This is a genomic window from Sphingobacterium sp. UBA3549 (genome assembly GCF_002376635.1).
Classification (GTDB): domain Bacteria; phylum Bacteroidota; class Bacteroidia; order Sphingobacteriales; family Sphingobacteriaceae; genus Sphingobacterium.
Map to the genome: position 1 here is coordinate 230,686 of NZ_DFOE01000008.1, position 57,671 is coordinate 288,356.

Here is a 57,671-nt window from a genome sequence, read left to right on the forward strand (position 1 = left end):
ACCGGTTTTTAAATAATCCAATTGAAGGTTCTGATTGGGTCGGAGCTTATGAAATAATAGAACTTGACGGACTTAACGGCTTATTTTACGTTGCTGAAAAATTTGGAAAATACATTGAAAAACATCCTGACGATTGGCAAGACGACAATATAATTCGACATTTTCAAACAGAACACCAAAATATACAGGTTTATGAAGAACTTAAAATGAAAGCCCAGACCAATAAGTTCATAGGTCTTTACCTTGATAGCATACAGCGAACAGAAACCGACCTAAAAGCCCAGCGAACAAAACCCCAAAAATATAAAGACATCATTGATGAAGTTTTAAATAGTAAAGCGCGTATTTCTTTTGCTAGAATGAAAAACTTAACAGAAGAAGAAATAAAAACTATTGCAAAGCATCTTTTGAAAGAAAAAAAACCGGCAAATATTGAATGCCTTCTGGATATTTTTGGCTTTCACAAATTTCCTTACGGTAGCCAACTCATTTTAGACTTTGCTAAACAAAAGTGGACAGGCAAAAACAGAATAGCTAAAAATGCCATTAACGCACTAAAATATCTAAAAAGCAAAGCCATCAGAGATTTTGCTTTGAACAAAATACAAACTGCCAAAAATCCGATTGATTATTTGGAATTGCTGATTGCTAATTACAAAAGCAGCGACTCGAAGCTATTGACCGAAATCGCCGAAAAGGCAAAAAATGAACACAAAGTTGAGCGATTGGCAGGGATATACACCGATATTTTCAATAAAAATAAAACCAAATCCTGTAAAAAACCGCTTGAAATTCTGTATAGCAAAACGAATTGTGCGCTTCACAGAAAAGATATCATAGAAGTTCTGCTCCATAACAACGTTCTTTCTGATACATTAAGAAAAGAACTGCAATATGACTGCAATTTGGAAACAAGGATGATAGCTCTTCTCTACAAACACTAGATCCTTACAACCGGAGTTTCTGATTAAATGCTCCAGCACCTTATTGTTCAAAGCCGTAGAACACCTCGATATCATCAACTTTTATTTCTAAAATAGTTCATTTGGTATAATTACCAAACTGCAAACTGCAGTACCTACTCAACTCCGATTCAAGATCACTGCCATCACGTCATCCCTTAGATTTCTGGCGATCGGAATTTTATATTCCCCAACATGTAACTGATTCCCTGCTATGATTGCTATCCTATTCCTATTGACCAGATAGGATCGATGGCAGGCAATAAAGTGCTGAGCTGGCAGCATGCTTATCATTTGCTGTAGGCTGCAATAGGTCACTTCACGTGTACCTGAGGTATGCACAACCACGTAGTTACCCATACTCTGTACAAACAAGATATCCTGAATAAAAATCTTTTTTAATTGTTTGTCCACCTTCAGAAAGATATGCGCCTCCTGTGGATTTGCCAACACCCCTGCCGAAGGAGCAGCATTGCAGAGTACATCGAATGCCCGATTGGCCGCCTTAAAGAAGCGTTCAAAAGGTACAGGCTTTAACAGATAATCGACTACTTCCAATTCGTACCCGCGCAAAGCATACTTTTCGTAGGCCGACACCACGATAATCTTCGGCGGATTGCTTAAGCTCGCTATATAATCCAAACCCGAGATCTCGGGCATCTCGATATCAAGAAAGATCAGATCAAGGGGATGCGAGCGCAGATATTGGCTCAATTCAATCGCATCTTCGCATTCCACAACAAGCTTCAAAAAATCTATTTTCGCTATATAAGATGCAATTCCCTTACGCGCAAAAGGCTCGTCGTCTACGATAGCACATTTGATCTCCATCATCATCACTTATAAATCTAGTATTAATTCTGCCAAAAAACACGTTCCATCGGTATGCGTGTGCAAGGTATGCCGCTGCGGATAGCGCAATGCCAACCTCTTTTCCAGATTGGAAAGTCCAGCCCCCGACTCCGTTCGCTCAGTCCGCGGAATTGCTGACGCATCGGCAGCTGCTCCAGACAAACTGTTTGAAATACTGAAATAGATTTTAGTTCCTTCACGCTTGAGGCAAATCGCGATCTCGTATGCTCCACGCACATATTTAAAGGCATTCTCTATTAAAGGCTGAAACAGTAGAGGATAGATACGGACACCTGTCCAATCCTTTTCAATGTCGGTATGCACATGCAATCTTGCCGTCAGCCGCTGCTGCTGAAACGCTATATACGATGTCAAAAATGCAAGTTCCTGCTCCATGGAGACCTCCTCATCCATCGTGTAAATCTGGTAGCGCAACAGTTCCGAAAGCTGCTCAACACTATTTTTTGCCAATGTATTGGATTCGTCAATCTGAAAATAAACGGTATTGAGTGCATTGAACAGGAAATGTGGATGATATTGACTTTTCAGCAACTGCAATTCGGTATCTAACTTATCCGCTTTGATCTGTTCAACGTAGATGCGATTTTCGGCCATATTCCTGTCGCTGCGCTCGTTCCGCAAAAACATGTAGTACAGCAGAAAGAGCGGTACATAAATCGCGTTGACCAAGATATAATCAATATAACCGTCACCCATATATACCCAGCCGAGGCGCTCCGACACATACACGGTTGGATTCAATAGACCCATTATCTGTACGACGGCAACCATATACTCTACCGCTACATTGGTTGTAACGGTAGGCTTTGCAGCAAATATTCTGCCCAGCCGCCGCCGCCACAAGAAGGTGATCACATAACAAAAAATCACCGAGATGAGCAGCCCGACCGAATGGATCTTAACACCCCCAGACCAAAATTCATTTTTTTTCGTTAAATCCGTCACCACACGAAGAATATTGAAAGAAGCGATTCCCCAAAGCGCCGGGCCTAGATAATGTATGGGATTTACACTTAGTTTTGCAATGCTCGCTCTCATGATATCAATAATTAATCCGGTTACCTTCTTCTAAACGGTCGTTGCCACGCTCGCTCTTTAGATTATCTTTCTTTCCACGGTGTAATCGATAGGAAAGATTGATCCCCACGGATCTGCTGTCGTACAACTCCCGGTATTTGCCTTCCATAGCGTCACTACTAAAGGTTATTTGAGGCCTGTTTGTCCGGAAAAGGTCATTGCCATAAATATACAAAGTTAATTTATCTTGCAAGAAGGTTTTGCGTACTCCGGTATTCATCGACCAGAGGGAAGCAATAGTAGCCTGCCCCTCGGCAGTAGCGCCATTCCAGAAACCGTTGAGGTCTAAACTGAGTTTAAAAGGCAGACTGATAGTATTCTGGACTTGCAAAGAAGGGACAAGCCGCCTATTTTGCTGCACATCGTTTCCTGCAAGCCATTCAAAACTACTGTACATCAGGTTTCCATTCAGCTGGATGTTCCACTTTTTGACGGGAGAAATATTGGCGGCATTAAACCGCAGCCCCACCGTAGATGCATGTTCCAGGTTCATCGGCATCACAATAGTCCGCCTTTGTTCGTCCAGGTTGTAGCTCTTGCTGATCGCATTTTGCCGTTGGCTATAGCGGAGCTGCAGTGAATATGAATTTTTAAACAACCAGGTAAGCTCCATATTGTTGCCAAATTCGGGTTTCAATGCCGGATTTCCTTTCTCGTACAAATAAGGGTCGTTTACTTCAACAAATGGGCTCAAGTCTTTAAAATTGGGCCGGTTGACCCGCCTATGGTAATTGACCGAAAGCTTTTGCGCTGCATCCAGTGCATAAGTGAGGGTAAGGTTGGGGAAGAAGTTGCTATAGGATCTTTGTACGGTAAAAGCTGTATCCAGTTCATGTGCCGTGGTGCTCTTAAAAGCAGCATCCTCAAAACGTAGTCCCAGATCGATCTGACAAACGTCCGACGGGTTGTACCGCGTTTGCATAAAAAGTGCTTTTAGCTGCTCCTCATGACCGAACGTATTGCTTAGCTCGGGACGCACCTGCCAATGCTTATCAGCTGCCTGCTGAAACAATGAACGGGTATGCATGTCAACCTGCGTCAATTTTCCTCCAAAGGAAGCCGCCACATCTGGCCGGATGTCAAGCAGGTATTTCGATTGTATGGTTGTAATCGTAACCTTTCCCCCCGTCTCACCGCGCAGCTCCTGCTGGGAGGCCATCGCTGATCCGTCAGCACCAAATTTATCCAACAGTTGATCTTGAGTTTCCGCTTGCCTAAACTGTTGCCGGTCAACATAATTCTCCCATTTGGAACCTGTACCGAGCTGTAGCGTTACATGTGCTCCTGTGCTAAAATTCTTAAAAGTATGCTTTAAGATATTCGCAGTTGCTATGCTGGAATCTGGCTGTGAAGAGCTGTAAAAAAAATGAGAACGGACAGCTTCCTGTTTGGTCCGCTCATGATTGTTGATAAGTACATAGCCCCCTATTTTCACGTTTTCATTGGGCGTATAGTCGAGCGTGCCGTTGTAATAATGATTGTGGTATTTTCTTTTTCTTACGGCATCCATATCCAATCGTAAGGCATTGCTGCCCATATCCGTTCCACGGCTGATATACCGGGTCGAATTGACATCGATCAATTCGGTACCTTCCCCATACGAATACGTATGTGACGTCGTCCACTTGGACGTATTGGCGGCCACGGCGATATTTTGATAAGTCCGGCTATACTTCCCTTGTTCGGCATTGGTTGCTACCGACACAGTTAGGCCATTGGCCTTACGAATGGCTTGTTTGAGATTGATAAACCGGGCTTCACCGTTGGCATCCAGGGTAGCATCTGGCTGTGTAATAAGTTCGACCACATCAAGCGATGAAGCGGGCATGGAAGCTAGAAAATTGATTAGATTTTCGCCATTCATAAAATTTGTCTTTCCATCCACCAGCAGCTGAATGCCGGCTTGCCCGTTTAAACTGATCGTACCATTGGCTAATATACTCACGCCGGGCATTCTGCGCAGCAGCTCCAGCGCGCTCCCCGAAGAACCTGCACTCCCTTTGGTGACCTGATAAGTCAGCTTACCAGGAGCAATTTTAAGGGGATTTACCCGCCCCGACACTTCAACCTCGCTCAGCCGTATTGACTTAAGGGTAGTTGTATCCTGTAAAAACAAATTGGTCTCTCCATACGCCGCACAGCAAGCAAAGAGCGTTGCGGCAAACTGCAGATAAATAAATTTTGTGGTCATTATTCGTATTTCTTGATTTGATACGAATGTATTGCCCGAATTGCGGTTACCTAAATAATTTATTCGAACGGTAAGATCGGCGTGATGAACGGCAAAAAGCCACGACGAGTGGCGCTCGCTTTTGAGTGGTATTACTAGCTTGCCACCGAATTGCTACACCTTTAATTTCCTGTTGCGGGAGCCATCTCCATGGTATACTTATCGATTCCTTGACCAAAACCATCGGGCACAATATCAACAATGGAAAAGCCATTTTTTTCGTAAAAGCCCGCCGTATGCTGAGACGTTTCAATTTTTAGCATTTTGTCGGGATACCTTTTCTTTAAAAGAGCTATTCTAAACGCTGTCAACAGCTTACCAATCCCTCTGTTATGATAGAAAACACTGACCATACCCCAGGCCAATCCAGCCTCATTATTTCTGTTATCAAAAAATATCCCACCACAGGCAACAGGCCGGCCATCAATTAAAACGACGTAATAATCAGCTGGAATGACCTCATCCAAAAACTTGTCAAAAAGTTCCAGTTCGTCCGCAGCAAAAAATTTAGGCAGGTTACTGTTGAAGATTGCTAGACAATCTTCTCTGAAGTCCGGTGTGTATTGAACGATTTGCATGAGTTCCTTTTAGCTATGCGAATGTAACAAATAAACGCCTGAATTGCTAGGTTCAGGCGTTTTCGTTATTGGCTTTTACTTCCAGTTTTTGATAATTTCGCTTATCTTTTCAAAGGAGGTTTCTCCGCCGCCGGTACTTCGGTATACGATGGTTCCGTTAGGATCCACGAGGATCTTTGTTGAAAATCCAGTGACATTCAGACGCAGTACATAATTGTTGCTTCCTTTGTCGTTCAATATATGCGCCCAGTTGAGGTTGTGCTGCTCGATGGCTTTTCGCCAGCTGTCATTTTTATCGGACGCAATGCCCAGCACACGCAGTTGATCGGGGTAGCTGTCTCTCAATTTTTTCAGATCAGGGACATCGGCCATACATGGGCCACACCATGAGCCCCAAAAATCGATGAGGTAAAATTTCCCCTTCCAGCTGTTGGAGTCAAACACCTGTCCGTCATATGTATTCCTGGTTTTTATCTGGAATATGGACTTGCCTACATCATATTTACTTCCCGCTACACGGTTCTTTAAAATCGTATAGAACGGGGAGCTTTGGTACGCCTTCGCTACAGTAGGTAATAGAGCCTCCACTGTCTCGATCGTCACAATCTCCCTGATCAGCATATCTTCCAGGTAATAGAGTCCGGCTATTGACGAAATATTCTTCTTTAAAAAGTCCTTCAAGTATTTTTCGGCTTCGGAATCGATCCGTTCTTGTTCGGCTTCAAGACGCTTTTTGAGCGCTTCTTCTACCGTATCTTTTGCCAGTTTCAGTTCAATGTTTGCCGATTTATTCAACAAGGGGTGATAGCCCTTATTGAGTTTACTGATGACATCATTTTCTTTATCCCCACTCGGATATACTTCAGCAAAATCAGACAGCTTTCCTTTCAGTAATATTTTACCACCCGGCATGGCGACAAACCAGATGGATTGGCTTTTGACAGGAATGTAACCTCGGTCGACACGCTTATAAAGCGATTCGGTCGGAAGGGTTAGGCGTATGATCAGCGGTACGGAAGTGGTATCCTGATAGTATATCTGTCCATTTTTAGTGCTGCCTTTTTTAAAAGCCACATCTGATATCCCATTCCAGATGGTCATGTTGTAGGTACTATCCTTCAAGTCGGTAATCTTGGAGGTCACTGTAAAGGTTTTGACCTGTCCGAAGCTATATAGGCAGCTCGCTATCAACAGGCTTATTGTGATTACTATATTTTTGAATTTCATGACGTAATGTATAATCGTATTTCATGTTTTAATAAGGATTCTGCTGGATCTGTCCCTTGCTGGCATCGATCTCCACACCGTTGATCGGTACGACCAAATGCTTACTTTCGAGGGTATAAATTTGGGGTGTAGAGAGGTCAACTCCTGTTCTATTGACTTGGTAAAAGTCTCTCTTTACGGTAATATTATCCGCAGCGTAGTCGTTGACACTAAATCGGCGTATATCGTACCATCGCATCACAAAAGGAAGTTCACGGCGTCTTTCAGCCAGCACCTGTTTAATCGCTTCATCCTTGTTAGCTGCCGTAAGTGCACTATAGGTGGACATCCGTTTTTGACGTAGGGTATTGACCGCCAACAAGGCATTCTGAACATCTCCCTGACGAGCCAGCACCTCGGCTTTATTAAGAAGCATCTCGGCTCTCGTCGGACCTGAAACTAAGATGCTCCCGTCGGTAAACATGGTGTACCGATACGCAGCTGGTGTCACGACATTGAAACGCCGGCCGCCATTCGGAATCATCAGATGCTTGTAACGGAGATCGTTGGTCTGATCGTACAGCGCTACCAGTGCGTTACTCGGCAGATACCATTGTTCACCGGTATATTGATAACGGCTGTAGTAAAGCTCGCTCCAATAGAGATATTTCGCGGCATTCCAGTCGTTTAATTGACTGTACCGGAGCGTTGCCGCTGGATTGCTGTAAGAGACGCTTCTGCCCGGAAGTATGGTATTATAGTCCACTAAACTTACGGTAGCCGACTCCAGTGCCTTGTTTGATTCGGCTAAACTCTTATCGTAGTCACCCGTAAATAAATAGTACCGGCTCATGAAAGCTGAAATAGCTTTCTGGCTTACCCGCCAGGTCTTTCTAGGATCGACATCGGCTTCAGCCACTTTCTTTGCTGCTTCGATATCTGCCAGAATGAAATCGTAAGTTTCCTGAAGTGTGGCCCGTTTTAGCGATTCTTCGTAATCTACGGTACGCTTTAACGGCAGTCCTAAACTATTCATATTCGCCGCAGCATAAGGCGCACAATAGTTATTGACTAAGATCCAATAAGACATCGCCCGGATAAAATGGGCATCCGCTTTAACCCTTCGGCGACTGGCTTCATCACCGCTAACCAGGTCGATATTTTTTAAAATGACATTTGCGGTGAAAATCTTTTTGAATTCTCCAGTCCACAGCTCGTCAGTAGCGAGGTTTTCAATACCCGCTGTAGATGACACATAACGCTGAAGACTATTGACTGTAAAAGCCGTGACGTTATTTTTATACAGCTCCTTGCTGATCTCCGTATCGTCGGTCGAATAGGTAGCCGTAAAGTTAGTTTCTTTCGAAAACTCGGTAGCATTATTGACCAAAGCTTCTAACTGCTCCACGGTTTTGATACTAGCCTGTTTCTTGGGCTCTTCGGATAGGTATTTTTTGCAGCTTGCGGTCGTCAGTATGGTAGCGGCAAACCCGATATATAGGAACACTCTCATGTTTTTCTGTTATTAAAATTGAAAATTAATACCGAATGTATAGCTCTGTGCAGGTCGCATCGTACCTGGTAGCCAATCGGGATTGTACCCTTTCGCATTAGCATGCCAGATCAGGCCAAGGTCACGCGCCTGTACAAATAGATTGACATGGTTTAATCGGATGGCTTCTGTCCACCGGTTAGACAACTTGTATCCCAAACTAAGCTCTTTTAACTCGATATAGGACGACTTTTCCACCTGGCTGCTTAGCGCCTCACTGTAGCGATCCCAAAGGTAGAGGTTAGGCTCATCAGGAAGTGCAAATCCTGGAATATTAGGATTCCCCGCCAGCACTTCATTCACATATTTATTGACAAAAGTCTTATCAGACCCTACGAGTGCTGCATAGTTAAATACAGGATTACGGTATACACTACCCATCTTGCCCAATAGGATACACATGATGTTAAAATTACCGAGTTGTAACGTATTGGTCCAGCCGAGTGTATGTGGTGGTACGCTAGTACCCATGTAATGCAGGAATGGAAGTCCCAAACCTCGATTGTACAGCGACACATCATTGAAACTCTGCTGACTATTGTTCGGTCCGGCGACATGCGGTACTCCATTGATCATACCGACGTAGTCAAAAGCATAAATAGAACCTACGGGGCGGCCTTCAACAAAAGCCCCATTGATCATTTGGTAAGTATACAATGAGGGGTTATAGAGCTGGTCTATATTATTTGCGTTAAAAGCATAATTGATATTCGTCTGATAAAGTATGTTTTTGCTTATTTCGACACGCGTACCCAGTGCAATTTCGAACCCTTTATTGGTGATTTCGGCATTATTGAATTTTTGGATTTGCGTTCCAGTTGCTGTAGGCAGCGCGATCTGCCCAATGATACCAGAGCCCTTTTTGCGGTATAGATCCAACGAACCAAATAGCAGGCCCTTATATAGGGAGAAGTCGACTCCAAGGTTGGTTGACGCTGTCTTTTCCCAACGTAGGCTAGGATTACCATTATCAGCAATGGTTGCGGTAATGGTGCCTGTTGATGTATTTAGACTGCCGCCTACATTGAGTAATGTCGCCGTAGAGGTCGAATTTTCCATATTCCCATTTTTACCATAGGTCAGGCGCATTTCAAGTCGGTCTATACCTTCTTGCGAAGTCATAAAGTTTTCCTTCGCGACATTCCATTTAGCTCCTATTGACCATAATGGTGACCACCGTAGTTTGGGATCGTCTGTGATGAAATTCGAGGCATCACTTCGTATACTTCCAGATAGCGTATAGCGGCTCAGGTAGGTGTAAGCCGCATTTCCGTAGAGTGACACAAATTTGTTTTTTTGCCACTTAAACGTTGTATTACCTCCAGGAATAGTGGTCGGGTAACCTTCAAAATCGGTAAATTGGTCTACCGAACTCCCATAACCATAAGGTGGTGTAGTCGCCTGAAGCTTGTCTTTGTAATAGCCGTACACGGTCGGATTGATGGTTCCGTTAGTCAAGTATTGCGACACTTCAATACCGGCAATGGCCGAGATCTGATGGTCGGAACCGAACGTCCGGTCAAAATTCAATTGGTTCCTAAAGACAAAACTTTGTATATCCTCCGCCCCCAATTCCTCGTCATTGGAGCCATCTTCATACTGTCTAATGCCACGTCTCAAAATCCCGCCTTTAGGGATATAAGCTTTACCTACGGTCTTTGTATCATCGTCATACTGCGTTTTTCTATTCACCAGACTGCGTACATAGAAGGTACTTTCATCATACATACGCTGCCGGTCTATCTTATTGCGCTCGTATTGGAATTTGGTATCGAAGGTAAGCCCTGGAATGATCTTGAGGTTAAGGCCCGTCTGTATACGGGCATTGATGCGCTCGTCAGTAAACTCTCGGCCACGCACTTCGCGCAATAAGTTGTACGACCAGTCGGCATAAGTGAATTTTTCAGTCGGAATCAGACTAAGCTGTTCACGGTTGTAGGTTTTTAGATTGACCCCATAACTACCATCTTCGTTCAAGAGCAGTTCATAAGGCGATAATTGCGCGATCTCCTCAAGGGTAGCGCCCCCATACTGCTGTTTTTTGTATTGTAGGTTGGCGCCTAAGTTAAACTGCAAAAAAGAGGTAATCTTAAAATCATTGTTGAAATTTAAATTAAAACGGTCATAACCGTTTTTCTGAAAGGCACCTTTGTTTTTTTCATAGAGAACAGAGGTGTAGTTCCGTACACGCTGATTGCCGGCCTGCAGATTGATATTGTATTGATTCAGTAGGGCATTTTGCGTGAGCAAATCCCGGAGCTGCCCGCGATTATCAATCTTGCTCAATCGGTCTAGTTCGGCGTTCATGTCGGCTGTAGACATTTTACCGTATTGATTGGCATATAATGCTTCCTGCGCTAATGTCAATGAGTTCGCTATGTCACCAAACGAACCCGCATAGGGATAAAAGGCCCAGTTGTTTTCATAAGCCTTACGTTCGTAGGCAACATGATCGGCCGAATTGGCTTGTGTAAGGATGTAGTTTAGGTCTGGTCTTCGCGCTATCCTAGAAAATGCACTTCCCTGGATGATAAGTTTATTATCGGTTTTAGCTTTTTTGGTGACAATAACAATAACGCCATTGGCGGCACGTGCTCCCCAGATGGATGCCGCAGCGGCGTCTTTCAGTACAGTGACAGATTCGACGTCATTGGGATTGATATCCGAGAAGTTGCTACTCGATATGGGGAAACCATCCACCACGACCAGTGGTTTACTATCGGCATATAGGGTGCTATTGCCCCGGATCAGAAAGTCTACACTACCGTCTTCATTTTCCTTGGCTTGCATACCCGCTACCGTACCTTGCAGTGCACTGGAAAGGTTGGATGCAGGACGCCTGGCCAATACCGATTGCCCGACCTGGCTGAAGGCCCCTGTAGCACGCTCTTTCGAAATCGTCTGATAACCTGTACTCACCGTGATATCGACACCTTCCAGTGTTGACAAACTTGCCGTAAGCTGGATTAGCCCCATGGATTCTTTGGCTTTGAGCGTGAGGGGTTCATAACCCACGTAAGAAACCAAAATCATTGCCTCTTTATCGGATACCCGTAGGCTGAATGAGCCGTCTTTATCCGTTTTTGTCATCACCTCGCTGTGGATTACGCGCACAGAGGCATCCGATAGACTTTCACCCCGCTCATTGACCACTCTGCCGCTGATGACGATTTGCTGATTAGCGGTCATCACCTCAGTCTTTGGCTTTAATGCGATAATATCGGTATCAATTCGATACGTAATGTTGGTATTTTTGAAGAGCTGATTTAGGACGTCAACCAGCGGCGCGTCTTTTACGGTGAGGCTGAGACCATTGACTTTTTTGATTAGTGCAGCATCGCCAATAAAATCGTAACCACTTTGTTGACGGATTTTATTGATAATAAGTTCTAAAGAAGCATTTTTTTCCTTTAGCGTTATTTTTTGAGCAAAGCCACTTGCATATACCTGACACAGGCCAAATGTCAGCAGCACAAGAATAAGTTTCATCACGACGAGCGTTTTATAGAGGATATAGACAGGAGTCCCCCTCCATTTTTCAAGGTAAAAATTCATACATTTGAGTAATTTGGGTTAGATGCTATTGTTAGTTGTTGGAATTAATGATTGGGACCCAAAAATCGACCGGATGTGTTCGCAGCACATTCGGTTTTTTTTGTGACCCAATTTTTAGTTTTTCACTAGGGCGGGTGTTTCATGATGTTGGTTTTTCGATAGGTTTAGTTATTATTCTGTTGATCTAGGGGGTGACGGTGATTTTTCTTCCCGTTCGTTTAAATTTAACATCAGCGACGGCCTCCAATGCACGCAGTACGGCGGAAAGGTTGCGCGATCGGGATACGGTCCCAATATAGGTCTTATTGGACGGCGTCTTTTCATAGGTAAATTCCACATCGTACCAGCGCGCTATCTTATTGAGAATGCTGCCTAAGGTTTCGTTATCGAAATTAAAGTAGCCATTCTTCCAGGCTACCGCATGCTCGGTATTGCTCTGGGCGAGCTGGATCTGTTTCGTATCTTCCTTAACGGTACTTTGTTGACCAGGCTTTAGCAAAACCGACTTGCTGTCATCAACATTATTTACTTTAACAGCACCTTCTAAAAGTGTGGTTACGGTGGCTTCGGATGTGTAAGCAGATAGATTGAAATGTGTACCCAGCACCTCTATCGTCTGCTGTTGACTGCGTACTTTAAAAGGTTGTTTTTTATTGTGGGCGACTTCAAAATAGGCTTCACCAGTCAATTCCACCACGCGCTCCTTGCCCTCAAATCTGGACGGGAATTTTAAAGAGGAATAGGCATTAAGCCATACCTTGGTACCGTCTGCCAGTACGATATTGTATGTTCCCGTCTTGGGGGTTTGTAGGGTACGAACTGTGGGCGCTTCGGATAAGGAAGAAGTAGGGTCACCCTGAAGCAATTCTGGACCGTCAGCATACCTGATCTGTGCCCCCACGATGATGGTATTCCGGCGCTCACTTAACTGGATAGCGCTCCCATCACCGCTCAACAAAACAGCTTTATGACCTCCCGGCTGAATATCAGCCTGCTGCCAAACCGGGTGCGCTATAGGTTCCTTAGTAGACTCTCTACTAAAGAAATAGCTGACGCCCAATACGAAGATTAAAGACGCTGCAACTGCACTTATTTTAAACAGCTGATTCTTCCTTCTTATCCGTTTGACATTATCGTAGATATTGACCTCAATTCTGCTCTTCACCTCGTCTTGTATACGCTTTATATCCGCTAAATTGGCCGTATATTGGCTTTCCTTAAGCTGTTGAAGATGCCAGGTTTCAACCCAAGATTTCTCTTCTTCAGAACAGGTGCCCAAACGGTAACGTTCAAGAATTTCTTTTGCGTTTTTACGCTCCATGATAACAAAGGTTAATACGTTGTTTTGTTATAGGTAGGTTAACGCGGAGAAAAGTAGTAGATGAAATTTAAAAAAAAGTAAAAAACAGTAAGGTTAATTTTGAACGCATGATTTTCAAGGCATTACTCACCTGCTTGCGAACCGTGTTTAGTGAAACATTGCGTTGTTTTGCAATTTCTTCATAGCTTTTTTCTTCCTGACGGCTCAGGATAAATATCTCCCGCATCTTTGGTGGAAGATTCATGATTTCTTTTTCGATCTGCTGTTGCAATTCTTTTTCGAGGAGGTAGTTGTCGGTCGAGTATTCGCCCTGATCCAAAAAATATTGTAGTGAATCGGCATAGCCCTTTCTCACTTTCTGCTTGTCCATGTAGTCAAATAGCTGGAACCGCACAGCCGCATAGATGTAAGAAGAAAAACTCCTATTTATTGCTAACGGAGTCTTTGACCAGAGGGACACAAATACGTCCTGAAGAAGATCCTTTACCACCTCCTCATCGGCTATGATTTTGCGGGCATAAATAAATAACAGCGGAAAATATCGCTCATATAGGACGCCAAACGCTTGTTCATCTTTTTCTAAAACAAGCGCAATCAACTCTTTATCCGATAAATCTGCGTAGCAATACATCTGTTATTCAGAACCTGAAATCAAACTTACATTAAAATTGACAAATTACAAATTCTCCCATTATGAATTCATGGGCTGCGAAAAAAGCCACATCTCCCGACGTGGCTTAAACTAAACATAAACATATGAACCACCACCTGATCTCGTGGTTTTAACATACTCTTAATTGATGTTCACATTAAATGTGAAGGTGGCCTGCACGGTTTTCGTACCCTCGTAGGTATATACCATGGCCTGCTTCACGGTATATTTCTTTCCTGCCGCCAGCACCGCCGGATATTGTCCGATCGAGAACGTTAGCGTACTGGCATTAAATTCCGAAAACAAACCCGCCGTGGCCCCCCATGTGGTGACAGCGCCGGCAGGCGTAAACCAATGTCCGTAGCCCGTAGCCGTCATGTTGGGATTTAAACTTCCATTTGGCTCTACCGCATAGAATTTAATTTTGCCGCTGCTCATCAAACCCGCCAGGTCTGCCGAAGCTATGCCAAAGGCCTCCCCTAGCTGGGCGGCGTTGACACTTACTTGTGTACCCGAATAGTTCTTCGCATCGGCAGCAAAGCTGACATCATAACTGAGTGCGATATCTTTGGGCTGACTGCTCACCGCATTGTATCCGGTAGCGTTTGTACCCTGAATGTTGATTTCGTAAGGCCATTGCTCATCGTTGCTGTCGTTATCATCCCAGGCATGCGGCTGGTAAACCGATGGAGCGCCCGTGACCACAAACCAGAGTTTGCTGCAATTGGCCGGAACAGTAAAGGTTGCTGTATTCTCTGTACCCTCCATCCGATCACCGTATACCCGCGTACCATCTTTCAGCAAGGCCACATAGCCGTAGCGCCACCCTGCACGGCTGGCATCCACCGCGTTGAACCCGGCAGCGTTTGGCAGGCCTTTAAAAGCTACCGAAACCTTTGTTCCCACGGCAGGTACGTCCAGCGGAATCACATTATACCCCGTCGTACCCGGACAGCGATCGTAAGTGACGCGGAGACTTCCATTGGACTGCCGTGTAAATTTGGTTGTCAGCTTACCGATATAATTTTTTCCATAATCCCGGATGCTGTTCAGGTCCCAGGTCACAAAGCGGGTGGCCGCATCGTAGATCTCATTGTTGAACTGCTTCACATCGATACCCGTGATACGCATGTAAGCCTGCACGGGATCTTCGGGTTTTAACGCCTCGCGCCAGATACGGCCGATCATATCGATGCCATGTTTGCTGGTCCAATACCAATGAATAAAATAGCTGGCATAGCGATATTTCTCGTGGTGAATATGGCGAAAGTAATTTTCTGTATAGACGGTAAAATCGTGGCCTGAGAACGCTTGATCCGGATAGGTCTGATAGGCCTGCCATTGCGCGGTCTGCTCCCAAAACCCATTACCGCTCGTTCCGCCATAGCCGTAACGAAAGCCATGGTCGCCTTTCAGATCAGCAAATACCTGGTACTGAAAACTGTGCCCGATCTCGTGCGCAATGACGGAACCCACCGGCTTACAGGTGGCCGGATTGATCCACAATGCCCCGATCAGATCGTCGTAACCGCCACCATAGGCCATCCATTCGGTCGTGTAATGTACAAAAATCATCATCTTGTACTTATCCAGATTGGATCGGTTGACCTTGCGTTCTGCAAACTTCAGGGTATTGACATTTAATGCGTAGAATTGCTCAGCTTTGGCCAAAAGATCATCAATATCCACCCGATATTCTTCCGGTACAGCGCTGGCATTGGGATCATTCTTTCCATAACTCGGTTCCCAAAAGACGATAAAATGCTCCGACTGGCGGCTGCGCGAGTAGGACCATTTACTGCCCTTATCGTTATAGTCCATCCCCGCAAATTCTTTGGGCTTATAGATCATCAACGAATCTGTCCCTACGGGCGTGGGCGGGGTGGTCGTCTCCTCTTCGACAGGAGGTTCTACCTCTTTTTTGCTGCATCCCAGCGACACTAACACCAATGCTGAGACCAGTGTCAGCAGCAGTCTATTCAATTTTATACTTTTCATCATTTGAACTATTTATAGGTAGAGATCAACTGTGTGTGATGGTCAAAAAACGGAAGCGCACGGTATAGGTACCGCTTCTGTAGTATTTGATGGTCGATACGGGATTGAGGTTACGCCCCAAGCTGTTCGCCGTACCCACAATACGGTAATAAGAAATGGGATCGCCCGACCAAAATTGCGTGCCCACATAGGTACCGTTCATGATGGGGTATACCAAGCCCGAAACATTCGGGTAGCGATACACCAAGCCCGTATCAGTAACTTCCTCCGGATAGTAAGGCGACCAATTTTTAAATGTAGGCCGGTCGCCACGCTTGATGACCTCCCCTTTTTTGGGGTTGAATGGCTTGCCGTTTTTATCTTCCCATACGTAGATGATTTTGTTTTCCCCTTCTGCCTCGTGCTCTACACTGATCTCATAGTCTGTATAGGGTAAAAAATTAGCCTCGGCACCGTAGTCCGAACTTGTGCACGACTTAAATAAAATATCCTCCTTTTTAGCACCGATGATATTAAAATCGAGGATACTCTTAAATTTTTTCTGTCCGGCAACATTGCTCACCTCCACATCGATGGTGTACTGCCCCGGGGTCACAAATTGGGTTGCCTGTGTAAATCCTACCCGGCCTCCCGTCGCATTGAGCATCATCGGTGGATATTTAGCCTTCCCAATTTTCGCATTTAATTGATCGAGGGTGGTATCCCGCCAGGTAACCTCGGCAAGGTAGGTGGATATCTCATGCTCTTTAGTAAACTCTGTGGTCACCTCACCCGTCTCCTTGTTTCGTACCGCCAGCAGATTCACGGTCAGCGGCGTGGTGCTTCCATTGGCCACAATGGCATCCGTGTATACCACAGCCCCCTGGTTGACCTGCAGGTTTTCCACATTATAACGCAAATTTTCATTTAAATAACCGACTTGGTCACTCTTGCAGGAATTCAATACCAACACCGATAATCCCGCTATGCCTATGATAAAACTTCGTTTTTTCATCTGTTTTATTTTTTCATTTGTGACAGAACCACCCGGTTGATTCCGCATTGCTCCGGAATCAACCTAGCTAGGTTCATAATTTATTTGATCTTAATGTTGAATACAAAAACAGCATTCAAATCGCCTTTAGTTTTGGACTTGTACACCAGCGATTGGCGGACCGTGTAAGTATTTCCCACTGTTGTTTGGCCCGGATACTGCAAAATATTAAAGGTCATTGTTGCGGTTGCCAGTTCCGATACAATGCGCGCATCTGTACCCCACGAGCAGGTTTTGCCACTGGCGTCAAACCAGTGCCCCGGTGCGTTGGCCGTACTGTTTGCATTTAAAGTACCATCGGGCTGCACGGCGTAGTAGGTGATATCTTTACCTACCAGCGCCGGTATTGCTCCACTTTCCACACCATAAAAGCGCGCTAATCGCGGAAGCAGCACATCTACTGTGGTACCTGTGTAGCCCGCTGCATCATATTTGATGCTCAAGTCGTAATTAAAGGTGAGCGTTGAACCCGCTTCCACAATTCTAGGCCCTGTGAGGATACGTGGCGTAAAATCACCGATAAACGTATGGGTGTTGGCCAATATATTCAGCGTGGTGCCCGAGGCTGTTTTTATGCCTGTTGTCTGACAGTATACCCGCATATCGGCCATGTCATCTTCTTTTACGGTAACGATACCGTCGGGACTGATCTGATCCGCTTCACCCCGTATTTTGACGTAGTATAAATTATAGACAGGCCCCGAAGACCAAAGGGGTTTGGGTTGCTTCTGCCTATGGTAGACAAATCCACTTATATTGGATGTATTCTTGATTGCCGTATACGCGGTGCTGGCCGTTGCCAGATCGTAAGGCGCCTCGTTGTAGATGTATGCCCTGACGGAATCTATTGGAATCTCGCTTAGAAACTGGTCAAAAGAATATTGCGCATTTTCATCCACAAACTTTACCGAGTCTGCCTTTTGCTTAAAATAGCGATTGACCGAATAATCCGAGGGCGCCCAAAACGTTTTGGCTTTGTTAATTTCATCCTTCAGTTTAAAATGGTCGATCACCAGCAACAAGGTATCGAACATCCCAGCGGGATGAGCGGCCAGGTAGTCGTAAGTAGACAGATTGACTTCGGCTTTATGGAGACCGTCGTCCGTCAGATAAGCCGCTTTCTTGCAACCGATCACTGTCAGTCCAAAAGCCAGCAGCAACGCTAATCGATATAAGGTTTTCATTTTTTTCAAGTTTAGTGGTTTACATATTGACAGTGCTCCAGTATGGTGTCTGAATGAGTGCAGGATTGGCCGACAATAACGAAGGGTCAAAAGGCCAAAAGTATTTCTTCGCATTAAACTGCGCCTGGTTCATTTTACTCTCCGGAAATTTATAGATGTTAAAATTCTTGTACAACCGCACCAGATCGTAATAGCGATGGCCTTCCAAAAACAGTTCGCGCGCCCGTTCACTAAAGATGGCCTCTTTAAGCGGTTCTTCGTTTTTATAGACCTGCAGTCCTGCTTGCGTCCGGATCTCATTTAGGATACTTTCAGCAGCACTGTTTTTGCCTGTTGCGGCCAGTCCCTCCGCCATCAGCAGCTTGATGTCTGAATACCGAAAGATGATGATGTTATTTTTAAATATGGCATTGTAATTTGAGGTATTACCCGAGTACTTTACATTTGCATATTTTGTACACAATGCATAGTTACCGCTATAAGCCACATCGAATACACTTTTAAAGCGCTTGTCGTTACTGTCTTTAAAGAGCGTTTTAAGGTAATCCTGACTGATTCTTAACATCGGATCTGTAAAATTCCGAAAATAAGGTCCCGCCAGTGAATAGTACCCTATCCCCCTATTAGTCCCTTCGTTTTCACCATTCTGGGCGATCTCGAAGATACCTTCATTGGATTTTCCCTGATAGATACCGCGGTAGTTGAGGCTGTCCCGTCCCACAAACGAATATTCGCCGCTTTCCAGTACCGATTTAGCCGCCGCTATGCAGTCGGCATATTCGCCTCTCCAGGCACTCAGGTGCGCCTGTAGGGCAAGTGCTGCACCCGTATTTGCACGCGTTGCAAAATCATTTTGGTCGATATTGCTCCATTTCAATAACGTTAGTGCCTTGGTTAAATCTGCCTGACTCTGATCCAGCACATCGCTCTCTTTTCGGGCAGGCAGATTGACCGCATCGATCGGCGCTACAGATTCGGTTATGATGGGCACCGTACCCCATACCCGCGCCATATAGAAATAAGCAAATGCGCGCACAAAATAAGCTTCGCCGATGTAATAATCGCGTACCGACACGTCGTTAAAAACATTTTCGTCCATCTTGGGCAGCCTTTGGATCACGCGGTTGGCCTGGTCTATGACCTGATAAAAGATATCATAGCGCCGCAGCTGATACACGGGCCGCCAAGTTTCCAACGCCGGTACGGATATATTGAGCTGCATGTTTACAAGCGGATTAATATCGACATCGGTCGAAGAAGATATTTCGTCCGACAGCAGATCGCCATATACATAATAGGCCATCCCATTGCCCTGGTTTAGGGCCTTCCGCAGCAGCGCATACATGGCATTGGTTGCACTATTGGCATCTTCCTGCGTTTTCCAGAAGTTCTCATCTGTTGCCGAACTCACAGGCTCAATGTCCAGAAACTTGGAGCAGCCCGAAGCGAGATACATGAAAGCACTCAGCACTAAAAACAATATTTTTCTTTTCATCTCTAATTAATTTTAAGCCACCGTTATGCGATGGAACTGACACGATTAAAAGGTAACATCCAGGCCTATAGTCCATTTCTTAGGGATCGGATATCCGTTACCCGTTGAATAACCGTTGGCTTCCACCGCTTCAGGATCTGGCACCGTCGACCAAGACTTAACAGCCACATTATCCACCACCCCGTACACGCGGAGCATTTTCAATTTAAGCTTCTTTATGATGGCCTGTGGGAACATATAGCTCAGCTGAATATTTTTGAGGCGTACAAAACTGGCATTTTCCACAAATGTGCTGTTGGCGATGTGCCAATTGTCGACCGTATTGTGAAACAGCGATGGGTATTTGGTCTGATCCCCATCTTTCATCCAGAAGTCGCTGGGGTTAAAATCGCCAGCAATGGCCGAATTGGTACCCCAGGTCGAATACAGGTTAGATGAACCCGCATCCTGCAATTTGTCCGACATATAACCGTTCCATAATGAGCGTCCAAACACAAAGCTCACCAGAGTGGATAAACTAAAATTCTTGTAAGAAAACTGGTTGATAAATCCGCCCACGAGGTCAGGATTCGGATTTCCCATATCAATTTTGTCGTTGTGGTCGATGGTGTAATCTCCATTCACATCCCGGCGGCGCGGATCGCCGGCCTGATATAAATTCCCCCTAAAATGCGTGAGTCTTTTTCCTGTCAAAGGATCTACAGGTACATCTGCAGTGGTCGCATATACTCCATCCACATCCCATACTTTAAACGGGAAAATAGGCTGACCTACGTTCAGTGCACGTTGCATCCATACCGGACCCACTTGTATTTCCTGTCCACCGCCAGGGAGGCTGGTGACATAGTTTTTATTGTAAGCAATATTGAAATTGGTGGTCCACTGGAACTCCGACGACGGAGCCATATTGCGTGAGATAAGCGTCATTTCTACCCCACTGTTTCTCACACTGATAAAATTGTTGGAAACCGTGCTGTATCCTGAGGTCAATGGCATGTTCAGATCGTATACCAGCTGTTTGGAGTCGCGCACATAAAAATCGGCAGTCACGGTAACGCGATCGTGCAGGAGGTTCATATCAAAACCGGCATTAAACTGCGGCGAGCGCTCCCATCGGATCGTCGGCGAGGTTGCTGCCGCGCCATAATTAGGCGCTACAGTAGGCTTGCCATTATAAGAGAGTACCGAACCACCGATACCATTTTCCAATACCGAGCCAGCGTATGAAGCATCAAAAGTCAGCCCCGTATAGCGTGCGTAGTATGAGCCCGGGTCACGTCCGGTAACACCATAGCTACCCCGTATTTTGAAAAAGGATATTGCATTTTTCACCCCCTGGAAAAAGGGCTCTTGCGAAAGCACCCAGCCAGCGGAGATGGACGGGAAAATACCCCAGCGGTTGTCCTTGCTGTAACGCGACGATGCGTCCATGCGATAGCTGGCAGAAAGCAGGTACTTGTCTTTGTAATCGTACCCAAAACGACCGAATACCGATACACGCGAGCGCTCATTGATGGAAGTTGTCGCATAGAGATCGGGGCCGGAAGGGATACCCGTTACGGTTTTTACATAATTCCCATTGTCGTTATAGCCATACATATAGTTTGCATTGGACGTATTGCGTTCAATACCGGTACCCAACACGGCACTAATATTATGGGTATCGCGAATGCTCTTGATGTAGTTAAAATAGGTTTCCCATTCCCAGCGTTTATTTTGGTTCACCCAATTCTGAGCATAGTTTCTATTACCTGTCAGCAGTTTGGGACGAAAAAGATCACGCGTATTGTTGTTGACATTGAACGAAAACTGCGAACGTAGGGTCAGGCCATTGATCAGAAACTTTTTAAGTGTTCCGGCGAAATTTCCATTCAGGCTGATCGCGTTATCGCGGTCCATCATACCATCGTAGCGCCCCGTATAGATCTGTTGGTCTACGTCCGTAATCTGATAGAAAGAAGAAGGAAATCCCCAGGTACTAAATGGGTATTTTGTATCGTCCCCCGACCCATGTTTTGCTTTTGTAAAACCTGCGAACAAGTTGGTCTCAAACTGAAAATTGTCTGTTGGATTGGCCTGCAACATGAGGCGCGGCGTCAGGTTTTCATTTTCATAGCCCATCATTACACCCTGCTCATAGTAGCGCTGTGCCGAGAAACGGTATAAAAACTTTTCCATGGTGGCACCGATACTCATATTGACATTGTTGATGTTGGCCGACTGCAGAAAAAGCCCCTGCCAATCCGTATTATTATTAAATGCAGGGTTTAAACTATCCGTCAACATCGGACTGATCAAGCCATTGTTGAACCAGTCGTACGATCCACCCTGATAAAGCAGATTCATCTTCAGCCTACGCTCGGCTGCGCCCACGGTGATGGGCTTCATGGCCGGACGGCTCGAAACCCCGTTGTATGCCGAGATCCTGATTTCGGGTTTCCCCACTGCCGGACGTTTGGTTTTGATGATGATGACCCCATTTGCGGCACGGGCACCATAGATGGCCGATGCCGAGGCATCTTTTAAGATATCGACCGATTCGATATCGTTGGGATTGATAGCCTGCAACGGGCTTGCATTTCCGTAAGCCGCCTGTATATCGCTCACATCGTAAATAATATTGTCGATGACATACAAGGGAGCCTGCAGCTGATTATCGGCCAAGCCCAAGTTGCTCGTTCCGCGGATATTGACGATGTTATTGGTACCCGGTTCGCCCGATGTACTCAATACTGTCAGACCCGCCACACGTCCCTGCAACATGGCGTCGAAGGTGGCGTAAGGCGTATTTTCAAAATCCTTACCCTTCACGGTAGTGATGGCACCCGTCGTTTTGCGCCGCTGCACATCCTGATAGCCCATTACAACGACCTCATCGAGCCCCGTCCCATCTTCTTTCATGGTAATCTGGATGCTGTTGTCGCCATCACGCAGCTGTTTTTCTTGCCGCACATAGCCGAGGGAACTAAAAATCAAGGTTGGATTTGCCGATTTGAGTTTTAAGGTAAATTTTCCATCAGCACTCGTTTTCGTCGCATTGCTGACGCCTTTCTCTAAAACACTGAGATCAGGCAGAGGGGTGCCTTTTTCGTCTTTAACGATCCCCGTGACCGTTCTCTGTTGTTGCGCATACAGCTGTTGACATAGCAACAGCAGCAACATAAAAATACCCGTCAGGCATTTTTTTGGAAGATTTTCATACATAGTCATAATTTCGTTAAGCAGATGTTCAGTTTAGCATACTGGCAATGACACATTAGATCCCTGGGACAAACGCGATCCTTTTCGCAAAAAGGATATGAGCAGCATGTTAAAAATTGATTAGTTCTTCTTTCTGTAACAAAAATAGTACTTCGAAGCAGCGGATTTCGGTCAGATCTTACCCACTCATTCTAACATTTTAACAAAAGAAATGGTGGGTTTCCGGTGCGGTACAGTAGGGCCAATGAGGGTATAAAAACAGTGAATCCGTCTAGCTAAGCTATGGATAGATACCTTCGTTAGCTAGACGGATAGGGTTGCGATTAGCAAAACGGCACGTCAATAAGGCCGTGGCTATAAATTCGGCTAATCGTAGAGGTAATTTCTGTAGTTGCGCACATATATCTTGGGCGATATGCCCAATATACTGCGAAAAACACGGTTAAAGTTGGTGATGCTATTAAAGCCCGAATCGTAGGCAATCAGCGAGATCGAATCGTGCCGACCCAGCCCCAGCAATTTACAGGCTTCGCGGATACGCAGTTCATTCAGGTAGGCGATGAATGTTTTTCCCGTGCAATTTTTAAAATAGCGGCAAAAGGCGTGTGGCGTCAGATTTGCTTTTTCGGCGATTTCATCCAGACTGATATCCTCTTTAAAATGCTCTTCCAAAAATTGACATAATTTCTCTATCCGGAACGGTTTGGAGATTTCTTTTTTGGGCAATTGTACACCCGAAAGCGGTTCCAGTTCGGTGAATACTTTGCTGAGCGTTTTTAATAAATAGAAGAAATTTACGAGCTGATCCAAAAAATCAGACTTTTGCAGGATTTCGATGTAATGAGATACCTCTGCATGAAGTTTGGATGGAACCCTAAATCCGCGCTGGCATTTATGCACAAAATCGATCAGGTTTCGGAGTTCGGGCATCGTCGCCATGGTAGACAGTGCACCTTTGGTGCTAAAGAATAAAGAGATCGAGCGCACATGTTCGCCTGCAAAGAAACTTTTAAAAACATGGGCCTGGTTTGTTCCCAATAGAAAAATGTCTCCCGGCTGGAATTCATGTACATTATCGTCCACCAGTAGCTGGCCGATACCTTCCTTGATCCAGATTAATTGATATTCTTCATGACGATGCATGTATGGATAAAATTTATCCAGCACATCTTCTTGAATATAGATAGATTTGTCCTGAGGGGCAGGAACTTTAAATTGAACTGGCTTCATAACAAGTTAGATTAGTTAATTGTCAATATGACATTAAATATACATAAGCCAATTTGGTGTTGCAATACTCAAACCAAAGATGTTAAAATACGGTGATAATTGGTTACAATTTGCATATATATAAATTATATCCAAACAGCTATCATCTTTTTTACGTTAGTATGAGCTTTATAAAACCAAAATCGCACTATAGATTTTAAAATTTTCACCCCGAACGGGTATAAAAAAGATATAAAACAAATAATTTATACCCGATGTAGTATAATTTAACAATATTTACTATATTTATATCAGAAAGGGTATAATTATGGATTCACTACGACTATTTGTAAAAAAGAAACGGAAAGAATTGAAGCTTACACAGGAAGACTTAGCTGATAATGCTGGAGTTGGCTTACGGTTTGTGCGTGATCTTGAGCAAGGAAAAAAAACGTTACGTTTAGACAAAGTAAACGACATATTGGCGTTATTCGGTAAAGAGGTTGGTGTAATTGATCAAATTAGAGAGTGATGGCGCGCGAAGCAAAAATATATTTTCACGATGATTTAGCTGGATATCTCATTGAGACTGATCATGGTTATTCATTTAGTTATGACGAGAACTATCTAAAAAAAATGGATCCACAACCTATCAGTCTAACTTTACCGATTTCCGAGAACGTTTATCATAGCAATATACTATTTCCGTTTTTTGATGGATTAATTCCCGAAGGATGGTTATTGGAAATCGGCGAAAAACATTGGAAGCTCAATCCTAGAGATCGTTTTGCACTATTAATCAACCTCTGTAGAGACACTATAGGAGCAGTTTCTGTTTATCCGATGGAGGCGGAAAACGATGGCTAATTGTTTGTTTTGCTATAAACCAGTTGAAACAGGAGACTATCATACGGCATGTTCACGAACATTTTTTGGAACGACACAAGTTCCCTATTTGGAGTTGGACCAAGAAAAATTGAAAAAATTAGCTGAAGTTACTGTAACCGAGAGATTGGCATTAACTGGCGTACAGCCAAAAATATCAATCAGTCTAAAAGGAGAAAAAGGGAATAAGCGACTTACATTAGTTGGCCTTTGGGGTGATTATATCCTGAAACCTCAATCGAAAGAATATCTACTCATGCCGGAAGTAGAAGATCTAACCATGCACCTCGCAGCGCTATTTAAGATAGAAACAGCAAAACACGCATTAATACGAACTTCCACTGGAGAACTAGCATACATTACAAAACGATTTGACCGTAAGAAGGACAAAAAAATCCATGTTGAAGATTTATGTCAGTTATCCCAGTTACTGACCGAGCAAAAGTACAATAGCTCCTATGAACGCGTAGGAAAAATCATCAAGCAGTTTGCTTCCAACATAGGATTAGATGCAATCAAATATTTTAGACTCGTACTATTTAGCTTTTTAACAGGAAATAACGACATGCATCTCAAGAATTTTTCATTAATGCATACCAATCATGGCGTTTTATTATCACCAGCATATGATCTCATTAATGTCAACTTAATCTATCCAAAGGATAAGGAGGATATGGCTCTCACATTGGGTGGTCGTAAACGAAAAATAAAACGGTCAGATTTTAACCAGCTTGCGCAAAGTTTGGGAATTTCTGAACTGGTCAGAGACAATATATATAAAGACTTCAGGAGAAATGTTGATAAAGTTAAAGAAATAATTGATCACAGTTTTCTAACAGATGATTTCAAAGAAAAATATGTTCAAATTGTCCACACTAAATTAAAACAGATCGAACTATAGAAAAGAATTTAGTGATCATGAATAAACTCCTATTTACCATCCTCTTTATTGTGGCTTCTACTTTCGGTGTTTCACAAACCTTGACTAAGGAAGCCACTGCTATCTGCTACCCGGCCCCCAACTCTTCAGCCAGCGATTGTAAGCCTTGATTAGCTTCTTCAAATCGTTTGAGTTCGACCGCATAAGATTCAGTAACCGTTTCGAGCAAGGCACTTCCCGCAGTAAAGTCAACATAGGCCATTACCGTATCACCACCCCACATCCAGTCAAAAATCAGGGCATAACCCTCCAAAACATAGCCCTCCAGTTGTTTTAAGAGAGCTAGCATCGGCAATATTTCAAGATAATTTTCACTGAAGTTCAATACGGCAAATGTCCAGTGTTGCTTTTCCTCATCATAATACTCCTTCGCACCGTAAAATCTATCCTTAAGCAGATTATCGAAGACTTCACGAATGCGCGCCTGTGAATAACTTGGAATAATTTCCAACGTTGTTTTGCTGTACATCTGCCGGCTCTCCCACCACTGCGACCAATTATCGTCTTTGTTCGGGGAAATCGGTTTAAAAGAAAAAAACTCGTTCAATCTCGATTTTTCTATTTTAATACTTATGTAAAGGCTATCCAATTCCATACGATTGTTCTAAGATATTCTTAACTTCTTTTTTAAACGTTACCGGCTCGACAGTTTGATCTTACCATCGCTATCAAAATCCGAATTGTCCGTCACTCTTTTGAGATTGAGCTGCTTTAAAGACAAGCCTTCCTGCAGGGGTATACCCGTAGTGTTTACCTTAAATAAGGGATAAGATAGTGGCTTTTCAGCCCATTCCAACACAAAATGATAGCCATCTACAATCTTTTGCTGGTCATCCGTCTTGATGATCAAGATATTGTGGAAGGTTTGCTCCGGTTTGGCAGGATCACTATTCGGTAATATACCCCGCGCTTTATAGGTGGCGATAAATTTATAATAGTGGTACTTGCCACCGATCGGATTAAATATTAATTCCCGACTATTATTTTCCGCAACCAGATCCGAAAAAGACTGCTCAAAATTGTCCAGTAATTTGTAATTAAAATCGGTATTGATCTTATTGGCGACTAGTATATAGGTCTTTTCATCTTTACCGGCACTATTTACCTTCGCTTGGTTTTGTGCAGCGGCCGAATAGCAAGTAAACCAACTTAACAATAGGACTATTAAATATCTCATCCTACTAATTTATTAAAATTCAAAGAATAATACCTTAGTTGGTCAACAATCATTTCATTTTTCGATTTCTAGCTGACACAAGCGGAGAACTTTTACACTACTCCAATAAATTTTCCAATAGCTTATTATGTATTGGTCAATTGGGAGACATTATCCGCGCAAATGCCCAATCATCCTGTAACCAAATTGCAGCTTTATTGCAGCTTTTAGAGTCTGGAGCGAACTATTAACTTATATTTATTAAGTTTGTAGCATAACGCATATTATTTCCGTTTGCAATAGTATAGTATCAAAATAAATTATGAAAAGACCTATTTTAACGAAATGCGCAGTTTTATTGATTTTCCAGTAATACTTCTTACTGACCTATTCTATTTTATTATGCTGAACATATTTGAAAAAGTAAATAAAGGGCAATGGTTGCTCTTTATCCTACCATTCTTTCTATTTGCGTGCGAAAAAGATGAGCGCGATGGCACAACCTGTGCGCAGAATTGTATTGTACTATCGGGCGTTGTAGTGGATACTCCTGCGAACAAATTATTATCTGATGCAGAAATTGGGATTTCTTTCCAATATTACAGTTTGTTCCTTAAACCATCTATAAGTTTGGGGAAAACAAAGACAGATGGTAAAGGGAAATATAGTTTTCGATTTGATGCCAGCAAATACCTATCCGAACATGGCTTTTTTATAGTTAGCGTCAAAAAGAATGGTTATTATCTTAATGCATATCATCCAGATTCGTATCAAAGCGTAGCTTCCTATGACTTGGACGAGCTCAAGTATGACATGCCAACTGATGAACGAATAATGCTGTTTAAAAGGGGCGAAATGGAGTTGCATGTAAAAAATGTCAAAAAACTCGATTTGAAGATGCTTTCGGTTAGCTATGGTCCAGAGAAATCCAATACGGGTTTTTCTATTGCTCCTGTTCCTCGTGATTTGGATACCATCGTTAGGGTAACCATTCCTGCCGATATGGAATCTGTATTAAAATGGCAAGGCTATAATGGACCGAACCCCTTACAATTCGACAAGGCCGCCACTGTTAATTCAGAAAAAGGAAGCTTTACACGCTATCAGTTAGATTTCTAGTGAGAACTAGCGCCAATTAAAAGAGAAAACAATTATAAAATCTATAACCCGATATTCATATGCTCAAAAAATTACTTTCCGGGATATCTTTTTCCCTATTAACTTTATCAGGAACCGCACTTTACGCGCAGCAAAACAATAGTGGCAGTTATGAGATCGAACTTTCTTTTACTCCTCTAGCAGAGCGTACTATTGGACCGCGGAGGAGCCTTATGGGAGCCGGTAGCGACGCCAGTAAAAATTATATAGCCGGATTGCTCCGCGTAGGGTATCACTATAATGAAATATGGTCTTTTGGTGTTGGTCTGGGTTATTCTCACCAGAACATTACGACAACATCGGCAATAGTCGATCCATCGGTGGAGCGGATGCAATATTCCTCGGAACTTTCTATTTGGGAATTCCCTTTAGACGCCAGGGTAAAATTTTTAAAATACCTTTATGCAAATGCGGGACCTATGTTACATATCCAGCAAAACTCAAATAGTCATGTAGACAAGCAGAATGGTATAGGTTTCCATATTGGACTGGGGGCAAAAATTCCATTATCCCAACAGTTTGCTGTTACACTGTCCCCACACTATAAGACGTACTCGCTCATCCCTTTCCAATCGGGGAGAAATTACGATCGCGTGCAGGTTTTGGGAATTGCGGTTGGATTAAATTATAGGTTTGCCAAGGATTAATATAAATCACAGACTAAACAGCCTCTTTTTCCATTTTCTCTACTGAAGAAAATTTATATCTTTATCAACAGGAAAACCTAAAATTATACTATTATTTACCGCAGGTTGCATTTAAATGATCATGAATAAACTACTATTTACTATCCTATTTGTTTTGGTTTCTACTCTCGGCTTTTCACAGACCTTGACTAAAGCAGACTTTCTTGAAGACCTCGATTTTTTAAAAAGAACATTGCCCGCCAAACATACCAACCTATTTGCTAAAACCACAAAAGCTACCTTTGAGAAGCTCGTCGATGACATTGCCAGCAAAGCGGATTCGTTGAATTATGAGACCTTCACCGTAGCGCTCTTCAAACTTGTGGTAAGTATAAAAGATGAGCATACATTTGTTGAAGCAAAATTCAATCGGATACTTCCCATTCAGCTGGATATGTTTAATGATGAAGTCTACATAACAGCTATAGATCCAGCTTTTGCATCGTTATTGGGAACCAAATTAGTCGCAATCAATAACCACAGCTTCAAACAGATTAATGCTTTATTTAAGGAGGCTATCCTAAGTGAAAACCGCTCGTATTTCAATGATCACCTGCTCCGTTTCATCAACAATCCGGCTTTTTTAAAAGGCCTTGGCATCATCGATTCGGACAAAGAAGCAGCATTCACATTTGTTGACCGGAACAATAAAATCAGTAAGATAAAATTGACGTCATCGGAAGGCAATGACCTAAAAAAATTAAACCTAACAGCAGGTGCAGTCAATCTACTTTCAAAAAAGAAAAAAGGAAACTATTGGTACGATTATGACGCTGCTCACAAAATTCTTTATTTTAATTATACGACATGCCGGGAAGATCCGGCCCACCCTTTCGATCAATTCAATCAGGAGTTGTTCACGTTGATCAATGCCGAACATCCCAATAAAATTGTGCTGGATCTAAGGTATAACAACGGCGGGAATTCCGGTATTTTAACACCATTTATTGATCAAATCAAAAACAGCTACCTGAATAGAAAAGACAGTTTTTTTGTATTGATAGGCAAGAATACCTTCTCCTCGGCTGTGATGAATGCCGTTGAACTGAAGAAAAATTCCAATGCAACCTTTATTGGTGAAGAAACCAGTGGTTCAATCAATCATTACGGAGAAGTTAGAGGATTCAGTTTACCAAAATCAGACATCGTAATTGCCTACTCGACGAAATACTGGGAAGTATGGAAAGGGAAAAAAGGACCGCTAAAACCTGATATCGATATTAAGTATACGATCGAGAATTATATGAAAGGAAAAGACGAGGCATTAATGAACATATGGCCCCAACGACCGCATCCTAAAGGAAAGCCAATAAGCAGCGCACTAATACTGCGATAAAAAATCTACCTTCCTGACAGGTTAATCTTTCCATCGTTATTAAAATCGGTATTGATCTTATTGGTCACCAATACATAGGTCTTCTCATCTTTACCGGCACTATTTCCCTTCGCTTGGTTTAGCTTCCCAGCAAACATTTCATTTTTCGATTTCTAGCTGACACAGGCACAACACCTTTACACTACTCCAATAAATTTTCCAATAGCTTATCACGGAAGAAACATCCCAGGTCAAGGCTATTTCTTATCAAACCAACGCTTAAAGTGAGCAGCATCATACCGGCTAACCATTACCTCCTCATGCTTGCCGAAGCTATCTTTCAACGCGATAGCCAGCACCCCATTGGCTAAAGGCTTGTATCCTTTTATAATACTCCGATTGACGATATAACGCCTGTACATCAGATAGTATTGATCGTGATCAAGTACCTTCATCAGGTTGTCGAGACTATAGTTGTGGGTATACTCGCGACTTCCGGTTAAGGTAAGCAGCCTTTTGTCATCTGCCGAACTTTTGATAAGCGCAATCCCATGCAGCGGCACGTAATTATCTTCGTAACCATACTTTACTTTCAGACAGGAATCGAGACTAACCGCATCCGAAATATCGTCTACCCGTTCGGCCTCCGCTTTCAGCGGCAGCTCTTCGTAGGTGACAATGATTTCCCGGAGGACTGTTTTCTCAATTTCGGCCTCTAAGTATTGATCTTTCACAAATCGGGCAAACCGCATCACATACATCACCATAAAGAGCAGATTCAAGATAAAAATAAACAAAAACAGGAACCCAAATTCGTTGGACAGGTAGCGCATAATGACTCGCCAACCTTCTTCGTTCAATGGTAAAAATACCAGCACGGCGAAAATTACGGTGAGCAACGAAGGCAATACTAATCCGTATAGAATCTGCCTGATTAGCCTAGGTTTAAAATCCGTCAGCCAAGAGCGTTTGCTATCCAAGTACCTGTTAAAAATATGCATACCGCTAAGCACCGCCATAGCGATCGATGCGGAAAGAAGCCAGTACAGATAGAATATCGGTGCCGAATACCGCGCATCGAAAACAAGAAACGCGCCGGGCGAACAGAAAAAATTACCCAATAGAATCGCCAAAAGTAGCTGGAGCCTAATCGGTAAGTAGTGGACATGGATCTCGGAATGAAAGGTTTCGATAAGCTTTTTAGTCTGCATAAAAATTGTGGAATTGATTAAGGCAACCTAAAATAACTAATTTATCAAATAAAAAAATATAAAAGCCTTGCATTCTTCGGCAGCATTGCATAAATACGGCCTTATTTCTCTATAAAAATGCAATTCAGGCTACCATTCGTCCTACAATTTTATTTTTATACCGTGCTAAAAAACCCTTTATAGACACCCCTATAGCAAGATTTAAACATTTGTTCTATACCATTCATTCCGATGCCAACATTTTACCTTGACTTCGAGGAAAGACCTTGTTAATTTTATGATAGCATAATTCATTATTGGATGAACAATTACAGCAATGCCATTTGGTGCAGACCGAATGACCATGTACCTTAAAAAAATAAGTTATGATCCGATCGTTGAACCAACTGGAAGATGCCATTCTTGCTTATGGCCTACTGCACGATAACCCGAATGGAAATTATATACCAAGCGACGAAGCGATCGTCATCGCCTGCGATGCGCTGATACGCGATTCGGAACAGCTCTATATCAGTCACGCGAAATCGCGCATGGCTAAAGAATCTTTTCGCCGCTATTACACCAAATTCAGGCTGCTATTTGACAAGCTTTACCTGTACAAGGCCCAGCAGCCGGATGATACCATTAAAAAACTGCACGAGAGTATTGGCCAGAGCATTCAGCGCTTTAAAGAGCATATGAATCCGTCGGAAGAGCTGCCCCTATACGACCAACAGCTGCTCAAATCGAACAGCCTCGCAAAACTTGCTCAATTATCGGTGTACTTACAGGCCAAGCAGCTCGACGAAAAATATCTTTTAGAAATCCAATATGGTTTAAATAGCCTGTTTGACGAGCATAAGCCGCCCAAGCTCCTGTACTACCATGTCGAATGGCTGGAAACTTTCCTTTCGGCGCTAGAAAACCTGGCCCATGATAAGCGTGTCAAGCATTACGCCAAACGTTTTATTGAGTTACTGATCCGCTACAACTTTAACTATCTCGGCTTATGCAACCGGTGGCATGAACAGCTCGAAGCGCAGATCGATACGCTTCCCCGTTCGGAAAAGCTGTCTATACTGCTGCTTATGGAAAAAGAAATTACCCATTATCATCCCCTGCCGATGCTTTATTACGACATTGAGCAACCCCATCTCAAAACAACGATGAATGAATACATTTGGGCCGAACTGGATTATCTTGAAAAAATGTCGAAACTGGCATCGGTAAACAATGATTCACGACCCGAGATTCTCGCGTCTTCCAATGGGATCCATACGACGCTGACGGGCGAGGGTCTTACCTGCCTATTCCACTATTGCAGTAAAGTGGGCCTGTTTAAAAATAAGCATAAAAGCGATGCAGCCATTGGCGTAGCGCAGCATACCGTTACCGATCGCGGCAACCGCATCACGGCCAATCAGCTGGCCAAATTCAACAAATTTGAGCATATACTCAGCCTCTATATCATCGAAGATAAGCTTAAAGAAATGCTGCATTGTATAAAAAACGACATTGAAGAAGTGGAGCGAAGAAAATAATGGCCTTTTCAAAAAAACTTGGGGGATTCCACTTTATCCCCCTCCAGTGCAGGCACCTCCCGCATAGCCTATTGTCCCCAAAAACAGCACGCTGCATCCTTTGCATACGCTTCTCCCGCTGCTCTCGGTTATACTAGCAGTAAAACCGCCATATCCCCAATTACATCAGTCACCATTTCCCCAGCTGCTTTAAAGGCGGTTTGCTTGGCGAAATCCTTCTATATAAGATTGCCGCTTATTGTCTTTTCTTTGCTTTCAGACTTACACAGTATACACCATGAAAGCGAAAAAGATTACCTATCAGATCATCGTCATTACACTGATGGCACTTTGGATCCCGATCAGTCTGGACAAGTTTATCGACTATGAACTGTTCAAGTCTGCGATGATACAACAGCCGTTTAGCGATGGTCTGGGAATTTTACTTGCCAATACCTTACCCACGATTGAGCTTACGGTGGGTCTACTGTTTATCGTGCCCAAGATGAGAATATGGGCATTTGGACTGTCCTCATTGCTGATGGTGGTTTTTGTGGGCTATGTCAGCTTGGCGATCTTAAACGTATGGGGCAAAATCCCCTGCGGATGCGGCCTTGTGTTCCATCAGGTGGGCTGGGTGGCGCATCTGTGGCTCAATATCGGATTTTTACTGATCAGCCTAATCGGCCTATACCTGGAATTATCCGTGTTTAGAAATTACGGTTCAACAAATGGCAATAATAGCCATAGTGGGGGGCATCACCCCATACTTATAGCGATAAATTCAGAAGCTCAAGATGTCATGAAATTGAAAACCAGTGCTAGGTTAAAAAAAGAATAGTGTACCCGATTAACAGCGGAACTTGGATTCGAGGCTGATCCAGGTGAAGGGCGCGTCTGCCAAAAGACACTTATGGTGTTCCAGCGCTACTGTCGATGGCTACGTACAGAAAACCGACGCAGCGAAGGGATAAAAAAGAAATTTAAAAAATTAAAGTAAAAAAACTTAAAAATTAAAGACATGAGAAATTCAGGTAATTTTATTAAAAAACACGGTTTGGCCGTATTTGCCATGACACTTTTATTGGGTTATGGAGGTTTTAGTTATGCAAAATCGATGTTTGCGACGAATTGGTATTTAATTCAGAATCAAGGAACAAATCCAGATAACGACACCATTGGTGCCGTAACGATGGATCCAAGCCAAGGTGGGGAATGTGAAAGCGAACCTCACCCGGAGCGTTGTACCATCCAGTTGCAAAATGACAATAATTTTAATCTAGACGGACTGCAGGTCTCAGCTGCTAAAAGCCTTCCGGGGGTATCCGAATTAGATCGCACAAACTATAAATAATCATTAAAATTCAAAAAAATAGCCCCATATCTAACGATATGGGGCTATTTTTTAGCGTGGAAATTGAGTAACTTTTGAATTAATAATAACGTTATTGGGTACCAAAAATGTATATTTCAAGTCTTTTGCCATTATTGTATAGATTTTCCCAGCTAACGTACGATGAAGTTCAATATTTCGGTTCTCTATAAAATTAAACCGTCTCAGATCAATCCATCGAAGCCCTCTTATCAGTAGCTGTTTACGTCTCTCTAGCAATACCAGATCCAACGCCGCGTTTTTTTCCAAACCTTTGTATTCTTGGTAGGTATTCTTTGCAAAACGTGTTACCAACAACTCATTTAACTTATCTAACCCCAATTGTACTTGTCCTGCTCTGATCAAACATTCCGCATAAATCAAATACATTTCATCCAACGCTAAGCCGGTGAATACACTACTGGACCCTACATATGAACCTTTGTAAGAGTATAACCCATCGGATTCCAGCTTGAAGAATAAATTTTTCCGAAGATCGTTCTCGGCATAGCTTGTTATAAGATCAGCATTTATCCGTCCTTTGGTAGGCGCTACGGATTCGGTAGAATAACCTTGATCATAGAAAAGAATCTCTGAATTACCTACACCTCTACTTGGGAACGAGTAACGGCTACTTGCCGAAAAGTTTTGATAATTCAATAATTTACCAGCACCGTCGAGTACCATTTTCGCTGCCTCCAACGCATCATTGTAGCGTCCCATAGCGAGATATACACGAGCCAACATTGCATTAGCAGTACTTTTTGACGGCTGATAAAAATCAGTCGATTCATCACCCAACAATTGCTGTGCTGCTAAAAGATCTTCCAGTATACTATCGTACGTCTCGGATACCGAAGAGCGAATCGACACTTCCTGTGGATCGGCAGACTTGCGCAAGGGCAAGCCATAGGCTCTATGCTCCTCATCTCCTATCGGAGCGGCAAACTCGCTGGCCAGATGAAAGTTGGCATTAGCCCGATGGAACAAAGCCTTTCCTTTAATCTGATCGTATACGTTTGCATTGCCGGAAGTACGCTCAATCTTGGCAAGCCCTTCCAAGATAATATGAGCCGACAAAATCCGCTTGTAACCATAATTCCAATCCGGACATTCAGTACCCATAAATCTTTCATCCTGCCAGAGATACGCATTTTTCTCGCCCAGAGTCGTGAGCAGATCCCAAGAATTTTCACTTATCGTAAATTCTTCGCCCGCGGTTGTAGCCATCGAGGAAGCACTGCTTCCGCTAAAAAGGCTCACATCACCAAGGAGTAAATTAAAATCGTCCAAAGAGATGGGGATGACTTGCTTGCGGTCTCTCTTTATATCGAGAAAATCGGGATTGCAAGCACTATTCAAGGCAAAGAGCAATCCCAGTATAATTACTTTTTTCATTTTTTTTACCATTCTAATTGAAGACCTACTGTATATGTTCGGGGAGCAGGATATGCTGCTGCTACCACATCCGGATCCAATCCAACCTTATTGGCCCTGTAGAGGATGCCAACATTACGTACATAGCCGAAAACATGTAATCTAGCCTTTTTGGCCATTGGCAGTTGATAAGATAAACGCACATCCGACAGACGGATAAAATCACCTTTCTCAATCATCAATTCGGATTCTGTATATAAGGCATCGCGATAGACGTCTACGGCAGTAGGTATTGCCGGAACGCTGCTTATCAGTTCATCACCCGGTGTTTGCCATCGGTTCAAGTAGTCCTGATGTCCGATTCCACTGTAAAAAAGCTTAAAATAGTCGATTGTGTTACGACGAAAATAAAAGCCATTTTTCCACTCCAGATTGGCACTTAGTTCGAAATTTTTGTACGCGACCTGATGGCGCATAGATCCCTGATAAGGCGGGAAATTTGGACCTATAAATATAATATCATCCAAAGTCGCATTTGTTGCATACTTCATATAATTCTGATCACCATCCGGGGTTATCAGCTGGCCATTTTCAGCACTGATACCGTTAAACTTCCAAGCATACAGCGCATCGCGGCTATAGCCAACACGGGGTTGTGCATTGCTTACCATTTGTGCCATCGTTATAGCATCATTCGCCATATACTTGGTCACTTTGTTTTTGGTCATGCTCCAGAGAAGATTGATATCCCACCTGACTACACCCTGCAACGCTTTTACAGCGAAGGTGAGGTCAACGCCATTTGTACGGAGGTTAGCATAATTGATCCTATTATCAATATAGTAACTCGTTCCTTCGGGTGATATACCCGTACTGGGATCGAGATAATTCGGCCCGATCAGGTCTTTGCCCGACTTAACGTAGTAATCTACCGACCCTGACACCCTTTGCTGGAGCACAGAAAAATCGAGACCAACATTCAAGGTAGTCAGTTTCTCCCACCTCAGATTAGGGTTTCCGGCGCTTGTCAGCTTTGCATATGGTAAACCTGTCGTCAGGTTGGCACTACTGATCCGCATGGATGGATATGCACTGATGGTATTATTCACATTTCCGCTATAGCCATAGGTGGTACGCAGCGTGAGTTTATCCAACCACTTGGCATGATCCGCGAACAGGGGCAACAACTGTTCGGACAAGCCAATTGACCACAATGGTACACCCCGTTGATTAGTCTTTACGCCAAAAAGGTTCGAGGCATCCCAACGGATACTTCCGCTAATACCATGTGTCCTATTTAGCAGATAGGTCGCATTGGCAAAATAAGAGATAAAGCGATCTACGGTAAAACGTTCTTCAAACGGGGTTGCCGGAATCACGCTTGCCCCATTAGGCCGCATTGCATACTGTTTGCTGTAATCGAGGTTCGTCAGGTATGTCCCATTATCGGCACGATAGCCGTATAGACGGTACCCGATATCCCGGCTTAGTGTATTTTGGCTGATCTCCGCGCCTGCCAGCGCGACCAATTGATGATCCATACTCCATTGCCGCGTATAATCCAGCTGAATCCTTCCATTATGCCCAATAATCTCGCTGTTTTGCCCGTCTTTGATTCCACCGAGCGGGACAACTCTTGTGCCATCTGCCTGTGTAAACTGGTTGATCAGATTGCGAACAAAATAACTGTCAGCATCATAAAGATGCTGCTGCTTTACGGCCTGATGCTGGTAACGGTACTTTAAATTCACAGAAAAACCACTTCCAATTTTATAATTTAACCCTGTACCTAGCGTAAGCTGTTTGGAAAAAGAACTGATATCGCGCCTATTGCGGTCTACAAGTGGGTTAAAAGTCCAATCCAGTAGCCCATCACTTTCGGCGCCGTCGCGATAGGCGTGGTTAAACTGATAATTTAGGCTTGCAGGCGTGCCGTCTGTATTTTGTAAAAACACATAAGGAGACAACCCTGAGCCCGAAGCTGTGAGCTGCTGTAGTCTATAACCATTCTGCTGTTCCTTATCTGCTGCGTAACGCAAGTACGTATTAACTGTCAATCGATTACCGATTTTTAAATCGTGATCGATGTTGAAGGTCAGTCTCTGGTCGCTATTGCCAATGATCGATTGTGGATTACGGTCGTAGCTGCCCGAGATAAAGTAGCTGCTCTGTTCGGCACCTCCCCTAGCCTGTATTGCATAGCGCTGGCTTAGCGCATTTCGGTACACTAATTTTTTGGCTTCCTGGCGTATGTCCTGCTGCTGCATATGCGCTTTGATCGTTTCAAAATCTGCTATTGCGATGTCATTAGCATCGCGTTTAAACAACAATCCGACATAATCGGGGATATAGAGCGATTCCATGTTGTAATAGTTTCCCTTGCCATACAGGTATTCTTCTACCTCCATCATATCCTTAGCAGGTAGAAACTGTCTACTGTAGAAAAGGTCAGGCTTTTGTGTCAGCTGCCAATTACTTTGAAAAGACAACCTGAGCGGCGCACCGAGGCTTCCTTTTTTGCTCGTTAAGACGATTACGCCATTCCCCGCCTTAGCTCCCCAGATGGCCGCAGCAGCTGCATCTTTCAATACAGTAACACTTTCAATATCATTTGGATTGATTGCATTGATATCGCCCTCATAAGGAAAGTTATCCAATATCACCAAAGGTTCAGTCGAAGATTGAATGGAGCTTATTCCCCGCACGCGCAATGCATTGGGGAATTTATTTTCACCCACACTCAGACTGCGGTCAAACTGCAGACCACTGGTGACGCCTTCCAAGCGATCCAGGATATTGCCGGCAGGATTACGCGTGAGCGTTTTCTGATCTACGGTTGCAAAAGATCCCGTCAGCATATTCTTATTCAGCGTGTAATAACCTGTATTGACAATCACCTCGTCCAATTGATTTTCGGCGTATCGCAACTGTATCGTTCCTAGATCCCGCGTCTTTCCTAGCGCTATCGACATTGGAGCGTAGCCCACCATCGTAATCCTGATCTGTTCACTTTTCTTTTTGTCGAAAGAGAAATAACCGGACGAATCTGTTTTGAGCTGTCTTTGATCAGGAAAAGTTGCTATGGTCGCTCCCGGTAGACTTGCACCATGACGACCTATCAGCCGACCAACATATGTCTGTGCCAGCACCACCTGTGGTGCCACGACAAGAAATAAAATAATATAAATATATCGCACGGCACCTCCCTAATTATTAATAACTAAAACAGGCACGGGCTTTTTCTCTATTTCCACTTTCAGTCCATAGGTATCCAAAAAGGCTTTCAATTCTTCGGGCGTTAGTTTGGACTTGGTAAAATACCTTCGCGGCAATTCATATGCATACGGAAAATCCTTTGGTAGCCCTATGCGGTTAAAAGCATTATCCACATCGATTTGATATCCATCTGTTTTGGCCAGCAACGCAGCTATGACAAGCGAGAGCTTATGTTCATTATCTTTTTCCTTGGACGGGTCATATTGTAGGTATTCGTCACCTGCACGTTTCTCGAGCGGACGGCTAAACAGCCTTTTGGTTTCCAAAATGGAATTTTTCACGCTGATGACCGGATAGTTTACTGGCGGGGTCAGTCCGATGTGCACATTCCAGCCTTTCGACTTTTTCAGATACTCGGCCCAATAGTGCTGCAGCAGAGCGAATCCCTTTTCCTTTCCCAAGGATTTTGGGATACGCATTTCATAACTGAACAAGTTTCTTTGAGACCAAGCCTCGTATAGCGAATCTATGGCATAAGGGGACAATCCTGCCGTTTGCTTCGTGTCCAATACCAAGTATTTTCTATCATCTGCGGTAAGTTCTATTCTAACAGCATTATTTTCAATATCGTAAAATGGAAAAATATCCTTTTTAAAAATATCGTAGAGCAGATAATCCAACTTTTGGTTTATCCCATAAAAAAGAATACTATCGCCCTGCACTTCAACACCACTACTATTTCTGGCATACTCCTGCACGTAGCCTCCGATCTTAAAAAACTTCTCGGTATGTAAAACCGTTGTAGGGGCATTATCACTGCTAAAAAGTGGTTTTGACAGATCGGCTAATTTCACATTCAATGCATTATACATTTTGGGCATCCCACCGTCCAACACATTCTTTAAATTCTTAACGGTGGCGTATTTCGCATAAGGTTTGGCAATTACGCGACCATCTTTGATCCATACCATGTGGGGAATAGATCGCTTGGGAAAATACTGCATTAAAAAAGTATCCGCATAGATTGTCTGATGGTTCCATTTAAACCGATCCATCAAGTGCTGGAATTTATTTATAGGTTCGTAATTAACGGGTACAATCGTAATTTTGGTTGTATCCAGATCGGGCAGGATTTCATGCAGATGCATAAGCGAGCCCAGGCAGGGTCTACACCAGCTAGCCCAAAAATCAAGAATGATTAGCTTATCCCGATCGGCCTCCAGATTACGCGTAAATGTTTTCTGACTGACCCAATCGACAAAGCGGTTCTGATGTGCAAAGAATTCATCAGGTATACGATCACCGATATATAACGATTTGGCATTCGGGACAACCATTGGCCCATCGGCCCCGCTGTCCTTGCGGGGCGTCTGAGCCGATAAACTAAACATAGAAACTAAACATAAAAACAAGCATGTCAAAATGATGCGATAGGCACGCTTATAATCTGCAACAGATAAAAAGCATTTTAAAGCCCGCTGAGCAACCACTTTACTTGTGGCAAGCAAAGTATCGAGACAAAACGCAAGAGAGCTACACATCGTGTTAAAAGACCTCAAAACAGACTGTTTAGGTTCAACTGTATTGGCTGATACAGGATCTACTACTGATTTCTCAACCAATACCTGCTCAATAGGTAACCAATTTCCCCCTTTCTCCCAGCATTGCTCGAATTTTCTTCGGGTGGGCTTCGGGTCTCCTTCGGATAAAATACGAGTAACGGTAAAGCAAAACCCGAGGCCGACCGCATGAAAGGCAGGAATTGGGGCGAAGTTGGTCAGGCAAAAGTCCCTAGAAGGTGATACCTCTCCCTCTAGTCGGCTGGCCTTCGGCTCAGCTTTGGGATTTCTTTGGGACATGTTCGAGACATGGTCGGGGACTCTTCGACTCGGCTTCGGCAGGGCTTCGACTGCGCTTCGGGTAGGAGTCGAAGCCCTGCCGAACAACAGTCGAAGCGTTCCCGAAGAAGAGTCGACGTTAGTACGAAGCAGTGTCGAACGATCCTCAAGCAAAACCCGAAGGCTGCCCGAGGAAACGGCTGTTTTAATTTGGTTTTGAATTTCACTATTAAAGCGCTTTTTTAGTCTAACATTCTTACGCAACAGTTGCGTAAATCGCGCTATAGCTGCACTTAAGCAGTGCTTCACAGGTACTTTAAATATATAGATTATACAGCCCATTACAAAGGCTAAAAATTTCAGGATATTCATTATTTAGTTTGTTAGTGGTTACTTCGATAACCTACTGAAGAACTCGGCGATTTCTCTGCTCAATTCGATCTCTCTTTTGATGCGCACTTTAGCCTCAGCAGAAAGCTGCACTTTACTAGGATCGATATGGCGATAACTGGCAACACAGTATGCGATCAATACACGGTACATGGCAGTTGCAAATTCCTGCATTTCCGCATCTTTAAGGGGTTTATTTTCCTCTAAACCGCCATCCAGGTACGTGCTCAACAGTTGCAATATATTAGCAGAGATAGTCTCTAGCGCATAGTGATTCCAAAAAGATTCAATCTCCTTTAGAGGATCATAGTCAACCTTATGGACATCAAAAATCATCAAATCAAAAGCCAATTGTCGCGCTAAATTCCTGTTCATTTTTCAGTAAATCTTCGTAACCGAAAGTACATAGCATCCCCTCTCCGATCGAAATCAGCTTTTTATTGGGAGCCTGATGTTACTCAGTTCACATTAGTAATAATTAATTCATTCTGGGAGCCAGAGCGCGTTTGAATGAGGGGTCACAAGGCATATAATATTGGCGTAACGCGGTCCATGGCAAAGAGAAGCCAAATCTTATTTGGCCAAACCAGCCGAGCTACTCGGGGGCAGTGATAATGTTTTTTGATTGTTGTTTTTTGTTCATAACTCGTTCTATTGGTAACGAGTCTCTATAATATATAGGCAGGAAGATGGCCCGCTCCACACTTTGAGATCTTAGTGACACCCAAGGACAAAGGCTTCACAGCAAGACCATCCCCTGCCATTAATCAAATATAGCAAAAGCAGGGCAATGGTTAAAATCTTGCCGTCTCGCACCTTGGGTGTCAACTTCGATCTACGAGACTCTTAAATATTCTATTTTCTTATTACATACTACATATCATTATACTTATATACTAATACAAATATAGTTTTTAGTTTTTAAATAACAAAATTTGTTTCTTATTTAAGAACAATAAGCCTAATCAAATTTAAGTCATTTGAATACAAACATTACCAAAAAGCTATAAAAATGACTAAATTAACAGGGAAAAGCTCGAAGGGAAGGAAGCCTAGAAAAGACATGTTTCCAGAAATAAGAAAAATATTAGGTCAACACCTAAGAAAATTACGGCAGGAAGATAACTTCTCTTTAGATGATATAGCGTTTATGTCTAACTTGTCCAAATCCGCAGTTTGGAATGTTGAAGAAGGAATAAGTTATGATATTGATCAGTACATGGAATACGCGTCTACCCTTGGCAGAGGATTTCATACCCTTTTTAAAGAGGCAATGATTACTTACTCCGTAGGCCCTAGATTAGCTCTGCCCCCTGACAGACTGGCCCGTATAAACTTGACTGCAAAAATTAAAGATATGACTTCCTCTGAAGAATTGTTCGAAGAGGAAACTACGGTAGAGCAAATTGGAAATCTTTTGATTGATAAAAAAGGTATCGAAAAAAATTCCAAATTGAGCTCATCCATTTCAACTATTTTAGGTAATTGGGTCAAAGATGGGTTGTTAGAAAGCAGAAAAGCAGGTAATATAAATTTTTACAAATTTAGAAAATCAAAATAGAGAATATTTGCAACCAATTCAATTATATGTCATATAGCTTCGATTAGATTATTATGGAGATCGTAATATTACAGATGGAAACATACTTATTTGAAACTGAAGAGGGACAATTTCGAGCGATGCCTTTTTACGAACTTTCTATAGATGAGTGGATAGTTTATGAGAATAAAGTACCGAAATATCTGATTGACTTCAACAGAAGGCAAGCGCCTTTGATTAAACATATTGGATCAAAAATGGACAATGGGGACCATCTCGAACACATCATTGTTAACTTAGGAAGATCTATAGGAAAAGAGTGGACTACGAGACATAATATTTTAGGCACAGATATTCCCGGTAGCGAGCAAGTCGAAGAAATTAAATTACTCATGTTAGATGATTTGTCTGAATTCGAAAAAAAAATCATCTAATAACGTAACTTAGATATGTTACCAATATTTCATTAAAATGGCGTTTCAATCGTTCATCATAATTTTCAAATCGAGAAACCATATACTTGTCAATATTCTTTCAATTATCATTTTTAGCTTTCTTTTTATATCGCATTCAATTGCTCAAGAAAAGCTAAAAGTCAACTATAAACACTTAACCTATCTGCCTAAAAACTATAATACAGCCACGTCTAAATATCCTCTGGTTATCTATCTTCATGGCGGTTCACAAAAAGGTAATGATTTAGAAAAGTTAAAGGGCTATGGTCTTCCCTATTTAGTAGACAAAGGAAAGGATTTTGATTTTGTTATGGTCGCCCCCCAATGTCCTGACGGAAAATATTGGTCCACGGAAAATTGGTTTGATTCGCTATACAATGAAGTAACCACAAACTACCGCATCGACAAAAGTCGCGTCTACGTAACCGGAATAAGTATGGGCGGATACGGAACGTACATCGCAGCATTAGATCACCCTGAAAAAATCGCAGCCATTGTTCCATTATGCGGTGGTGTGAATGATAGTGACACCACTAGAATTTGCACCCTCAAAGACGTTCCCATCCTGACCTATCACGGAACGGCGGATAAAGAAATCTCCATACATGAAACAGAGCGAATAGCCGATTTTCTTAGTAAATGCGAGGGGAATATCATCTTCCACCGCATTGCAGGTGAAGGCCACGGCATCCAATACCTCTATGAAACTGAGCCCTGGATTTATGAGTGGTTGCTGATGCAGAGGAAGCCGACAAATGTTGAATAACTTTAAAGCAAAGGTTAGCATCAATTTTTGTTGAATTATGTATATTAGAATGCACTAGTTCTAAAAAGTACCATTGTTATAACCACTTAAGATGATTACCAAAGAAATACAGAATATCTTCGAATTCATTAGCTTTCTAGATTCAAACAAAAAGGATTATATACAAAAGTATTTACCGATTTGTGAAGAACTCGAAAAGCTAATAAGACAAAGGAATCAATTAAAACCTCACAATAATTATCGTGATAAACAGCAGTATGATCTCCTTCAAGAGGAAATAAGCCCTAAATTCGATATTCTCCTTTCAAATATATATGATCCTGTGATGGACAAATTGACCGAACTAAAAATATGGTCGGGAGACCAAGCAAAATCTAGTATCAGCAATATCATTTCATCCGCAGCAACGAATTTTAAATCTACCTTTGAGTCTGATGATGTTCCGGTAGTAATTGCATACAAGAATAAGTATCTCAATTTCAGAAAAGAAACAAATTCAAATTTCCTTACGCTTGAATTAGTGTTCTCACTGTTAGATAGAGACCTCAAGGAGCTATTTGATTATTTCAAAGACTCTGAAGAAGATGAATTTAACGCTTTAATGGCTGAAGTAATTGAATGTAGCTCTTTAGAAGAAGCGACAAGGTTACACCACGAAAATCCATCGCAAAATAAAAGGTTTTCGATTCCTTCTCTAAATGCAGTTAATAATAATGAGGGGGAAATACTTGAGATCGAGCGCTATGAGAGGTTTACGTATCCAACAGGTAGGAAAACAAAAAGTTCATATGAAGAGGCGATCTATCGTGTCAAATTATTGAAGAGATTCATTGAAAATAACAATGGCAATAGGGTCTTCAGGAGCCCTGAAAATCAAAATGAGTCTGCGTTCCAATTGGTTTTAAAATCAATTTGTTCAGATTCAATCTGGGATATAAATTCAGAAGTTGACAATGGAAGAGGGCCAGTCGATTTTACCGTTTCCAAAGGTGCAAATGACAAAACAGTAATCGAACTTAAACTCGCGAAAAGCTCTAAGCTTAAACAAAATCTCCAATATCAAGTTGATATCTATAAAAAAGCTAATAATACCGATCTATCTGTAATTGCCATTTTATACTTCAATAAAACCGAGCGTGCTCGTGCTTTAAAGATCCTAAAAGAACTAAACTTAGATAAACTTAAAAACATTATACTGATTGATGGCGAAGAAAAACTCTCGGCTTCGAATGTGAAGACCTAGCATTTTCGACCAAAGTTTTAAAGCATCAAAAATTCTTTTTTAATAAATTTCGATATTGTAATATTAAATGTTTTAAATATCTTTATAAAGAGGGTATTATTAGCTAGTCAATTATTTATTTTATAAAATAACATCCAAACAGTTATTAATAACAACAATTAGCAAATTACGAAGACAAAGCTACTTATCAATTTATTGCATAGATAATGCTGGAAATAAAAATTAACACGAAAAATCTAATCGATTCATCTTATTCTGAATCAACAAAATCAGCATTCATTTTTGAAGATGAAGAATTTTTACAGCAAATTGTACAAGAACTCAAAAATGCGCATCCTTCTGTTTTTTTGGTTTCCGGATATAGAGGCGTCGGTAAGACCTCTTTTGTAGCTAGAATAGCCGAAAAGCTTAAAGCAGACCATCTACTAGCTTCTATAAATGTTGCGAAATATGAAGGCTACCCTCATCTTGTAAAACGTTTGACGCGACAGTTATATCTTTCTTTCGAAGAATATCCCCAAAAAAAGACTATAGATGAGTCACTTGCAAAAGACTTCAGTTTATTGTATGATCGAACTTTTAACGATATTGCCAATAGTCTATTTAGTACAACTAAGGAGGAAACTAAAATTGAACAGTCTTTAACTTTAAGTCTAAAAAAGCTTTTTACACCAATTTTAGTAACAATAGCGACTATTATTAACGTCACATTAGATCTCATCCCCTCAAAAGTATTGAGCACTATGCTTGCTTTCGGTGGACTTATTTGGAGCGTGATTACAACATGGAGTATAGCAATTAAGAGGACATCAACCGACACAAAAGCTACCGAATCTTCTAAAAAAAGTCTATATGATAATGAGATTGCCGAGCATCATCTATTAGAAATCTTAAAAAGATTACATAACGAAAATGTGAAAGTTCTAATTGCCTTTGATGAGCTTGACAAACACGATAATATAGCTGATGTTATGCGAATCATCGACGACCTTAAACCTTTGCTACTATCTGGAAAGGCAAATTTTTTTATCATTGCCGGACAACAACTCAACTATCATTATGAGGAAGCAGCAACAAAAGAGAATGAGGTGATTTCGAGTATTTTTTCTAAAACCATCCACATCCCCTTTCTCAGCCATGCTACGTTAAAAAGTTATTGCCTAAATCTCCTAGTGAATGAAAATGACAGAAAAAATGATCTTGTTTTGGATTTTCTAGATTCGTTAATATTACAGTCCAGAAGAATCCCCCGTATATTGGTGAACATAATCAGATCAAAACTCCAATGGCAAAATAACGAAGCATACTTAATTCTTGATGAAGTTAAAAGTATTGAAAATAGCACTAACAAAAAATTACTTAATAGCTTAACCAATATAACAGATCGATCACTTCCAAAAATATCTAAAACTCCTGCACAGCTTGATTTTTTTATTGCGCAAATCTACATTTGGGTACATAAGATGATAGAATATAGATCCGCAAATTTTCTTTTAAGCGAGATTAAGGATATCGATTCCTACAAGGAAAAAGTTCCAAAATACTATATTGCCCAACTCGATGACCTCGGGGAGTATCTAACAGATGAGTTATTCGAAAAAGAATTATTGGAACTCAAGCATAGTGATAATGAGGAAAAAGAAAGCTATTATTATTGGAAAGCACTGAATGAAGACCCGATCGAATACAGAGAGTCTACGGAGGAAACTTTTCCGCAACTCATTGATAGTGGAAACTTCATCACGGAATTTGCAGAGATTGAACAGCTATGCAGACATATATATGGCGAAATTAGCATAAGTGAAAAACAATTAAAGGTACCTTTAATTGAGGTTCTTAGAAGTTTTAAATCCCAGGGAATCATCGATCAAAAGCGTATTGATTTGGCGCAAGGAATAATTGAAACTCGTAACCTAATTGTACACGGAGAAAAAGTAGGTAATGAGGCTATTGAATTGGCTAATCAATCTATTTTTAACCTTAGACGACTCAGAGCTGAAATTTTAGAAGACTATGTATTTTATATTAGCGAAAAAACTCTGTTAAATTACTCTTTGCATAGAGATAATCGAGATAACTTTGATTTTACCGCAGAAACGAGTGATTCCACAATTGTAGTCGACATAAAATATAGAAAAAAAGGTCTACCTAACACTTTAGACATCACAAATGCTTTTCGTAATTTTGAAAATTTCACAAAGGTTACGTCTTATAAAGCTAAATACATCCTTTTTTTCTTTGTGGCAGGCGAAAGTTCGTATAGTAAACTACACGCAACTGTTCGTCGGATTCTGAATAATGATTTCCCCACGTTAAAAGGAATTGCTGAGATTGTATATATTTCCGAAAATTTTGACCAACCGCTTAAAACAATCGTCGCCGAAACGCTTTTACAACATTCAATAATACCGGAAAATCCAGCAGTTTCGAATTTTACTTTTTTTGATCGGAATGCGGTTAAAGAAAACATATACAATGAGTTTTTACAATACGTACAACACTATTTTTTATTTGAAGCACTTTATAGTCATAGTTTAGAGAACGATTCCAGTATTGATCAAAATTTGCTTTACATTAAACAGAATAATGTTCATTCCAATTCCGGAAATATAGCTTTGTTATGGCAGTTATCGTACAAACTTCTCAGAAATATAGATATAGTCCAAAACAAGATAGATCCAAATGAACATTCTAACCTCGAATTGATTCGCTCGTATATCTATTATGTGATGATCGGATTATGGGGTAATGTACCATTTTTAAAGTCATCAGAGGAACCTCTTACCAATTATGCGCCATCCCGAATATCTGCCGAACAGATTAGAGATACAAATATAGATCGACTGAAAAATTTGCTAAATAATACTGAGGAAAATACTGCAAATTTTATTCAAATGGCATCTATGATAGCAAAATACTACTTAGAAAAGAAAGATTATTTTGCAGTAAGCCACTATGCGAGTTTAATCATGAAATTGCCAACCTTCATGTTAGCGACAATCGATGAGGTTTTTGAGACCGATAAAGAGTCAATAATTGGTTATAATCTCAAGAAATACTCCAAAATCAAAAATGATAGTTTTTCCAGATTATGCAAAAAAGGAAAATATGTGCATGTAGTACGAAACACGGAAATCGTTCTGATGGCCGCTGAAGCAAGTTTTTATCTAGGAAATCATACAGATGCAATGATGCATATAAATAGTATTAGAAAAAGAAATAATAAGACGCCGATTAACAATACAAGCGATAATTTTACTACTCTTCTGATCAGTGAATGGCTAGAAAACTTAAGTTGCGAGGGTTCCTATTTCTTCGCATTAAAAAGGAACGGGATTGCAACGGAGAAATTGAATATTGAGAGTTTCAAGCTTCTTTTGCCTATACCCCAGCAGGAACTTTCAGTAAATCCTAATATGACACAAAATATGGGATATTAATCGATTGCCCGAAGCTCTACTTTTGACAGTCTGAACAATGGCCGAGTGGTCAATAATATTTGAATCAATACAACGGTGAAGCTGAAAATTACGGAGATCGTTATATTTGTGATAACAGAACTCCGTAATTGATAATCTGAAAATTTAAATATCATTTTTTATCTGTCTTTGGCCTTACTGAATATTCCTCAGATTTTTCTCTTCGCACCGGTGGCGGCGGTCGTAAACTTGGCTTTGGGTTTTTACTCATATCAATTAACTTTTATATAGAATACTAAAAACATCAATAAAACTCCTAAAATTATTATAATTGAAAATAACATTTTAAAAGTATGGAACGCGTTAGCTCGTCTGTCATTCGACGCGTATTATTCTCATTGCAATTGCAATCTGAATACCATTTAATTGTATCTTTTTTCAAAGAAGAAGTTATAAAAGAATCATGACACAGTTCGCTTTACATTACCCCACAGCATACATTTCGCGGATAAACTTTTACCTTTGTAAAGACCTTGCATGGGTTCCGCTTTGGACGGTTCAAAACAGCGAAGCCCTTAAGTCCATTTGGTTTTAGAGACCTTACGGACCTGACGATGGAATCCTTCAATCGTATTGGTGGTGTATAAGTCTATCCAATTAATATCAATAATTTGGCTTTACTGTAATAAGAAAACTAGAATTAGTATTCGGATTGCTCTCTGATTTGTCATTTCTGAATATAAAAGTAGTAGATGCCCCCTTATACTCTTGGATAAAAGCGCTTCCAGAAATATAAGAACTTATCATTTTCAAACCAAGAGACTTTATTTCTTTCTTAAGTAACGAAATTTTATTTTTTTCATTGATTTGAACCCAGATCCACGCGCTCCCATCATTGGGATCAGTAAACATATAAGATAAGAATCCAACAGCATCACCAGTGTAATTTGATCTTTTGTACGCATAATTTACAGTGGCGACAGCATTTTCAGTTGCTTCACTCGCGTCGGTGAATTCCCATCCTTTTTTTACCATATAATCATCCACTTCATCCAAATTAAGCCTTCGTATTGAAGCTAATTCTGTTAATGTGATATTTTGACCATTCACATATAAAATTGAAATAAAAAAAATTGAAAGCAAGTAATACTTTTTCATAAAACAAAGTTTGACCTAAACAAAACCATGATTTTTTATTAGTTAAAACCTTATGACATATACTTTAAATTAACTCGTATACACCTGCAACCCAACATTACCAACAGTATATAAATAATGAGCTGTAGTACCCAAAATTTGAAGAATGTCAGCCGAAGCATTGTCTTTTTGTAATCCGGGCTGAACAATATTTATATGGAATTTCAGTTCCTTAGTCCATTTCGCTGCGTTTAACAAATACTCTAAATCATCTTCGGTACCTTTAATAAGTCTTGAACATTCGCTACCTAGTTTTTTCTTCACTTTTCGTTTAAACAAATGTTCAAAGAATTCTTTTCCATCACGATATTTCCAATTGAGAGACTTTTGGGCCTGTCCACAAACTTGGTAAAAGTTTTCAATATTATTCCCTACTTGGCCATTCATTGCGTATTTTAGGTGAAACAAGTGTATATCTATATGATCTGAACTATCATTAATACCAATAATATCTGCAATTTCTCCTTTCCCATCATCATCATATATCAATCCATATTGTTCTTTAATCTGTTCAATAAAATTAAACTGAATCGAATTTTTCAAATATGGATGTATTCCTTGAGATTCAACAGAAATATCGACACCAGGCCAGTTTTGACTGATGATCTGATCCATAGGGATATGATCAGCATGTTTTCTCACTTTTACATATTGATTCTGCATTAATTGACTACCATCAGCAAACCAAAAAATAGGTGTAACATCCTTGAAGTATTCTTCTATCTGCATGCTTTTAGCACCAATAACTATCTCTGCGGAAGTATTGTTAACTTTAATTATGTCAAAGAATGGTGTTTCTACTCCGTCAACTTTTTTGCTATACAGCTTTAGATCAAATTCAACCTTATTCAATTCACTTGAAATACCAAACCGTAGATTCTCGCCTGGGTGATCTACAATATCAATATCTAATTCCCAAAGCTGAGATTTCATACCGTTTAAATACACCTCGTACCTATCTTCAGAAAACTTATACATATCTGGATTCCAATCTACTGAAACTGCTTTAACCTTTGGCTTAGAAGATATCATTTCTATTTGAAGGGTATGTTCTAAAACAGTATTTGGATTAATTGACGCATCATTTACAATATCACCAATAGATCGGCACCACTCTGTAAATTGTTGTATATTACCTCTTAGATAAGACCATATTTTTCCTTTAACAGAACACCCCAATGACACTTTATCTCCATCTTTATACCCTACTCCAAAAATATTATTCTTGATTAAAGTACCTTGCTCTAACATATGCAAACCATCTTGTACTCCTTTACCATAGAAAGATTGAAAGTTAATATCCTTACCAATCCCTTTTCTTGCTCCTACATTGAAAAGAGACAATCGATGTACTTCATGAAATATACGGAATACATTCATTCCTGTAATTTTAGACTGATTACCTTCAAAAATCTCGCTTACCAGTCTTTCTGAAGCAAAATTTTTGATAGATGTATTAATAAAAACGCGATTGACTTTTGGACGAATATCCCAAAACACTATAATAATATCCCAAGCCAAGTTTTGGACAGTATCAAATTCACCCCAGTCAACTCTTGTTATTTTCCCTAATGTAATGACAAGAGTATTTTTTTCTGGATTATAATCTGCGTACTGGTGTTCATAAGTACTTAAATTACTTATACCTTCTCTCCAATTATTAGGTTTCCAATCCTTCCCATCATTTTTATAAATCACTGTGCTCAAAGCCGGATTAATACTTTGAAAAGGTATCTTTGAATCTTCAAGATGTCTAAATCCATCTAAAAAATTTTTAAAATCAATCTGTTGTTGCTCAGCTCCCTCGCTTAACATTGGTAATAATAAGTTCCAATCTGCATCTTTTGCATACAATTGTTCAAGCTCTTCCTTAATTGGCGGATATGCCATATTTGTTATAAAACTTGCTTTTCCTAATTGTTTATAACTAATTCTCGTAAATCGACCAATAAATTGTAATGTGATGGGAAGACTTTGCCGCTCATCATGTATCGCTCCTATCTTTAATTCAGGAAGGTCAAAGCCCTCTCCAAGCATATCTACGCAGATAATAATTGAATGCTTTCTAGCTTTAATTGCTTTTATAGTTTCCTTAAGACCGGATTTATTGTTATAGACCACCACTGGATTAAGATCCTGATGTACCGAATAATGTTGAAAAACTTCCTCAGCCCTATTTTGGGACATGCATCGAGCAAGAATAATGTGAGAATAACCGTTTTGTAAATCAGCTCTTAAGATAGATACAGCTTTTTCAGCAATCATTTTATCTGCTTTAAAGCGGTCGTACTCTCGTATTGGAAAGAATTGAATTTCCTTATAATAGTTTTGTTCTTGTGCTTTTCTCAATGAAAAATTGAAAATAAACTTTCCCTTTAAGCGCTTTCCATCATTTCGATAAGGAGTGGCTGTAAATAAAAACACTTTTTGTTTCTCAAAGTGAGAAATAAATTCTTGCCAAGTATTTGCTTCCGAGTGGTGTGCCTCGTCTACATATAATTGGGAGAACATTTCCGACATTATTTTTTTCTGACTATCTGTGGCTCTCGAAGCAATCGCCATAGTAGTAATAACAATATTAGATTTTGAAATAAACTCTATAAGCCCCTCATCTGTATTGATTCCTGATGTCAAAATACCTACATAGGGATATAATGCTTCCTCGCTTACGACGCCAAAGCTTTTTAATAGTCCATACGTAAGAAATTTTTCAAATATCTGCGTGCGTAGTGAGTCAGATGGAACAGTAATCAACAATTTATTACATGACGTTGCTACCATTGAGCAAATCATAGTTTCAGTCTTTCCTGTCCCAGTTGGCATTACTACAATTCCAATATCATCTTGATTGTATCTGTGTGCGAGAATAGAATGCAGCGCTCCTAATTGAGGACTTCGAAGCCCATCTATCCCTCTCTCAACATCTTCTTCAAGAAATTGAAAATTTCCATTCCACGATGTGACAACTTCTTCTGGACTAGTTTTTTTAATTAAGGGATGTTTAAGCCAACTAATCAAGTTTAAATTTTCATTTTCAAAGTCTTTGTTTGTCGGTATTCTTGAAGATAATAAAACATACGAAAAATCATCCGACTCAAACTGTTTATCTGCTGTAATTACATAGAGATTTTCACCGCTTTTTATTGTAAAAGGAGTTTTGCTATCAATTATACAATTATGCAAAACGGATTCATCAGCGCAATACTGAATTATCTTATTGCCGGCCTCATTATATACTATATTTAAGACCTCCGGAAGTTTTGTATTTATCATGATGACTTTATATAAAATTAATGGCTAATTTGTTTAAATCTTCCCCAAGGATTTTTAAACAATAATTACACTTCTCATAAAGCTACTATTCAGCAGCTTATTAAATAAAAATAAAATATATTGACGATTAAATATTACGGTTTACCGAAAAAATGAATTATAAATATAAATAGGTTGTAGGCATACTATATTATCAATTACTTTCTACCAACTGAATAGCTCTTTTTATACTCATTGAAGATGAGAAATGCTTTTTTCTTATAATTTCTCTAAATCTTGTATATCTTACATGGGAGTTTTTATGAGCTAGGTTGCCCCATTCGATTGCGTCGTTGTACGAATCTTTTTCAAATAATTGCTGCTGTAAATTGTGCTTAGCCAACCACTGTTTATATATTTGATTTCTAATTTCAGTCTCCCTTTCTAAGATTTTTCTATTGAACACTCCGTTATTCGGATTTGCCAAATACGCCGCTATAGCATCAATCATTTTAAATTCCCCGATGGCATCTGTAAAGTCATTAAAGCCTTTTTTACCATATTCTAAATCCAAACTGTCGTATACTAAATTTCTAACAGGTTTAACTTGTATGGATTGTTCAGGAACAGCTATTGAAATTTCCTTTGTTTGTTCGGACTCAGTATTTCCACAAGCTGCTATGACCGTAATCAATAATATAGATAAGAGACTTTTCATATGACATCAGCGTATTTTAATAATTTTCCTTGTTAAAAAGGACAGAAGCAAAACAAGGAGATTTATACTATTAATTTTTACGGTTTACCGTAGTACCTTACGTACAAAATAAATGGGATGATTAATTTGACACATTAATCATCCCAATATTTAAATTATCACATATTAAACAGAGCATATTTCATTTACTCGTACTAATATATTCTCTGTTTCATTCAACCGCATATTCCAATTCTTTCTTTCCCTAATCCATTCCCTAATCTTTCTTCTAGTTCTTCTCCTAATCCCTCTACTTGTTCTTCTACTTATCTTTCTTCAATTTCTTTCCCTAATCTATCCCTAAATTTTTCCCTAATCTTCTACTAATTCTTCTACTTATCTTTCTATTATCTCTTCTACTTATCTTTCTCCAAATTTCTTTCCCTAATCTTTCCCTAATCTTTCCCTAAACCATTCCCTAATCTTTCCCTAAACCATTCCCTAATCTTTATCCTAGAATCAACTTAATAATTCCCAAGAGGAGTTTTTACGAGTTCCTTTGTTGATAATTTTATTAAGCTTTCTAAGCTCCAGTATTAGATTTTCAACTTTCTTTTTTTTCTGCTCATCCGTCATCCAATCCGGCAACTTATTCCATAACAACTCATCTATCTCCGCACGTGACATAGTAGTATGCTGAGATAACGCTTTTAAAATGAGATCAAGATAATACTGATTATCAAAAGCCTTATTTTTCGTATAGCCAGCTTTGTCACCCGCTTTTTGAGCAACATGTAACCCAATAAAATAATTGGGTTTTCGACCCTCAATCAGTTTTTTACGCCTTAACTCACTCTCCTCGTGATTACTTAAAGTTTTTTTCTTCTGCACCTTATCCAGTGCCATAATATCTTCCAGGGAGAGATCTTTATGATGTGCCAATAAACGGGCATAATCCAAATTCAACACTTTACCTGAGATAGTGACCTTAACCTTGTCATCCGACAGATCATAGTCAGGCAGAGGAAAGTAGCGTTCTCGTTGAAAGTTAAAGATCTTTTTGATCCCCCCTCCTGCAGTGTCGACCATCTTAAGATTGAACATAGCCGTCGCTAAAAACTTATTCCGATAGAATTCCTCTGGTGCATCTTCAATGACAACCTTCTCTACGCTACCCGGGATAAAAGTTCCATAGTTGGTAAAAACCAACTGATCCTCCATTTCCACAACATTTATGCGGGCTCCTTTTGTGTAATCTTGATGGGCTATACAATTGTTTATAGCCTCGCGAATGGAAAAAGGCTCATACTTAGAAACCTCGGCAGGGAAGATCGTCCCCTCTTGCATATAGCGATATTTAATGTTTCGTATCTTGGCAAATACTTTCTCTACCGAAAGAATGAGTGGAAGGCCAAATATATCGTAATCAATATCGTTATTTTCCGTATCCACTAACTTCCAACGTATCTTGACATCTGCCGGACTTAAGAAATGCTCAGACTCGTCTTTACCCAGCAGGATAATAGCAGTCCGAGTGACTTTCCCCTTGACGGTTACTTTAGCTTTGTTGAGAAAGGTGATATCATCCCATTTGTCCATTTCCTCCGCCTTGTCCGGAAACTTACTCTTATAGTTTCTTCTTGCTAAAGCTATCGCTTCTTCATCGAGATCTTCTATCGTAGCATCTGGAACTACCGCGGCGCTCCAGTCATGCTGAGTCGCCTGTGCTCTGATTCGCTCAATCTTTTCAAGATTAAGAGGAACCAATTCTTCGCCATCGCGAGCATAATAATGCCCATCAAAACTTACAGGAATACCACGTGGCGCAGCTGGTATCTGAAACATGAGCACACGTCCTCCTCCTTTAATAACCTCATGGATCTCGATAAAGGTAATCCGATTGGTGGTTTTGCTAGCTATTTCTCCCTTAAGCTTATCGAGATCAGTACGGTTTGATCGATAATTGGTACCAACAACAGTATGTTTCTTATCCTCAACACCAAAAACTAACCATCCATAGGGTTTGCCACAGAGGTTAGCTTCATTGCTGATTGCAGAGAAGTATTTTCCCAGTTTGGTGAAGTCATAGTTATTTTTGGCTTCCTTAAATTCAACGACCTCATTCTCCGAGGATAAACTTAAGAGTGTTTCAAGTACGTGGATATTCATTAATGTGAATTAATTTACAATTGGCATGTACCGATATCTTTCCATCGATTAATCATACAAATTTAAGGAAATACTTCCAATTGTTATTGATTAATGAAGCAACTTTGCTATAGCACCTGTCTAAATACGCCGATCACCTGGAGATCTACCGTCTCCTCATCTTTCAATATAATGGGACTATAAGAATCGTCTGTAGACTTGGGTAGGAGAATAATTTCCTGATGTTGCCAGCCCTCTTCCGTAATGGTCTTTTTACTGGAATATTCTTTTATGGTATAATTGGCCCCAAAATCGCGATCTTCAAAACTACTGGATTCAACCAAACAGATCAGACCATTTCTGGAACCTCCCTGATAGCGCTCAAATAAACAGATCGAACCATTGGGAATAATCTTGTTCATGGATTCCCCGACCACTTTACAGTCAAAATAACGTTGAGGATCCTGATAGCGTTCTTCAACGTCAATATACTGCAAAGTGTCACTTTGCTGCAATTCGGAAAAATTACCTGCTGCAACCGCTAAATCATAAAAAGGTACACTATGGGCGCAAGGAACAGCACTGATCAACACCCCATCCTCTTGTTCTGCACCTTATTTCTGCTGTTGTTTGATAAACTGCGAAAGGTATGCTCTAAGATTATCATTACAGACGTAGACATAGGTTCCCCGGATCCCTCGAAATAGGATTGTACGGTAGATATTGAGGATATAATTTTTAAGAACTTTAGGATCGCTAATGGAGTTCTTCCCATTTTTATCTTTGTATCTATCTTTATAGATAACGAAGCTCTTGGTCGTAAAGTCATAATCCAACTCTGGGCCGATGATCAACCCGGTATAGTTAAGATCATAACCTTGGGTGGTATGGATACAGCCGACCTCATTGATTGCATTAGGCGAATTGACCCAATCTACATCCGTACTATTCCATTGCAGCTGACTCTCTCCAATAACAATATCGTTGAGCGTGCGGTCATTTTTGGAAATCCATTCCCATGCAAATCCCGCCACCATACGGCACAATCCTTCTTGCTCATTTTTACTCTTGATCGTAGCGACCATTTCATCAAGATCGTCAAAAAGCTTAAAATCATAATGGACACTTTCAAAAAGCTTGGCTGGCATCGCTGCTCCATCTTTAAAGATCCCATGGATAAGATCCATATAGGGTGCCCCGCCCCTGACGCGAAATTGTGAACGCAAGCGCTCAATACGGGTACTACTTTTGAGCTGGAGATCGATAAATCGCTGTGCGTCGACATCCGACGGCTTAATAGACTGAAACTCGTCGTAGAATATAATGGAACGGTCGGCTTGCTGTTCGATCCAATCCAGTTCAGAACAAGTCAGTTCATCAAATCCCAATTGCTGGGATACCTTGCGGAAAGTACCATAATAGGCTGCTAGATTTTTCCATTGCCGCAGCCGGTGCCCTTCGTCCACAATCAGGAGATCGTATTTTCTCTTGGCCACCTCAGCAGGACCAATAACCATCATGGGAGATAAACCTTTGATATTTTTAAATACCTTGGAAATCGTTTTACGAAAGGATTGCATGGGTATGACCAACCCTATTTCGAGCTGTCCATATTTATAGCGAACGGCCTCCACAAGCTGAAACAGCTCCTCGTCGGACTCGTCAAAATCGGCTCTGTTAAAATCTTTTAAATCGGTCTTGAGCAATTTAAATAAAAAGATGGCTAAGATAGACTTTCCGGTACCTGCCCCGCCATGGATCAGACTGACTTTGGCTTGATCATCC

General features: G+C 41.3%; 44 protein-coding genes (2 of these 44 only partly in view). 15 read left to right on the forward strand and 29 right to left on the reverse strand.

The genetic code is table 11. The annotated features are described in order from the left end of the window. A protein-coding gene (locus B2W36_RS05645) for a hypothetical protein (RefSeq protein WP_293886762.1) crosses the window boundary here: on the forward strand, positions 1-944 show its 3' portion. It extends 103 nt beyond the left edge of the window; only the last 944 of its 1,047 coding nucleotides appear in the window; its start codon lies off the left edge, out of view; the stop codon is at positions 942-944. Positions 945-1,082: 138 nt separating this feature from the next. On the opposite strand, the gene B2W36_RS05650 is transcribed toward B2W36_RS05645, so the two are convergent. The 15 genes from B2W36_RS05650 to B2W36_RS05720 all read right to left on the reverse strand — a co-directional run bounded on the left by B2W36_RS05650 (position 1,083) and on the right by B2W36_RS05720 (position 24,147). Continuing rightward, on the reverse strand, positions 1,083-1,799 hold the full coding sequence (locus tag B2W36_RS05650) for a LytR/AlgR family response regulator transcription factor (protein WP_293886764.1): 717 nt from the start codon (positions 1,797-1,799) through the stop codon (positions 1,083-1,085). Positions 1,800-1,802: 3 nt separating this feature from the next. Continuing rightward, entirely contained in the window at positions 1,803-2,873 is a 1,071-nt protein-coding gene (locus B2W36_RS05655; protein ID WP_293886766.1) for a sensor histidine kinase, read from the reverse strand. 4 nt (positions 2,874-2,877) lie between these two features. Continuing rightward, positions 2,878-5,103 (reverse strand): outer membrane beta-barrel family protein, encoded by a 2,226-nt coding sequence (locus tag B2W36_RS05660; protein WP_293886768.1) that lies wholly within the window; start codon positions 5,101-5,103, stop codon positions 2,878-2,880. Positions 5,104-5,264: 161 nt separating this feature from the next. Continuing rightward, positions 5,265-5,720: a GNAT family N-acetyltransferase gene (locus B2W36_RS05665; protein ID WP_293886769.1), complete on the reverse strand. Its 456-nt coding sequence runs from the start codon at positions 5,718-5,720 to the stop codon at positions 5,265-5,267. A gap of 75 nt (positions 5,721-5,795) precedes the next feature. Beyond that, on the reverse strand, positions 5,796-6,947 hold the full coding sequence (locus B2W36_RS05670; RefSeq protein WP_293886771.1) for a thioredoxin-like domain-containing protein: 1,152 nt from the start codon (positions 6,945-6,947) through the stop codon (positions 5,796-5,798). 28 nt (positions 6,948-6,975) lie between these two features. Continuing rightward, the gene (locus B2W36_RS05675; RefSeq protein ID WP_293886773.1) at positions 6,976-8,439 is read right to left on the reverse strand and encodes a RagB/SusD family nutrient uptake outer membrane protein; all 1,464 of its coding nucleotides are present in this window, start codon (positions 8,437-8,439) and stop codon (positions 6,976-6,978) included. Positions 8,440-8,451: 12 nt separating this feature from the next. Next, on the reverse strand, positions 8,452-12,033 hold the full coding sequence (locus B2W36_RS05680) for a SusC/RagA family TonB-linked outer membrane protein (RefSeq protein ID WP_293886775.1): 3,582 nt from the start codon (positions 12,031-12,033) through the stop codon (positions 8,452-8,454). 184 nt (positions 12,034-12,217) lie between these two features. Next, entirely contained in the window at positions 12,218-13,354 is a 1,137-nt protein-coding gene (locus tag B2W36_RS05685) for a FecR family protein (RefSeq protein ID WP_293886777.1), read from the reverse strand. Between the two features lie 67 nt (positions 13,355-13,421). After that, complete coding sequence (locus B2W36_RS05690; RefSeq protein WP_209576228.1) at positions 13,422-13,985, reverse strand: RNA polymerase sigma factor; 564 nt, start codon at positions 13,983-13,985, stop codon at positions 13,422-13,424. A 162-nt stretch (positions 13,986-14,147) separates the two neighbouring features. Next, the gene (locus B2W36_RS05695; RefSeq protein ID WP_293886781.1) at positions 14,148-16,007 is read right to left on the reverse strand and encodes a DUF4859 domain-containing protein; all 1,860 of its coding nucleotides are present in this window, start codon (positions 16,005-16,007) and stop codon (positions 14,148-14,150) included. A 22-nt stretch (positions 16,008-16,029) separates the two neighbouring features. Further along, positions 16,030-16,998: a hypothetical protein gene (locus B2W36_RS05700; protein ID WP_293886783.1), complete on the reverse strand. Its 969-nt coding sequence runs from the start codon at positions 16,996-16,998 to the stop codon at positions 16,030-16,032. A gap of 80 nt (positions 16,999-17,078) precedes the next feature. Further along, positions 17,079-18,221 (reverse strand): DUF4859 domain-containing protein, encoded by a 1,143-nt coding sequence (locus B2W36_RS05705; protein ID WP_293886784.1) that lies wholly within the window; start codon positions 18,219-18,221, stop codon positions 17,079-17,081. Between the two features lie 19 nt (positions 18,222-18,240). Further along, complete coding sequence (locus B2W36_RS05710) at positions 18,241-19,716, reverse strand: RagB/SusD family nutrient uptake outer membrane protein (RefSeq protein ID WP_293886786.1); 1,476 nt, start codon at positions 19,714-19,716, stop codon at positions 18,241-18,243. Positions 19,717-19,761: 45 nt separating this feature from the next. After that, positions 19,762-22,920, reverse strand: coding sequence for a SusC/RagA family TonB-linked outer membrane protein (locus B2W36_RS05715; RefSeq protein WP_293886788.1), 3,159 nt, complete (start codon positions 22,918-22,920; stop codon positions 19,762-19,764). A 363-nt stretch (positions 22,921-23,283) separates the two neighbouring features. After that, a complete protein-coding gene (locus tag B2W36_RS05720) occupies positions 23,284-24,147 on the reverse strand; it encodes an AraC family transcriptional regulator (RefSeq protein WP_293886790.1) in 864 nt (287 codons plus the stop codon). Between the two features lie 307 nt (positions 24,148-24,454). Here B2W36_RS05720 and B2W36_RS05725 point away from each other — a divergent pair, with 307 nt between their 5' ends. The 3 genes from B2W36_RS05725 to B2W36_RS05735 are packed head-to-tail and all read left to right on the forward strand — an operon-like array spanning position 24,455 to position 25,912. After that, the gene (locus tag B2W36_RS05725; protein WP_293886792.1) at positions 24,455-24,658 is read left to right on the forward strand and encodes a type II toxin-antitoxin system Y4mF family antitoxin; all 204 of its coding nucleotides are present in this window, start codon (positions 24,455-24,457) and stop codon (positions 24,656-24,658) included. Next, positions 24,658-24,993 (forward strand): HipA N-terminal domain-containing protein, encoded by a 336-nt coding sequence (locus B2W36_RS05730; RefSeq protein WP_293886794.1) that lies wholly within the window; start codon positions 24,658-24,660, stop codon positions 24,991-24,993. The genes B2W36_RS05725 and B2W36_RS05730 overlap by 1 nt, the downstream gene beginning before the upstream one ends. Then, positions 24,986-25,912 carry a HipA domain-containing protein gene (locus B2W36_RS05735; RefSeq protein WP_293886796.1) on the forward strand — a complete coding sequence of 309 codons (927 nt, stop codon included), beginning with the start codon at positions 24,986-24,988 and terminating at the stop codon, positions 25,910-25,912. Before B2W36_RS05730 ends, B2W36_RS05735 begins: the two co-directional genes overlap by 8 nt. Before the next feature lie 106 nt (positions 25,913-26,018). On the opposite strand, the gene B2W36_RS05740 is transcribed toward B2W36_RS05735, so the two are convergent. Both B2W36_RS05740 and B2W36_RS05745 read right to left on the reverse strand, forming a co-directional pair. Further along, positions 26,019-26,546: a hypothetical protein gene (locus B2W36_RS05740; RefSeq protein WP_293886798.1), complete on the reverse strand. Its 528-nt coding sequence runs from the start codon at positions 26,544-26,546 to the stop codon at positions 26,019-26,021. 39 nt (positions 26,547-26,585) lie between these two features. Beyond that, positions 26,586-27,128, reverse strand: coding sequence for a hypothetical protein (locus B2W36_RS05745; RefSeq protein WP_293886799.1), 543 nt, complete (start codon positions 27,126-27,128; stop codon positions 26,586-26,588). 324 nt (positions 27,129-27,452) lie between these two features. Here B2W36_RS05745 and B2W36_RS05750 point away from each other — a divergent pair, with 324 nt between their 5' ends. From B2W36_RS05750 to B2W36_RS05760, 3 genes are all read left to right on the forward strand, one after another. Then, positions 27,453-28,226: a hypothetical protein gene (locus B2W36_RS05750; RefSeq protein WP_115047482.1), complete on the forward strand. Its 774-nt coding sequence runs from the start codon at positions 27,453-27,455 to the stop codon at positions 28,224-28,226. A gap of 59 nt (positions 28,227-28,285) precedes the next feature. Then, entirely contained in the window at positions 28,286-28,912 is a 627-nt protein-coding gene (locus B2W36_RS05755; protein ID WP_293886801.1) for an outer membrane beta-barrel protein, read from the forward strand. A 121-nt stretch (positions 28,913-29,033) separates the two neighbouring features. Next, complete coding sequence (locus B2W36_RS05760; RefSeq protein ID WP_293886803.1) at positions 29,034-30,287, forward strand: hypothetical protein; 1,254 nt, start codon at positions 29,034-29,036, stop codon at positions 30,285-30,287. 5 nt (positions 30,288-30,292) lie between these two features. Here B2W36_RS05760 and B2W36_RS05765 read toward each other — a convergent pair whose 3' ends face one another. Both B2W36_RS05765 and B2W36_RS05770 read right to left on the reverse strand, forming a co-directional pair. Continuing rightward, positions 30,293-30,424 (reverse strand): hypothetical protein, encoded by a 132-nt coding sequence (locus B2W36_RS05765; protein WP_293886805.1) that lies wholly within the window; start codon positions 30,422-30,424, stop codon positions 30,293-30,295. A gap of 99 nt (positions 30,425-30,523) precedes the next feature. After that, the gene (locus B2W36_RS05770; protein ID WP_293886807.1) at positions 30,524-31,477 is read right to left on the reverse strand and encodes a LytTR family DNA-binding domain-containing protein; all 954 of its coding nucleotides are present in this window, start codon (positions 31,475-31,477) and stop codon (positions 30,524-30,526) included. A 365-nt stretch (positions 31,478-31,842) separates the two neighbouring features. Between B2W36_RS05770 and B2W36_RS05775 the strand changes: the two genes are divergently transcribed. The 3 genes from B2W36_RS05775 to B2W36_RS05785 all read left to right on the forward strand — a co-directional run bounded on the left by B2W36_RS05775 (position 31,843) and on the right by B2W36_RS05785 (position 34,330). Next, a complete protein-coding gene (locus tag B2W36_RS05775; protein WP_293886809.1) occupies positions 31,843-32,997 on the forward strand; it encodes a hypothetical protein in 1,155 nt (384 codons plus the stop codon). A 277-nt stretch (positions 32,998-33,274) separates the two neighbouring features. Continuing rightward, positions 33,275-33,817, forward strand: a complete 543-nt coding sequence (locus B2W36_RS05780) for a MauE/DoxX family redox-associated membrane protein (RefSeq protein WP_293886811.1) — start codon at positions 33,275-33,277, stop codon at positions 33,815-33,817. Between the two features lie 180 nt (positions 33,818-33,997). Further along, positions 33,998-34,330, forward strand: coding sequence for a hypothetical protein (locus B2W36_RS05785; protein ID WP_293886813.1), 333 nt, complete (start codon positions 33,998-34,000; stop codon positions 34,328-34,330). Positions 34,331-34,381: 51 nt separating this feature from the next. On the opposite strand, the gene B2W36_RS05790 is transcribed toward B2W36_RS05785, so the two are convergent. The 4 genes from B2W36_RS05790 to B2W36_RS05805 are packed head-to-tail and all read right to left on the reverse strand — an operon-like array spanning position 34,382 to position 41,544. Then, positions 34,382-35,746: a RagB/SusD family nutrient uptake outer membrane protein gene (locus B2W36_RS05790; RefSeq protein WP_293886815.1), complete on the reverse strand. Its 1,365-nt coding sequence runs from the start codon at positions 35,744-35,746 to the stop codon at positions 34,382-34,384. Between the two features lie 5 nt (positions 35,747-35,751). Continuing rightward, positions 35,752-38,922, reverse strand: coding sequence for a SusC/RagA family TonB-linked outer membrane protein (locus B2W36_RS05795; RefSeq protein ID WP_293886817.1), 3,171 nt, complete (start codon positions 38,920-38,922; stop codon positions 35,752-35,754). Positions 38,923-38,931: 9 nt separating this feature from the next. Further along, positions 38,932-41,151 (reverse strand): TlpA disulfide reductase family protein, encoded by a 2,220-nt coding sequence (locus tag B2W36_RS05800; protein ID WP_293886819.1) that lies wholly within the window; start codon positions 41,149-41,151, stop codon positions 38,932-38,934. Between the two features lie 18 nt (positions 41,152-41,169). Continuing rightward, entirely contained in the window at positions 41,170-41,544 is a 375-nt protein-coding gene (locus tag B2W36_RS05805; RefSeq protein WP_293886820.1) for a hypothetical protein, read from the reverse strand. 637 nt (positions 41,545-42,181) lie between these two features. On the opposite strand from B2W36_RS05805, the gene B2W36_RS05810 reads away from it, so the two are divergent. The 5 genes from B2W36_RS05810 (at position 42,182) to B2W36_RS05830 (ending at position 48,613) form a co-directional block, all read left to right on the forward strand. Beyond that, positions 42,182-42,730 carry a helix-turn-helix domain-containing protein gene (locus tag B2W36_RS05810; protein ID WP_293886821.1) on the forward strand — a complete coding sequence of 183 codons (549 nt, stop codon included), beginning with the start codon at positions 42,182-42,184 and terminating at the stop codon, positions 42,728-42,730. Positions 42,731-42,804: 74 nt separating this feature from the next. Continuing rightward, positions 42,805-43,143, forward strand: coding sequence for a hypothetical protein (locus B2W36_RS05815; protein ID WP_293886822.1), 339 nt, complete (start codon positions 42,805-42,807; stop codon positions 43,141-43,143). Positions 43,144-43,180: 37 nt separating this feature from the next. Beyond that, positions 43,181-43,930, forward strand: a complete 750-nt coding sequence (locus B2W36_RS05820; RefSeq protein ID WP_293886823.1) for an alpha/beta hydrolase-fold protein — start codon at positions 43,181-43,183, stop codon at positions 43,928-43,930. A 91-nt stretch (positions 43,931-44,021) separates the two neighbouring features. Continuing rightward, complete coding sequence (locus tag B2W36_RS05825; RefSeq protein ID WP_293886824.1) at positions 44,022-45,173, forward strand: hypothetical protein; 1,152 nt, start codon at positions 44,022-44,024, stop codon at positions 45,171-45,173. Between the two features lie 206 nt (positions 45,174-45,379). Further along, a complete protein-coding gene (locus B2W36_RS05830) occupies positions 45,380-48,613 on the forward strand; it encodes a RagB/SusD family nutrient uptake outer membrane protein (RefSeq protein ID WP_293886826.1) in 3,234 nt (1,077 codons plus the stop codon). A 642-nt stretch (positions 48,614-49,255) separates the two neighbouring features. On the opposite strand, the gene B2W36_RS05835 is transcribed toward B2W36_RS05830, so the two are convergent. The 6 genes from B2W36_RS05835 to B2W36_RS05860 form a co-directional block, all read right to left on the reverse strand. Beyond that, on the reverse strand, positions 49,256-49,750 hold the full coding sequence (locus B2W36_RS05835; RefSeq protein WP_209576306.1) for a hypothetical protein: 495 nt from the start codon (positions 49,748-49,750) through the stop codon (positions 49,256-49,258). Between the two features lie 69 nt (positions 49,751-49,819). Continuing rightward, on the reverse strand, positions 49,820-53,062 hold the full coding sequence (locus B2W36_RS05840) for a DEAD/DEAH box helicase (RefSeq protein ID WP_293886828.1): 3,243 nt from the start codon (positions 53,060-53,062) through the stop codon (positions 49,820-49,822). 193 nt (positions 53,063-53,255) lie between these two features. Further along, complete coding sequence (locus B2W36_RS05845) at positions 53,256-53,759, reverse strand: hypothetical protein (protein ID WP_293886830.1); 504 nt, start codon at positions 53,757-53,759, stop codon at positions 53,256-53,258. Between the two features lie 498 nt (positions 53,760-54,257). Beyond that, positions 54,258-55,907, reverse strand: coding sequence for an RNA-binding domain-containing protein (locus B2W36_RS05850; RefSeq protein ID WP_293886832.1), 1,650 nt, complete (start codon positions 55,905-55,907; stop codon positions 54,258-54,260). A 107-nt stretch (positions 55,908-56,014) separates the two neighbouring features. Further along, positions 56,015-56,476 carry a S24 family peptidase gene (locus B2W36_RS05855; protein WP_293886834.1) on the reverse strand — a complete coding sequence of 154 codons (462 nt, stop codon included), beginning with the start codon at positions 56,474-56,476 and terminating at the stop codon, positions 56,015-56,017. Between the two features lie 24 nt (positions 56,477-56,500). After that, positions 56,501-57,671 carry the 3' portion of a DUF2075 domain-containing protein gene (locus B2W36_RS05860; protein WP_293886836.1) on the reverse strand. It continues 521 nt past the right edge of the window, so 1,171 of the gene's 1,692 nt are visible here — the last part of the coding sequence; its start codon lies beyond the right edge, outside the window — the gene reads right to left on this strand; the stop codon is at positions 56,501-56,503.

Bases quoted from the DNA above. Each gene is read 5' to 3' on its own strand.
- B2W36_RS05745 (WP_293886799.1), bottom strand. From the start codon at position 27,128: ATGAGATATTTAATAGTCCTATTGTTAAGTTGGTTTACTTGCTATTCG.
- B2W36_RS05805 (WP_293886820.1), bottom strand. From the start codon at position 41,544: ATGAACAGGAATTTAGCGCGACAATTGGCTTTTGATTTGATGATTTTT.
- B2W36_RS05830 (WP_293886826.1), top strand. From the start codon at position 45,380: ATGCTGGAAATAAAAATTAACACGAAAAATCTAATCGATTCATCTTAT.
- B2W36_RS05780 (WP_293886811.1), top strand. From the start codon at position 33,275: ATGAAAGCGAAAAAGATTACCTATCAGATCATCGTCATTACACTGATG.
- B2W36_RS05755 (WP_293886801.1), top strand. From the start codon at position 28,286: ATGCTCAAAAAATTACTTTCCGGGATATCTTTTTCCCTATTAACTTTA.
- B2W36_RS05810 (WP_293886821.1), top strand. From the start codon at position 42,182: ATGACTAAATTAACAGGGAAAAGCTCGAAGGGAAGGAAGCCTAGAAAA.
- B2W36_RS05760 (WP_293886803.1), top strand. From the start codon at position 29,034: ATGAATAAACTACTATTTACTATCCTATTTGTTTTGGTTTCTACTCTC.
- B2W36_RS05790 (WP_293886815.1), bottom strand. From the start codon at position 35,746: ATGAAAAAAGTAATTATACTGGGATTGCTCTTTGCCTTGAATAGTGCT.
- B2W36_RS05675 (WP_293886773.1), bottom strand. From the start codon at position 8,439: ATGAGAGTGTTCCTATATATCGGGTTTGCCGCTACCATACTGACGACC.
- B2W36_RS05800 (WP_293886819.1), bottom strand. From the start codon at position 41,151: ATGAATATCCTGAAATTTTTAGCCTTTGTAATGGGCTGTATAATCTAT.
- B2W36_RS05715 (WP_293886788.1), bottom strand. From the start codon at position 22,920: ATGTATGAAAATCTTCCAAAAAAATGCCTGACGGGTATTTTTATGTTG.
- B2W36_RS05845 (WP_293886830.1), bottom strand. From the start codon at position 53,759: ATGAAAAGTCTCTTATCTATATTATTGATTACGGTCATAGCAGCTTGT.
- B2W36_RS05825 (WP_293886824.1), top strand. From the start codon at position 44,022: ATGATTACCAAAGAAATACAGAATATCTTCGAATTCATTAGCTTTCTA.
- B2W36_RS05785 (WP_293886813.1), top strand. From the start codon at position 33,998: ATGAGAAATTCAGGTAATTTTATTAAAAAACACGGTTTGGCCGTATTT.
- B2W36_RS05705 (WP_293886784.1), bottom strand. From the start codon at position 18,221: ATGAAAACCTTATATCGATTAGCGTTGCTGCTGGCTTTTGGACTGACA.
- B2W36_RS05775 (WP_293886809.1), top strand. From the start codon at position 31,843: ATGATCCGATCGTTGAACCAACTGGAAGATGCCATTCTTGCTTATGGC.
- B2W36_RS05770 (WP_293886807.1), bottom strand. From the start codon at position 31,477: ATGCAGACTAAAAAGCTTATCGAAACCTTTCATTCCGAGATCCATGTC.
- B2W36_RS05840 (WP_293886828.1), bottom strand. From the start codon at position 53,062: ATGATAAATACAAAACTTCCGGAGGTCTTAAATATAGTATATAATGAG.
- B2W36_RS05685 (WP_293886777.1), bottom strand. From the start codon at position 13,354: ATGGAGCGTAAAAACGCAAAAGAAATTCTTGAACGTTACCGTTTGGGC.
- B2W36_RS05735 (WP_293886796.1), top strand. From the start codon at position 24,986: ATGGCTAATTGTTTGTTTTGCTATAAACCAGTTGAAACAGGAGACTAT.
- B2W36_RS05740 (WP_293886798.1), bottom strand. From the start codon at position 26,546: ATGGAATTGGATAGCCTTTACATAAGTATTAAAATAGAAAAATCGAGA.
- B2W36_RS05695 (WP_293886781.1), bottom strand. From the start codon at position 16,007: ATGATGAAAAGTATAAAATTGAATAGACTGCTGCTGACACTGGTCTCA.
- B2W36_RS05750 (WP_115047482.1), top strand. From the start codon at position 27,453: ATGCGCAGTTTTATTGATTTTCCAGTAATACTTCTTACTGACCTATTC.
- B2W36_RS05650 (WP_293886764.1), bottom strand. From the start codon at position 1,799: ATGATGATGGAGATCAAATGTGCTATCGTAGACGACGAGCCTTTTGCG.
- B2W36_RS05670 (WP_293886771.1), bottom strand. From the start codon at position 6,947: ATGAAATTCAAAAATATAGTAATCACAATAAGCCTGTTGATAGCGAGC.
- B2W36_RS05720 (WP_293886790.1), bottom strand. From the start codon at position 24,147: ATGAAGCCAGTTCAATTTAAAGTTCCTGCCCCTCAGGACAAATCTATC.
- B2W36_RS05700 (WP_293886783.1), bottom strand. From the start codon at position 16,998: ATGAAAAAACGAAGTTTTATCATAGGCATAGCGGGATTATCGGTGTTG.
- B2W36_RS05730 (WP_293886794.1), top strand. From the start codon at position 24,658: ATGGCGCGCGAAGCAAAAATATATTTTCACGATGATTTAGCTGGATAT.
- B2W36_RS05815 (WP_293886822.1), top strand. From the start codon at position 42,805: ATGGAAACATACTTATTTGAAACTGAAGAGGGACAATTTCGAGCGATG.
- B2W36_RS05820 (WP_293886823.1), top strand. From the start codon at position 43,181: ATGGCGTTTCAATCGTTCATCATAATTTTCAAATCGAGAAACCATATA.
- B2W36_RS05660 (WP_293886768.1), bottom strand. From the start codon at position 5,103: ATGACCACAAAATTTATTTATCTGCAGTTTGCCGCAACGCTCTTTGCT.
- B2W36_RS05665 (WP_293886769.1), bottom strand. From the start codon at position 5,720: ATGCAAATCGTTCAATACACACCGGACTTCAGAGAAGATTGTCTAGCA.
- B2W36_RS05655 (WP_293886766.1), bottom strand. From the start codon at position 2,873: ATGAGAGCGAGCATTGCAAAACTAAGTGTAAATCCCATACATTATCTA.
- B2W36_RS05710 (WP_293886786.1), bottom strand. From the start codon at position 19,716: ATGAAAAGAAAAATATTGTTTTTAGTGCTGAGTGCTTTCATGTATCTC.
- B2W36_RS05680 (WP_293886775.1), bottom strand. From the start codon at position 12,033: ATGAATTTTTACCTTGAAAAATGGAGGGGGACTCCTGTCTATATCCTC.
- B2W36_RS05690 (WP_209576228.1), bottom strand. From the start codon at position 13,985: ATGTATTGCTACGCAGATTTATCGGATAAAGAGTTGATTGCGCTTGTT.
- B2W36_RS05850 (WP_293886832.1), bottom strand. From the start codon at position 55,907: ATGAATATCCACGTACTTGAAACACTCTTAAGTTTATCCTCGGAGAAT.
- B2W36_RS05835 (WP_209576306.1), bottom strand. From the start codon at position 49,750: ATGAAAAAGTATTACTTGCTTTCAATTTTTTTTATTTCAATTTTATAT.
- B2W36_RS05725 (WP_293886792.1), top strand. From the start codon at position 24,455: ATGGATTCACTACGACTATTTGTAAAAAAGAAACGGAAAGAATTGAAG.
- B2W36_RS05765 (WP_293886805.1), bottom strand. From the start codon at position 30,424: ATGTTTGCTGGGAAGCTAAACCAAGCGAAGGGAAATAGTGCCGGTAAA.